The 57,671-nt window shown below is 44.6% G+C and carries 47 protein-coding genes, 1 tRNA gene and 1 pseudogene (2 of these 49 only partly in view); 31 read left to right on the top strand and 18 right to left on the bottom strand.

The genetic code is table 11. The features are described 5' to 3' along the window. Positions 1-402 carry the 5' portion of a hypothetical protein gene (locus tag ACL6C3_RS13235; protein WP_413167633.1) on the bottom strand. It extends 120 nt beyond the left edge of the window, so 402 of the gene's 522 nt are visible here — the first part of the coding sequence; the start codon lies at positions 400-402; its stop codon lies beyond the left edge, outside the window. A 330-nt stretch (positions 403-732) separates the two neighbouring features. On the opposite strand from ACL6C3_RS13235, the gene ACL6C3_RS13240 reads away from it, so the two are divergent. From ACL6C3_RS13240 to ACL6C3_RS13255, 4 genes are all read left to right on the top strand, one after another. After that, entirely contained in the window at positions 733-2,589 is a 1,857-nt protein-coding gene (locus ACL6C3_RS13240; RefSeq protein ID WP_413167634.1) for an efflux RND transporter periplasmic adaptor subunit, read from the top strand. 34 nt (positions 2,590-2,623) lie between these two features. After that, positions 2,624-5,770 carry an efflux RND transporter permease subunit gene (locus ACL6C3_RS13245; protein ID WP_413167635.1) on the top strand — a complete coding sequence of 1,049 codons (3,147 nt, stop codon included), beginning with the start codon at positions 2,624-2,626 and terminating at the stop codon, positions 5,768-5,770. A 94-nt stretch (positions 5,771-5,864) separates the two neighbouring features. Continuing rightward, positions 5,865-6,341 (top strand): hypothetical protein, encoded by a 477-nt coding sequence (locus ACL6C3_RS13250; RefSeq protein ID WP_413167636.1) that lies wholly within the window; start codon positions 5,865-5,867, stop codon positions 6,339-6,341. 171 nt (positions 6,342-6,512) lie between these two features. After that, a complete protein-coding gene (locus tag ACL6C3_RS13255; protein ID WP_413167637.1) occupies positions 6,513-7,415 on the top strand; it encodes a hypothetical protein in 903 nt (300 codons plus the stop codon). Positions 7,416-7,580: 165 nt separating this feature from the next. Here the strand turns inward: ACL6C3_RS13255 and ACL6C3_RS13260 are convergent, their stop codons facing one another. From ACL6C3_RS13260 to ACL6C3_RS13270, 3 genes are all read right to left on the bottom strand, one after another. Beyond that, a complete protein-coding gene (locus tag ACL6C3_RS13260) occupies positions 7,581-8,063 on the bottom strand; it encodes a TerB family tellurite resistance protein (protein ID WP_413168319.1) in 483 nt (160 codons plus the stop codon). A 95-nt stretch (positions 8,064-8,158) separates the two neighbouring features. After that, positions 8,159-9,958 (bottom strand): M61 family metallopeptidase, encoded by a 1,800-nt coding sequence (locus ACL6C3_RS13265; RefSeq protein WP_413167639.1) that lies wholly within the window; start codon positions 9,956-9,958, stop codon positions 8,159-8,161. Between the two features lie 79 nt (positions 9,959-10,037). Next, positions 10,038-10,718: a Crp/Fnr family transcriptional regulator gene (locus tag ACL6C3_RS13270; protein ID WP_413167641.1), complete on the bottom strand. Its 681-nt coding sequence runs from the start codon at positions 10,716-10,718 to the stop codon at positions 10,038-10,040. Positions 10,719-11,459: 741 nt separating this feature from the next. On the opposite strand from ACL6C3_RS13270, the pseudogene ACL6C3_RS13275 reads away from it, so the two are divergent. From ACL6C3_RS13275 to secA, 8 genes and pseudogenes are all read left to right on the top strand, one after another. Beyond that, positions 11,460-14,565: pseudogene (locus tag ACL6C3_RS13275) on the top strand (GAF domain-containing protein). Positions 14,566-14,778: 213 nt separating this feature from the next. Continuing rightward, positions 14,779-15,360, top strand: a complete 582-nt coding sequence (locus ACL6C3_RS13280; protein ID WP_413167642.1) for a hypothetical protein — start codon at positions 14,779-14,781, stop codon at positions 15,358-15,360. A gap of 280 nt (positions 15,361-15,640) precedes the next feature. Further along, positions 15,641-15,835 carry a hypothetical protein gene (locus ACL6C3_RS13285; RefSeq protein ID WP_413167643.1) on the top strand — a complete coding sequence of 65 codons (195 nt, stop codon included), beginning with the start codon at positions 15,641-15,643 and terminating at the stop codon, positions 15,833-15,835. Between the two features lie 262 nt (positions 15,836-16,097). Beyond that, positions 16,098-16,637, top strand: a complete 540-nt coding sequence (locus ACL6C3_RS13290; RefSeq protein WP_413167644.1) for an inorganic diphosphatase — start codon at positions 16,098-16,100, stop codon at positions 16,635-16,637. A gap of 26 nt (positions 16,638-16,663) precedes the next feature. Then, positions 16,664-17,023 carry an aspartate 1-decarboxylase gene (gene panD / locus ACL6C3_RS13295; protein WP_413167645.1) on the top strand — a complete coding sequence of 120 codons (360 nt, stop codon included), beginning with the start codon at positions 16,664-16,666 and terminating at the stop codon, positions 17,021-17,023. Between the two features lie 205 nt (positions 17,024-17,228). Then, positions 17,229-18,086 carry an MBL fold metallo-hydrolase gene (locus ACL6C3_RS13300; RefSeq protein WP_413168320.1) on the top strand — a complete coding sequence of 286 codons (858 nt, stop codon included), beginning with the start codon at positions 17,229-17,231 and terminating at the stop codon, positions 18,084-18,086. A gap of 26 nt (positions 18,087-18,112) precedes the next feature. Continuing rightward, positions 18,113-18,703: a cytochrome C gene (locus ACL6C3_RS13305; protein ID WP_413167646.1), complete on the top strand. Its 591-nt coding sequence runs from the start codon at positions 18,113-18,115 to the stop codon at positions 18,701-18,703. 170 nt (positions 18,704-18,873) lie between these two features. Then, the gene (gene secA, locus ACL6C3_RS13310; RefSeq protein WP_413167647.1) at positions 18,874-21,666 is read left to right on the top strand and encodes a preprotein translocase subunit SecA; all 2,793 of its coding nucleotides are present in this window, start codon (positions 18,874-18,876) and stop codon (positions 21,664-21,666) included. A 566-nt stretch (positions 21,667-22,232) separates the two neighbouring features. Here the strand turns inward: secA and ACL6C3_RS13315 are convergent. Continuing rightward, on the bottom strand, positions 22,233-22,958 hold the full coding sequence (locus tag ACL6C3_RS13315) for a Crp/Fnr family transcriptional regulator (RefSeq protein ID WP_413167649.1): 726 nt from the start codon (positions 22,956-22,958) through the stop codon (positions 22,233-22,235). A gap of 339 nt (positions 22,959-23,297) precedes the next feature. Between ACL6C3_RS13315 and ACL6C3_RS13320 the strand changes: the two genes are divergently transcribed. Continuing rightward, positions 23,298-24,122, top strand: coding sequence for a DALR anticodon-binding domain-containing protein (locus ACL6C3_RS13320; protein WP_413167650.1), 825 nt, complete (start codon positions 23,298-23,300; stop codon positions 24,120-24,122). A 437-nt stretch (positions 24,123-24,559) separates the two neighbouring features. Here ACL6C3_RS13320 and ACL6C3_RS13325 read toward each other — a convergent pair whose 3' ends face one another. The 4 genes from ACL6C3_RS13325 to ACL6C3_RS13340 form a co-directional block, all read right to left on the bottom strand. Continuing rightward, positions 24,560-24,769: a hypothetical protein gene (locus ACL6C3_RS13325; protein WP_413167651.1), complete on the bottom strand. Its 210-nt coding sequence runs from the start codon at positions 24,767-24,769 to the stop codon at positions 24,560-24,562. Positions 24,770-24,926: 157 nt separating this feature from the next. Further along, positions 24,927-27,518, bottom strand: coding sequence for a transglycosylase domain-containing protein (locus ACL6C3_RS13330; protein ID WP_413167652.1), 2,592 nt, complete (start codon positions 27,516-27,518; stop codon positions 24,927-24,929). A gap of 147 nt (positions 27,519-27,665) precedes the next feature. After that, positions 27,666-28,658, bottom strand: a complete 993-nt coding sequence (chlG, locus tag ACL6C3_RS13335) for a chlorophyll synthase ChlG (RefSeq protein WP_413167653.1) — start codon at positions 28,656-28,658, stop codon at positions 27,666-27,668. 360 nt (positions 28,659-29,018) lie between these two features. After that, positions 29,019-30,116: an ArsA family ATPase gene (locus ACL6C3_RS13340; protein ID WP_413167654.1), complete on the bottom strand. Its 1,098-nt coding sequence runs from the start codon at positions 30,114-30,116 to the stop codon at positions 29,019-29,021. 165 nt (positions 30,117-30,281) lie between these two features. Here ACL6C3_RS13340 and ACL6C3_RS13345 point away from each other — a divergent pair, with 165 nt between their 5' ends. Next, positions 30,282-30,422, top strand: a complete 141-nt coding sequence (locus tag ACL6C3_RS13345) for a hypothetical protein (protein ID WP_413167655.1) — start codon at positions 30,282-30,284, stop codon at positions 30,420-30,422. Here the strand turns inward: ACL6C3_RS13345 and ACL6C3_RS13350 are convergent. Further along, positions 30,405-30,611, bottom strand: a complete 207-nt coding sequence (locus tag ACL6C3_RS13350) for a DUF2862 domain-containing protein (protein ID WP_413167656.1) — start codon at positions 30,609-30,611, stop codon at positions 30,405-30,407. The two genes, ACL6C3_RS13345 and ACL6C3_RS13350, sit on opposite strands and share 18 nt — an antisense overlap. Positions 30,612-31,257: 646 nt before the next feature. Between ACL6C3_RS13350 and ACL6C3_RS13355 the strand changes: the two genes are divergently transcribed. Next, positions 31,258-35,040 (top strand): diguanylate cyclase domain-containing protein, encoded by a 3,783-nt coding sequence (locus ACL6C3_RS13355; protein ID WP_413167657.1) that lies wholly within the window; start codon positions 31,258-31,260, stop codon positions 35,038-35,040. 91 nt (positions 35,041-35,131) lie between these two features. Further along, positions 35,132-35,653, top strand: coding sequence for a phycobiliprotein lyase (locus tag ACL6C3_RS13360; RefSeq protein WP_413167658.1), 522 nt, complete (start codon positions 35,132-35,134; stop codon positions 35,651-35,653). Between the two features lie 647 nt (positions 35,654-36,300). Here ACL6C3_RS13360 and ACL6C3_RS13365 read toward each other — a convergent pair. Then, positions 36,301-37,035 carry an inorganic diphosphatase gene (locus ACL6C3_RS13365; RefSeq protein WP_413167659.1) on the bottom strand — a complete coding sequence of 245 codons (735 nt, stop codon included), beginning with the start codon at positions 37,033-37,035 and terminating at the stop codon, positions 36,301-36,303. Between the two features lie 298 nt (positions 37,036-37,333). Between ACL6C3_RS13365 and ACL6C3_RS13370 the strand changes: the two genes are divergently transcribed. The 3 genes from ACL6C3_RS13370 (at position 37,334) to ACL6C3_RS13380 (ending at position 40,977) form a co-directional block, all read left to right on the top strand. Beyond that, positions 37,334-38,608, top strand: coding sequence for an ATP-binding protein (locus ACL6C3_RS13370; RefSeq protein ID WP_413167660.1), 1,275 nt, complete (start codon positions 37,334-37,336; stop codon positions 38,606-38,608). Between the two features lie 615 nt (positions 38,609-39,223). Continuing rightward, positions 39,224-40,030, top strand: a complete 807-nt coding sequence (locus ACL6C3_RS13375) for an SDR family NAD(P)-dependent oxidoreductase (RefSeq protein WP_413167661.1) — start codon at positions 39,224-39,226, stop codon at positions 40,028-40,030. A gap of 716 nt (positions 40,031-40,746) precedes the next feature. Beyond that, complete coding sequence (locus tag ACL6C3_RS13380; RefSeq protein ID WP_413167662.1) at positions 40,747-40,977, top strand: hypothetical protein; 231 nt, start codon at positions 40,747-40,749, stop codon at positions 40,975-40,977. Here ACL6C3_RS13380 and ACL6C3_RS13385 read toward each other — a convergent pair. Further along, positions 40,940-41,659, bottom strand: a complete 720-nt coding sequence (locus tag ACL6C3_RS13385) for a GDSL-type esterase/lipase family protein (RefSeq protein WP_413167664.1) — start codon at positions 41,657-41,659, stop codon at positions 40,940-40,942. The genes ACL6C3_RS13380 and ACL6C3_RS13385 overlap by 38 nt on opposite strands. Before the next feature lie 212 nt (positions 41,660-41,871). On the opposite strand from ACL6C3_RS13385, the gene ACL6C3_RS13390 reads away from it, so the two are divergent. The 4 genes from ACL6C3_RS13390 (at position 41,872) to ACL6C3_RS13405 (ending at position 43,445) form a co-directional block, all read left to right on the top strand. Next, positions 41,872-42,102 (top strand): DNA-directed RNA polymerase subunit omega, encoded by a 231-nt coding sequence (locus tag ACL6C3_RS13390; RefSeq protein WP_413167665.1) that lies wholly within the window; start codon positions 41,872-41,874, stop codon positions 42,100-42,102. Positions 42,103-42,148: 46 nt separating this feature from the next. Next, positions 42,149-42,799 carry a hypothetical protein gene (locus ACL6C3_RS13395; RefSeq protein WP_413167667.1) on the top strand — a complete coding sequence of 217 codons (651 nt, stop codon included), beginning with the start codon at positions 42,149-42,151 and terminating at the stop codon, positions 42,797-42,799. A gap of 172 nt (positions 42,800-42,971) precedes the next feature. Then, positions 42,972-43,337: a DUF1818 family protein gene (locus ACL6C3_RS13400; protein WP_413167669.1), complete on the top strand. Its 366-nt coding sequence runs from the start codon at positions 42,972-42,974 to the stop codon at positions 43,335-43,337. A gap of 34 nt (positions 43,338-43,371) precedes the next feature. Then, positions 43,372-43,445: transfer RNA gene (locus ACL6C3_RS13405), tRNA-Pro, on the top strand. Positions 43,446-43,501: 56 nt separating this feature from the next. Here ACL6C3_RS13405 and ACL6C3_RS13410 read toward each other — a convergent pair. Together ACL6C3_RS13410 and ACL6C3_RS13415 are read right to left on the bottom strand one after the other, a co-directional pair. Continuing rightward, on the bottom strand, positions 43,502-43,780 hold the full coding sequence (locus ACL6C3_RS13410; RefSeq protein ID WP_413167670.1) for a hypothetical protein: 279 nt from the start codon (positions 43,778-43,780) through the stop codon (positions 43,502-43,504). Positions 43,781-45,410: 1,630 nt separating this feature from the next. After that, entirely contained in the window at positions 45,411-45,656 is a 246-nt protein-coding gene (locus ACL6C3_RS13415) for a hypothetical protein (protein WP_413167672.1), read from the bottom strand. Positions 45,657-45,731: 75 nt separating this feature from the next. Between ACL6C3_RS13415 and ACL6C3_RS13420 the strand changes: the two genes are divergently transcribed. Continuing rightward, positions 45,732-46,007 (top strand): hypothetical protein, encoded by a 276-nt coding sequence (locus ACL6C3_RS13420; protein ID WP_413167674.1) that lies wholly within the window; start codon positions 45,732-45,734, stop codon positions 46,005-46,007. Between the two features lie 35 nt (positions 46,008-46,042). On the opposite strand, the gene ACL6C3_RS13425 is transcribed toward ACL6C3_RS13420, so the two are convergent. Together ACL6C3_RS13425 and ACL6C3_RS13430 are read right to left on the bottom strand one after the other, a co-directional pair. Further along, positions 46,043-46,381 carry a hypothetical protein gene (locus tag ACL6C3_RS13425; protein WP_413167676.1) on the bottom strand — a complete coding sequence of 113 codons (339 nt, stop codon included), beginning with the start codon at positions 46,379-46,381 and terminating at the stop codon, positions 46,043-46,045. Next, the gene (locus ACL6C3_RS13430; protein ID WP_413167678.1) at positions 46,347-46,910 is read right to left on the bottom strand and encodes an NAD(P)H-binding protein; all 564 of its coding nucleotides are present in this window, start codon (positions 46,908-46,910) and stop codon (positions 46,347-46,349) included. Before ACL6C3_RS13430 ends, ACL6C3_RS13425 begins: the two co-directional genes overlap by 35 nt. An 89-nt stretch (positions 46,911-46,999) precedes the next feature. Here ACL6C3_RS13430 and ACL6C3_RS13435 point away from each other — a divergent pair, with 89 nt between their 5' ends. Next, positions 47,000-47,839, top strand: coding sequence for a formylglycine-generating enzyme family protein (locus tag ACL6C3_RS13435; RefSeq protein ID WP_413167679.1), 840 nt, complete (start codon positions 47,000-47,002; stop codon positions 47,837-47,839). Positions 47,840-48,383: 544 nt separating this feature from the next. Here ACL6C3_RS13435 and ACL6C3_RS13440 read toward each other — a convergent pair. Further along, complete coding sequence (locus tag ACL6C3_RS13440; protein ID WP_413167681.1) at positions 48,384-48,587, bottom strand: hypothetical protein; 204 nt, start codon at positions 48,585-48,587, stop codon at positions 48,384-48,386. A 223-nt stretch (positions 48,588-48,810) separates the two neighbouring features. Between ACL6C3_RS13440 and ACL6C3_RS13445 the strand changes: the two genes are divergently transcribed. The 4 genes from ACL6C3_RS13445 (at position 48,811) to ACL6C3_RS13460 (ending at position 55,126) form a co-directional block, all read left to right on the top strand. Beyond that, positions 48,811-50,373: a hypothetical protein gene (locus ACL6C3_RS13445; protein ID WP_413167683.1), complete on the top strand. Its 1,563-nt coding sequence runs from the start codon at positions 48,811-48,813 to the stop codon at positions 50,371-50,373. A gap of 221 nt (positions 50,374-50,594) precedes the next feature. Further along, positions 50,595-51,626 carry an AAA family ATPase gene (locus ACL6C3_RS13450; protein ID WP_413167685.1) on the top strand — a complete coding sequence of 344 codons (1,032 nt, stop codon included), beginning with the start codon at positions 50,595-50,597 and terminating at the stop codon, positions 51,624-51,626. Continuing rightward, positions 51,569-54,268: an SAV_2336 N-terminal domain-related protein gene (locus tag ACL6C3_RS13455; protein ID WP_413167687.1), complete on the top strand. Its 2,700-nt coding sequence runs from the start codon at positions 51,569-51,571 to the stop codon at positions 54,266-54,268. The genes ACL6C3_RS13450 and ACL6C3_RS13455 overlap by 58 nt, the downstream gene beginning before the upstream one ends. 21 nt (positions 54,269-54,289) lie before the next feature. After that, complete coding sequence (locus tag ACL6C3_RS13460; RefSeq protein WP_413167688.1) at positions 54,290-55,126, top strand: formylglycine-generating enzyme family protein; 837 nt, start codon at positions 54,290-54,292, stop codon at positions 55,124-55,126. An 87-nt stretch (positions 55,127-55,213) separates the two neighbouring features. On the opposite strand, the gene ACL6C3_RS13465 is transcribed toward ACL6C3_RS13460, so the two are convergent. Beyond that, positions 55,214-56,713 carry an FAD-binding domain-containing protein gene (locus ACL6C3_RS13465; protein ID WP_413167689.1) on the bottom strand — a complete coding sequence of 500 codons (1,500 nt, stop codon included), beginning with the start codon at positions 56,711-56,713 and terminating at the stop codon, positions 55,214-55,216. A gap of 288 nt (positions 56,714-57,001) precedes the next feature. Between ACL6C3_RS13465 and ACL6C3_RS13470 the strand changes: the two genes are divergently transcribed. Next, positions 57,002-57,241 carry a hypothetical protein gene (locus ACL6C3_RS13470; RefSeq protein ID WP_413167690.1) on the top strand — a complete coding sequence of 80 codons (240 nt, stop codon included), beginning with the start codon at positions 57,002-57,004 and terminating at the stop codon, positions 57,239-57,241. Positions 57,242-57,431: 190 nt separating this feature from the next. Further along, positions 57,432-57,671: the 5' end (the start) of an AAA family ATPase gene (locus ACL6C3_RS13475; RefSeq protein ID WP_413168321.1), read on the top strand. It continues 1,269 nt past the right edge of the window; the window shows 240 of its 1,509 coding nt (coding positions 1-240); its start codon is at positions 57,432-57,434; the stop codon falls past the right edge of the window.

Genomic DNA, 57,671 nt, shown 5'->3' on the forward strand with positions numbered 1-57,671 from the left:
CGTCCACGACACCAACACCACCCCAATTAATGTAACGGTTAATAGGGTGATAGAAAACCAAGAGGGTCTTTTTTTATCGCCCGAAAACAACAGCAAACCCAGCAAACTCATCGATCCTAATATTTCCAAAGCGATTAAAGCTTGTTTGGCGACTTGATTGTGTTCGTGAATTAAAGCACCCGTTACATTGGGTAAATTCTGAACCGTTGCTGCGGCTTGATTGCCCGAATAAAAAACAGCTATGCTAATTAAAGCAATAGTAATAAAAGTCCAGTAACTTGCTTGGTGCAAATCTTCACTTTTTTTGAGCCAAGCATAGATTAGCAGTAAAAAACCAAAAATCATCCCGACAATCGGAAAATGATTTAGAATAAGATGTATATGCGTCCAACTGATATTCATTATTTTATCCTGGTGTTCAAAATAAATTTTGATAAATTAGCCTATATTCGAGACAATTTTAATGGTGTTCCTGAACAACCTTAAAAGATATAGAGCATACTTGATACAGGTGTTGCTTGGAAAAATCGAAAGCTCTAATCTCACCATAGACAGTTAGCTCTGCAATCGCATCTAACCGAGGAGAGAGTAAAGGCTATTACTCAGGAGAGAGAAATTTCATCCTCATTTCATTTTTCTGTGCAATACTCAAGCCATATTTTTAAATTCTGCCAGGGTCGGCGCCCAAGCAGATTTTACTGTTGATATTTTACCGTTATGAACTAGGCGAATATGATGAACCAGCCCTTTTATTCCCTATCATTTTTGAAATCTTCTGGAGTGCTTCTCAGTCTGATTTTATTAATGAGTCCAACGCCCGTTTTCGCCCACGCCGGACACGGAGACGAATTTCATAGCGAGTCAGAAGCCACAGTTCCAAGCGGAATTACGGTCGATAATCAAACCCTTCAGCGCTTAGGAATTCGGGTCGAACCCGTGACAAAAAACTTCATGGATATCGGGATAAAAACCACCGGTCAAATTGAAACTTTACCCCGAAAAACAGTAGAAATTACTTCACCCTTGGCGGGAAAAGTAATAGAATTATTAGTTGAACCCGGAGAGACAGTTACAAAAGGGGAAGTGGTCGCCGTTTTGTCGAGTCCCGAGTTAGTTTCACTGCGAGTAGAAGCGTTACAAAATCAAGCCGAAGCCGAAGCGCACCTCAAACAAGCCGAAGCCAATTTAGAACTCGCCCAACAAAATTATCAGCGCCAAAAAAATATCGCCGACGCCGAAATAGAACAAGCAAATAATCAATTAAAAGCCGCTAAACTCCGCTACGAACGAGATAAAGCGATAGTCGAAACGGGCGCCGTTGTTGGGGTGACGCGAGAAAATTATCAGCGTCAAATTGAAATCGCCGAAGCGGAAATTCAAGAAGCAGAAACCGCTTTGGAAGTCGCCCTAGAAAACTATCAACGGGATGAAGAATTAACGGGTGCGGGTGCGTTACCCCGACGCAACTTTTTAGAGTCAAAAGAACGGTTGGCCAACGCCAAAACAGCGCTCGCACGCGCTCAAAGTCGCCGGGATGTTTTGAGCGCAGAAACGGAAGTCAAACAAGCAGAAATAGATTTACCCGTGCGCGACTTGCGGGAGTCGGAAGCGTTACTCGCGGAAGCCCAAGCGCAGTTAATTCGGGCGAACCAAAAACGGGAAGTTTTGGAAGCCGAAGCCGAACTCAAACGCGCAGAAGCCGAACTCGAAGCCGCAAAATCCAATCTAAATTTGAGCCAAACCACCTATGAAACCCGACTTCAACAGTTAGGAACCAACGGCAATAACGAAGGCAAAGTTATCATTACTGCACCTATTTCTGGGGTGGTTAGCCATCGGGAAATCACGTTAGGTCAATCGGTTGATGCTGCGGGTTTGCCGTTAATGACCGTTCAAGATAATAGCCAAGTTTGGGCGACGGCGAACCTGTATGAAAAAGACGTTGCTCAAGTGCGTTTGGGTCAGAAAGTGAGGCTCAAAGTTAATAGTTTACCCAATCAAATTTTTGAGGGTCGCATCGCTCAAATTTCGCCCCTCGTTGAAGGGGAAACCCGGGCGATTCCCGTTCGAGCCGAGTTAGAAAATACCGAGAATTTACTCAAGCCGGGAATGTTTGCCGAGTTGGAATTAATCACCGAAAAAACCGCTAATTCTGTTCTGTCTATTCCCGAAAATGCAATTGTAGAAGCGAACGGTACAACCTTAGTTTACGTGCAGAACGGCCAGGATTTTACCCCCGTAGAAGTGACGCTCGGACAACAGTTTGCGGATAAAGTTGAGATTGTTCAAGGTTTATTTGAAGGCGATAAAATCGTTACCGAAGGCGCGATTCAACTTTACGCTCAATCCCTGCGGGGGGGAACTAAAACCGCAGATAAACATGAGGATGAAACCCACGGCGAACAGTCATCAGTTCAACCCCAAATGATGGGAATAGAAATGCCGCAAAGCGTACCCGGATGGTTGGTTTTTCCGGCGTTTGGGGCGATTGCTTCCGGGGCGTTTTGGTTGGGGCGTCGCAGCCAAAATACACCGGAAAAACGGCCGGAAGTTATCGACTCTTTGGTTAACTTAGACGAAACAATTTAGATTAAATTCACGGCAAACTTTTGACGCTTGACTTATGCTAGATAACATTTTAAAATGGTCGATAGCTCAACGCTGGTTGGTGGTCATCGGTGCAATTATCGTGACAGTTTTGGGCATTCATACCGTTTCTAAAATGCCTTTGGACGTGTTTCCAAACTTCGCACCCCCCCAAGTCGAAATTCAAACCGAAGCGCCGGGATTGGCACCCGAAGAAGTTGAATCTTTGGTGACTTTACCGATAGAAAGCGCCGTCAACGGTACCCCCGGTTTGGAAACCGTTCGTTCGGCTTCTGCGGTGGGACTTTCGGTGGTAAAAGTAACCTTTAATTGGGGAACAAATATTTATCTCGCCCGCCAACTGATTACCGAACGTTTACAACAAGCTTCGGAACAGTTACCCGACGGCGCAGAAACGCCCCAAATTTCTCCCATTTCTTCGCCCATCGGTACGATTATTCAGTACGCTTTTACCGTAGAATCCGGCGGAAAAACAACGTTAATGGACGTGCGAAGGCTGGTAGATAAAGACATTACCAACCGTTTGTTAGCCGTTCCCGGCGTGACTCAAGTGATTGCTTACGGGGGAGACGTTCGCCAGTATCAAGTATTAGTTAATCCGTCAAAATTACAGGCTTTTGATGTCTCCTTAGAAGACGTGACGGCTGCCGCAGAAGCCGCCAATACCAACGCGGCCGGAGGGTTTTTAATTAGCCCCGATAAAGAGTTATTAATTCGGGGAATTGGACGCATAGAATCGCTCAAAGATTTAGAACAATCCGCGATTACCGCCCGCCAGGGTACGCCCGTTTTATTGCGGGATGTTGCCGAGGTAAAAATCGGCGAAGCTTTGAAGCGGGGAGACGGGAGTTTGAACGGAAAAAGGGCCGTTGTTGTAATGGTAAATAAACAGCCTTTAGCCGACACTCCGACGGTTACAAAAGCCGTTGAATCCGCAATGGAAGAAGTGCGGGCCGGTTTGCCTTCCGATGTGGAAGTGACCGTTACTTTTCGCCAATCAGACTTTATTGATGCGTCGATAGAAAATGTTAGGGATTCCCTCAGAGATGGGATTATTATTGTTTCGATAATTTTGCTGTTATTTTTAATGAACTGGCGAACCGCTATCATTACTTTAAGCGCCATTCCCCTATCTTTGTTAATCGGATTAATGATAATGAATTTATTCGGTCAGGGGATTAACACCATGACGTTGGGGGGGTTGGCGGTTGCGATTGGTTCGGTGGTGGATGACTCGATTGTTGATATGGAAAACTGTTATCGAGGATTGCGAAAAAATCAACAATTAGAAAACCCCAAACATCCCTTTCAAGTTGTTTACGATACCTCCGTAGAAGTTCGGGTTAGCGTCCTTTTTTCAACCGTTATTATTGCGGTGGTTTTCGCGCCAATTTTTACGTTAACCGGCGTAGAAGGTCGCATCTTTGCGCCGATGGGAGTCGCCTATTTAATCTCAATTTTCGCCTCAACTTTTGTGGCGTTAACCCTCTCCCCCGCTTTGTGCGCCTTCTTACTCGCATCCCAACAATTACCCGAAGATGATACTTGGATTTCGAGACTTTCCCAAAAACTTTATCGACCCGTTTTAAAATTTTCTATTGAGTTTCCCAAAGTGATTATATTCACCGCAATTGCGGCTTTTGTTGCATCCTTAACCCTTTTTCCAACCCTCGGACGGGTGTTTTTACCGGAGTTTCAAGAACGCTCTCTTGTTAACGCAATGGTACTCTATCCCGGCGTCTCTTTAGAAATGACAAATCGGGCGGGTTTAGCCATTCAAGATGCGCTGATGGATGACCCCCATTTTTACTCAATTCAACTGCGTTCGGGACGGGCGCCGGGAGACGCGGACGCCGGCGGGGTAACGTTGGGACATTTGGATGTCGAACTCAGCGATTTGGGGCTAAAAAATCGGGAAGAAAGTATAGAAATCCTCCGCGAAGAATTTGCCAAATTACCCGGAGTCGCGCCGAATATTGGCGGGTTTATTTCTCACCGCATGGATGAGGTTTTATCCGGGGTTAGAAGTGCGATTGCGGTTAAAATATACGGTTCCGATTTGCAAGAACTTCGCAATATTGGCGCCCAAGTTCGAGATGTAGTAAGTGAAATTCCGGGAATTGTTGATTTGCAGCTAGAACCGCAAGTTCCGATTAAACAAATACAAATAAAATTTGACCGCTCGGCTGCGGCGCGTTACGGTTTGAGCGTTGGAACTTTATCGGAAATTGTGGAAACCGCCCTTAACGGTCGCGTGGTTTCGCAAGTTTTAGAAAATCAACAGTTGTTTGATTTGGTGGTCTGGTTGCAAGAAGAATATCGCAATAATTTAGATACCATTCGCAATTTGTGGGTCGATACCCCAGCGGGTTCTAAAATTCCTCTGGCGCAGGTCGCTAAAATTGACTACGGAACCGGACCCAATACAATCAACCGCGAAAATGTTTCCCGTTTAATTGTTGTTTCCGCCAACGTTTCCGGCCGAGATTTGGGGAGCGTTGTTGATGAAATTAAAGCCAAAATTAATCAAAACGTTCACCCGCCAACGGGTTACTTTATCCAATACGGCGGACAATTTGAGTCGGAAGAACGGGCTAGTCAAAACTTGCTAATTTTTGGGAGTTTAGCCTTAGTTGTTATCGCCATTTTCATGTATTTTGCGGTTAAATCTTTTTCTGCAATGCTAATGATTATGCTCAATTTACCTTTAGCAATAACCGGCGGAATTTTTTCCGTTGCTTTGGGTGGCGGCGTTCTTTCTGTGGCGTCTATGGTTGGGTTTATTACCCTGTTTGGTGTGGCGACCCGCAACGGTTTATTATTGGTCGATAACTACAATCAAAAAATTGCCGAAGGAATCCCCCTAAAACGGGTAATTTTCGACGGTTCAACCGAACGTTTAGTGGCAATTTTAATGACCGCTTTTACCTCCGCTTTGGGAATGGTTCCCCTCGCCTTTGGAACCGGAACGGGTAAAGAAATTTTGCAACCTTTAGCCGTTGTGGTGTTGGGGGGATTATTTAGTTCGACCGCACTCACGCTATTAGTTGTTCCGGCTTTATATTCCCAATTTGGACGATATTTGGTTCCCAAAACCAAGAAAGATACAGTCGTGATTCAAGATGTTTATTCTCCCGATGAAACTTCCATTTTTATAAAATAATTTTGGTTGTTTTTTCTGATTTATTGCTTAAAATTATGTACAATAGTTTTGGCAAAACATGACAGCCTTTCCAACTATTATAGGAGTCCAAACCATGAAACGCTTTTTATTCAATATTGTTATGATTAGCAGCCTGGGATTAACCGTTTTAACCGCCTGTTATCCCACTGAAACCGCTCAAAACACCGCCGAAACAGCCCCATCTCCCACCGCAGAAACCGCCTCAGCAGAAACCGCCTCAGCAGACCATTCCGCACCCCAAAAAGGCGGTCAAGTCGTCGAAACCGGCGCCTATCATTTGGAGTTTGTTGCTTTACCCGAAACGGATGGAACCCACATCGATTTTTACTTACAAACTGGGGACAGCCATGAAGCCGTTCCCGGTGCAAAAGTTATCGCTCAAATTCAGTTACCCAACGGCGAACAAAAAGCATTAGACTTAGAATATGATGAAGCCGGAAAACACTATGCAGTCTTTTTACCCGGAGAAGAAACCGGGGAATATAAAGTTGCTATCTTGAGCGATATTAACGGTGAAAAAGTGAACGGAAGGTTTAACTTTAGCCGATAAACAGTTAAAGCTTTATGAAATGGAAGCGGGTTTATTGAGGTTGCTTATCAAAATAATTCAATCTTTATAGACTCGCGTTAATGAAGAAAAGTAAATTTCATTCTGATTTCATAAAGTGATGTTATTTTCAACTTTATCACTCTTGAAAATTGAGTCAAAATATTTAAAATTATGAATCGTTTTCTAATTTCTCTCTTTGCGGTTCCATCATTATTGACTTTAATCCAAAGTTGTGCTGTTAATTTTTCCTCAAAAGATGCTTCTGTTCAAGCACAACAAACCCATCAAATGAACCATAATAGCGGCGAACATTCAAGCGCTCACCATCATCAATCTTCTACTCATTCCCATTCAAATCATAGTTCAGAATCGGCGAGTTTAACGAAAGCACAACTAACAAAACCCGCCGAAATTGCTGTTAATAAACCGCAGACGTTCTTGATAGAAATCCAAGATAAAACCGGAAAAACGATTACTGATTTTGAGACGTTTCAAGAAAAACTAATGCACTTAATTGTAGTTAGCGAGGATTTAGACGTATTTCAACATCTTCACCCCGAATATGACGGCGACGGTTTATTTAAAGTAGAAATCACCTTTCCCAAACCCGGAAGTTATACCCTCGTTACCGACTACAAACCTATCGGAATTTCCGAACAAGTTTCGGTTTTAAATGCTGAACTTCCCGGAGTTCAACTAACTTCATCTCTTAAAATTGATAAAAATATGAGTCAAATTTTAGAAGATACACAAGTCACTTTAACTTCTTCCCAACCTGTGCTAAAATCCGATCAGGAAGTGACATTAAAATTCAACCTCAAAGATGCCAAAACCAATCAGCCGATTAACGATTTAAAACCCTATCTCGGTGAACAAGGTCATTTGGTCATCTTTAAACAATCTAATCCTTTAACCAAAGCAGACTATATTCACGCTCATGCGCTCAAAAATACTCCACCCGATGAAGTGCATTTTATGACCAACTTCCCCGAACCGGGAACTTATAAAGTTTGGGGACAATTTAACCGCAATGGTAAAATTATTACAGCGAGTTTTTGGGTAACAGTTTCCTGAAGCGAAGATTGATTACTTAGAAATCAGTTAATTCAAAAAAAACCTCACACCAGTCACTTAAAAGAGAGTTCGCCAGTTCTAGAACGATGAATAAAACCGGAATTTGCGATCGCATTTTTCCCTTTTTTTCTGGCGAACTCCTCAAACCGTGAGACCAATCTCACCTTATTCTTCACCCTTGACAAAGGTGCCTAACTCCTCAGTCATCCGAGCCACTAAATTCCGATTATTAACGGGTTTAGCTTCGACTTCCGCTTCGATATTCTTAACAACATCTTCCGGTAAATCGAGCAATTTTACCAATTTGTGGTAAGCCGCAGCCTCTTCTTCGTTGATATTCGGCTCATTGGGAGTCCGAGCGCTCGCCCCAATCACTTCATAGCCCAATCTTAACACTAATTCCCGTTCTTCTTGAGTTTTCAACTTGGGAATTAATTCTTCTAACGGAATATTTTGCATCAAATATTCGGTTAATTCTTGTTGCAATTGTTCCTGTTCGGTTCCCACCGCAAACAAACGACTGAACTCATCAAGCATCAACGTTACTTCTTCCTGGGCTAAATGTCCATCGGCCCAAGCCATCGCCGTAACAACTCGTAACAAATTCATCTGACGGGGAGAAATAGGGGGTGGAGGGGGTGCTTGCATTGACATGATTTTAATTGTATGATGTTTGAAACAACAAATAATCTCCGCAAAAACAAATTTTGTTCAACTGTTTTGCTTCGATCAATTACATTTTCTCACAATTTGTGGTAAGGACATCCCAACCATCCTGAAAAGTTTCTTTGACTTTGCGGTGAGGGATCTTTCACCGAAGTAATTTTGTAGCTACTCGGGCGAGGTTCAGCGAGTGTTACCGAACAACTTTGTAGCTGATCCTGATGAAAAATGCTCAATTCTACCGTATCACCGGGTTGATAATCTTTCAGGCGATCGCTTAACTGTTGAGCGTTCACCCGGAAGCCATTTAAAGCCAACAATTCATCATCCGGATCGATTCCCGCCATCTGTGCGGGACTTCCCGCCTCTACAAATTTTATCAGTTCTCGACTACCATCGGAAACAACTTGTAAGCCGAGATAGGGAGTATTATCCGGTTTTTCTGCTTTTAATCGCAAGCCAAACGGTTCTAAATATTCATTAAAAGGTAACTCGTCAGTTCCGTGAATATATCGCTCAAAAAAGTCGGTTAAATCGGTTTCGGCGACGGACTCAATTACCTGTTTAAGTTGTTCGGGAGTGTAGCCAATTTCTTCGCGTCCAAACTCCTCCCACATTCCCCGCATCACATCATCTAAACTGCGTCGGTTGCGGGTACGTTCTCGAATCAACAAATCGAGTAAAAAGGAAACAACTTCCCCTTTCAAGTAATAGGAAATCTGACAGTTATCGCTATTAGAATCCCGGCGATAGAGTTTGATCCAAGCATCCCAACTCGACTCGCTCAACGGTTGAATTTTGCGCCCCGGTATGGTTTGTAAGCGAGTAATATCTTTTGACAACTCATTGAAAAAGGTTTTCAGATCAAAAATTCCCGCCCGCCAAGGAATGACCAAATCATAATAGCTGGTTGTTCCTTCACAAAACCACAACGACTGCGTATAATTTTCTTCATCATAATTAAACACTTCCAACGCTTTCGGACGAATTCGCTTCACGTTCCACAGATGAAAAAATTCGTGGGCGACTAACTGCATAAAGCGGTTATATTTCTCCGCATTCCGCAAGCCAAACCGAGGATAATTTAACGAACAACTGTCTTTGTGTTCCAATCCTCCAAAGCCTTGACTCGATAAATGCAGCAAGAACAAATACTGTTCGTAGGGTAAACCTCCAAACAGTTCGGCTTCTTCTTCGATAATTTTTTCAAAATCTTTGATTAACCTTTCGCTGTTTCCGTTTCCTTCCCCCCAAATCGCTAATTTATGGGGTTTTTCCCGCACTGTAAATTCATAAATATTGTGGGTTCCAATTTCAAACGGACTATCAATTAAGGTATCAATATCGACCGCTTTAAACGTATTGACTTGCTCGGGAACTTCGGGTAAACTTGTCGTAACTTTCCAATCTTTGGGCGGTTCAATTGTTACCCAAATTGGATGTTTTTCCCAACCGGGAATATATAATAATAGAGCCGCACTATTAAAATATCCGTGCGTTTGATCTAAATGATTGGTGCGAACCGTTAATTCGTTGGCAAAAATTCGGTATTCTATAAATAATTCATCACTATTTTTCAGATCGACCTGCCAATGATTTTTACTGACTTTTTGCCAAGTTCGGGGTTTTCCCGTGCGATCGTAGGCTTTAAACTCTTGCAAATGTCGAGCATATTCCCGCACCAAATAAGAACCCGGTGTCCAGACCGGCATTTTTAAATCCAAAACCCCAGATGCCAATTTCCTCAATTGCTGATCAACCCGAACAGACAATTTAACTTCAAACAGATGAGATTGGGGTTGAGACATCCCCACCCGATAGTGCATCACAGGAGCTTGTTCGGCTTCGAGACGGGGACGAGATTGAGTTGCTTCAGTCATTGAATTTGTGATTTTCGAGGGACAATTCGGTTGAAATTAAATCATAAACTTAAAAACTCTATTGTAATGAAGGAACAGATTATTGGCTAGCGAGATGACTTAAATGTTTGAGATTAATCAAGTGCATCGTCTGATTTTCATCATCGATTTCGATCCAGCCTTTGCTGTTTAATTTTTCCATAATTTTGCTTGTTTCTTCCAAGCTAATATCCGTCACATCGGCCAGATCTTGGTAAGGAATATTAAAAATATCCGCCCGTTTTTCCGTAATTTGACCGTAATTTTCCGCCAATTCAACCAAAGTATTGGCTAACTTCACAGCCGGGGGACGGTGGCGAATTTGGTAGCGTTGATTGGTTTGACGGAGGCGGCGTACCATCAACTGTAACATCCGATGGTGTAACTGGGGATCTTTAAATAACGTTTGAATAAATCGTTGAGCAGAAACGCTGATCAACCGGACCGGAGACAAAGCAATCACATCATTGGAGCGAGGGGATTCATCCAAAATTGCCATTTCTCCAAAAAAATCACCCCGGCCCAAAATTGCCAACGTTACCACATTATCACCCGACAAGCGTCGGACCTTCACCCATCCCGAAACAATAAAATAAACCGCATTGCCCCAAGCATCTTCCATCACGACGGCACGACTGGCAGGATAATCGTGCTTAACCGCCACGGACAAGAGCCATTCTAATGTCTCGGGATTGGCCCCTTTAAACAGGGGAAAAAGCTCGCTGAAAGCTTCAGTCTGCATGGAACTCGCTACAGTTGGAGATTAATCTAACTTGACACACGTTCGGCATTAACCGCAAGGGGTCTGAGGGTATATTGTCACTCGGCGGACGGCTAAAATCTGCTGCGAGCAACAAGCGATCACCATCCCAGCCTCGCGGCTCAAATGCCATCAACTTGCTCACGCAGTCAAAGGGTACTGGCGAACCCAAGCCCCAATCCCTCAAAATTGGACCGGGAGGCATCGTCAGAAGCGCTCAGAAATCAGCTACTCAATTATATCAGTTTCGAGATTTTCATTGAACAGTTTACCCATCCGGTTTTCGACTGCCAACAGGCCACTCCCACTTCCGCCATCGGTCGGCCACTTCCGTCACTCTCGAAAAAGGGGGATCAACTGTCTAGCCGATGTCAACATCACCCTTTATACTGTTAACTAACTAACTTCTCTAGCATCCATTGATACACTCAACTGTTGGGCGATCTGTCTGTTGTGATCCAAAATTGGGCGACGAGACACGCCAATCCAATCCGCGCCTGACCACTCAAATCAACAGTTGGTACAAGTAAGCACATCTTTTTGGCACCCATAAATGCAAAAATTGATCCGGGATATCAAATCAAACAACCGACCGACTGATAGCCTCAACTGAGGAAAAACCCCGATCAGTATCATCTCAAGACAAGAGCTAATTCTCCCGATAGCGACTGTCAATTTCATTAAAGATAATATTTAAAGTTCCGGTCTTTTTGGTAAAGGTCTATGAAATCTGCATCTCCAGGCAATCCCAAAGAGCAAACAGTCCTCAGAACCCTTGAGGTTACTGTTGAGGAGGATAGCCAAAACCGTTATCCCTCTCATCGAAACGTGAAATCCTCAGCCAGCCCAGATCACCTACCCCCCGGTCAAGCGACAGCCCAAGCCCACAGTAGTGGCAGTGCGATCGTGCGCTCAACCAATGGCGGTAATTTTTCCTCATTTTTAGCACCTTTGACAAAAGATACCTTTGTCGAGGTCGTTAAAGATGTCGAAGAAAAGTTAAAAACCGTCAATCAAACCCTGTCGCTCCTCGACAATTTACTCGATGCCCAAGGTTTCGAGGCGATCCTCAATGAAATGCTCTGTTCGATCACCCTCAAAACCGGAGAACTACTCAGCGCCGATCGCACAACCATATGGTTGCTCGACGATGAAAAACAAGAACTCTGGTCAATTGTCGCCAAAGGAGAAGATGGCAACCCCCTAGAATTGCGAATTCCAAGTAGCGCCGGAATTGCCGGAGAAGCAGCCACCTTTAAAAAAGTTGTCAATATCCCTTACGATTTTTACGACGATCCCCGCTCCGCCGCCGCCAAGGAATTTGACCGTAAAAACGGCTATCGCACCTACACGATGGTGGCGATGCCCCCTCCTCAACGAAGAAGAAGAATTGGTCGGCGTCGTCCAACTCCTCAATAAACTCAAACTCGAAACCGATCCCGAAGCCCCCCTCGAAGAAAAAATCGATACGCGGGGCTTTACCGAAGACGACGAACAACTGTTCACCGAATTCGTCCCCTCCATTCGCCTGATCCTCGAATCCTCCAAATCCTTCTACGCCGCCACCCAAAAACAACGGGCCGCCAAAGCCCTGATGAATGCGGTTAACTCCCTCAGTAAATGTAGCCTCGATCTCCAAGAAACCCTCAAAAACGTCATGGATCAGGCCAAAGAACTGATGAACGCCGATCGCAGTACCCTTTGGCTACTCGATACCGAAAAAGGCGAACTGTGGACCAAAATCCCCATCGAAGGCAAACTCACCGAAATCCGCATTCCCGCCACCGCCGGATTCGCCGGCATGGTCGCTCAAACCAAAGAACCCCTGCTGATTCCCTTTGACGTCTACGAAGACCAGCGATCGGTTAAATCCAGAGAAACCGACCAAAAAACCGGATACCGCACCTGTAGCCTCCTGTGTATGCCCGTGTTCAACTCCGACGATCAATTAATCGGCGTCACCCAACTGATTAACAAGAAAAAACAGGGCGAATATCCCCCCTACAACCCCGAAAATTGGCCGGAAGCCCCCGAACAGTGGAAAGCCAGCTTTAACCGCAATGATTTAGAATTCATGCGGGCTTTTAACATTCAAGCCGGGATCGCCCTGCAAAATGCCAAACTGTTTGAAACCGTCCGCCAGCAAGAACAAATGCAGCGCGACATCCTTCGCAGTTTGACCAACGGCGTCATTTCCACCGATCGCAACGGCAAAATTATCGCCACCAACGAATGCGCCCGGGAATTACTCGGGTTGAGCGAAGCCGATGTCACCGCAGACCAATATGTTCCCGATCTGATCCATCTCAAAGAAGGAGACTTTAGCAAATGGTTTGAAGCCGCCCTTCATCCCAAAGACACCAAAGACCGACAGCAGTATTATCCCGATCAAACCCTATTATCGGGTGCAGCCGAAGAACCTCAAAGTATCAACCTCTCCATTAACTCCATGTCCGATGTCGTTGACCCCAACAAAGTCAGTGGGGTTCTCGTCGTTATGGAAGATATTAGCGGCGAAAAAGAAGTGAAAAACCTGATTTACCGCTACATGACCCCGGAAGTCGCCGAACAATTACTCGCCAGCGGCGATATCGGCTTGGGAGGGAAACGAAAACACGTTACGGTTCTCTTTAGCGATATTAGAAGCTACACCACCCTCACCGAAAAGCTACAGGCCGAAGAAGTTGTTACCATGCTCAACGAATACTTTGAGGAAATGGTAGACACCGTACTCAGCTACAAAGGCACCCTTGACAAATATATCGGCGATGCGTTAATGGCCGTATTTGGTTCTCCGGCTCCCCTCGAAGACCATCCCTGGATGGCCATGCAAGCCGCCGTCGAAATGCGCTACCGTTTGGCCGAATTTAATCAAGCCCGAGTCGCTCAGGGGTTGATGCCCATCAGTATCGGGATGGGACTGCACTCCGATGAAGTCGTCAGCGGAAATATCGGTTCGAGTAAACGCATGGAATTAACTTCTATTGGCGATGGGGTGAATTTGGCCTCCCGCTTAGAAGGCACCAGCAAACAATACGGCACCGATATTATTATTAGCGAAAATGCTTATCATCCCTACGCCGAACGCTTAATTGTTCGCGAACTTGACTACATTACCGTTAAAGGGAAAAGTAAGCCCGTCAAAATTTATGAGTTGGTCGGCATTCGAGAAGGAAAACTCGCCCGTCCCCTCTCTGAACCAGAACAAAACATTATCAACCACTATCACAAAGGACGGGATTATTATCTCAAACCCGCCCGAGAAAAACTCAGCGACCAAGATTGTGTGAACTTGCTCGAACAGTTGGAAGAATTGTCCGACGCTCAACTGAAAAAATTGTCTTACAATGACAAAGAAATGCTCGAAGAAATGCTCTTGGAGTTGTCTCTTGAAAAACTGGTTGAAATTCTCGGAGAAAATACAGTTGAGCGTCTCGAACTTGCAGCTTTAAAAGCCGGTCCCCTAGAAGAAGCGATCCTCAACGTTAAAGACAAAGTTAAAGCAATTACCCCTCGCGATAGCAAAAAATTATTGATTGCCAAACTTAAACAGTTCAGCAGCACACCCCAAACCCAACAAATGCTAGAAGACGAAGCGAAAGAAATGTCGCTTCCTCAGTTGAGAAAGTTGATCGACCTGGCGAAAAAAGAATTTGCAACTCTAGCCAAAGAAGCGTTCAGAAACGCCAAGCGAGAATTTTTGGAGGTGTTGAACATCGATCCCAAAAATAAAGCCGCCAAACTACACGTTGAACGCTGTATTTTGTATGAAACCACCAAACCCCCCGGTGAAAGCTGGGATGGCGTTTGGAAATTGACCGAAAAATAAAAATCGGCTAGAGAACAATCCCGATCTCGGCGTTCTCTAGCGATCGCCACCCCTGAGGTTGAAAACATCCAAATGTTAATTTTAGATGCAATTTTGATCGGATTGAGAGTGTAACCGAATAAAATTGGTATAGAATTAATAAAATCTCGGGAATATTCACCGATAAAACTCATGCGATAGACATCACAATTAGAAAGACTTCCTGCTGGAGATATGACTAAACTGAGTACCCATTTTTCCGATGTAGAATGGCTGGAGAAGGTTCACAATCTATTGATTGACATTGCTCGGGCTTCACTGGCTGACTTACCTCGCTTACCGGAAAGCGTCTCGACAGAAGCACTTCCCCTCGCACAAAATGCCCAGATCATTCAACAAAACACCGCTAAATTTTCCCATCACCTCAACTGGCAGCAACAAAGCCAATGGTTGCAAGAGGTTCATCAACTGTTGATCGAATTATCTCGCATCGCCTTATCCGAACGGCCCAAACTCCCCGAAAACATCGCTCAAAGGGCCTTGATGCTGGCAGAAACCGCCCAAGATCTGCGGGACAAACTGCCCGAAGCCAGCGAAACCGAATGGGACAACGAAACCGAAGCCCCAAACCCCGACCCCCAAAAACTAGATGAATCCTCCACCTCTCCCGAACAGTTACTTCAACAACTGCAAACCCATCTAAAAGCCCAACAGGTTCGCAGCCGCAACCCTCAGTTACCCCAGTGGCAACAAGTTTTAACCCTGCTTGATGTCGTCGCTGAAATCTACAAAAACATCCCTCGGTCGGACCGTTGAGAAGCGGCTTATTCCTGTCGGCTCGATGAACTTACCCCGAGGATAATTATCTCAAAAAAGGGAGATTTCCTGATGTTTAAATTAATTCATCAACAAACGTAAACCGATCAATCAAATCCCCCCAAAGATTCCATTTCGGCAAACGAGATTGATTTCCTCAAGGTCAAGAAACCCCTAAAATCTGTCAAGAGGAGGAGTCAGCCCATCCCCGGCTTTTATGCTATACTTGTTGAGTAATAGTTAGCAAAACATACGCTCCAAAGCTTAAAACAGATTTTGTATGGAATCCGATAGTCAACCTCCGAGTGCCTCTAGTCATTCTAGCGACTGGTTTGCCAATTTTGTGGGAACAGTCATAGCCCTAATCACGCTCGCGCTACCCCTACTTGCGATCGCCCACTATTCCCCCAGTCAAGGTACAACTTGGCAATCACCCCCCTACCCGATGCAAAACATAACCAACAATCAACCCTAGAGGCAACTGTCAACTTCCCCTCAAAGGAATCAATGTAGAAAAACCCGGAGTTCTGCGGTCAAACCCTTCTTGAAACCAAAACCGCAGGAAAAGGACTATCTTGGGCGAAGACGGGGATTCGTCTCAATTCCGAATTTCAGGGTTGGCTCGAAAGCGCGATCGCTCCTAGAATGCTAAATGGGAGATGATCAAATTCAACCTGTAGAAAATTCCACAGGCCAACCGTGACCGCTCCCTGAAAAAATAGCTTGGAGAACAATCAGTGGATTTATCGCTCATTACACCCCAGCCCGAGCCGGGACTGATCAACGTGTTAATTGAAATTCCCGCCGGAAGCAAAAATAAATACGAATACGACAAAGACTTACAAGCCTTTGCCCTCGATCGCGTGCTGTATTCCTCCGTACAATATCCCTATGATTACGGGTTTGTTCCCAATACCCTCGCAGACGACGGCGATCCCCTCGATGGCATGGTCTTAATGGATCAGCCCACCTTCCCCGGATGCGTGATCGCCGCCCGACCCATTGGTATGCTAGAAATGATAGATGGTGGCGATCGCGACGAAAAAATCCTCTGTGTACCCGATAAAGACCCCCGCTATAAACTGGTGAAGTCACTCAATGATATTGCCCCCCATCGCTTAGATGAAATCGCTGAGTTTTTCAAAACCTACAAAAACCTCGAGAAAAAAGTCACCGAGATTCTCGGGTGGAAAGACGTTGATCAGGTTAACCCCTTAATCGAAAAGTGCATCGCCGCCGGGGATGCCAAAGGTCGAGACTCAGATGCAGAAAAATAATATTGGTGAAGTCCTGAGGTAAAACCATGTACCGAACGCTCCTATTGGCGAAAATTCACAACTGTACAATTACGGAAGCCAACTTAGACTATATCGGTAGTATCAGTATCGATCAAAACTTGCTCGAAGCAGTCGGTCTTGTGGTCCACGAACAAGTCCAAGTGGTGAATCTAGCCAATGGAGAGCGATTTACAACCTATGCTATAGCAGCACCAGCCGGATCGGGCGCCGTAGAACTCAATGGTGCCGCCGCCCGCTTGGGAATGAAAGGCGATCGCATAATCATCATGTCCTACGGACAGTTGACTCCAGAAGAAATCAAAACCCACATTCCCAAAGTGGTTTTCGTAGACGAAAAAAACCGAATTCTTCAGGTTCGGGGCTAGAATAAAACTGGTGCTTCACTCATAGAAATTTCAATCCCACTTAAAATACTCGGTGCAACTGTTCAAGACTCGATCGATCCCTCCCAACCTTTTGGGGCGATCGAGCCAACAAAATCTCACAATTTTAGTCCTACGATTAAGGTAGAATACCACAACGATGTCGTCAGTTTCCGATCCATCCGCTCAGAGTCAACAGCCTCCCGTTATGATCCCGGAAACCAACCCCTCACCAGACTTTTACGTGAAATTTTGGGGGGTCAGAGGAACAATTCCCACACCAGGCCATCAAACCGTTCGCTATGGGGGGAATACCTCCTGCGTAGAAATGCGCTTGGGGAAAAAACTCCTCATTTTTGATGCGGGGACAGGTTTAAGAGTCCTGGGTATGGACTTACTCAAAGAAATGCCCCTCGAAGCCTATATGTTCTTCTCTCATACCCACTGGGATCACATCCAGGGCTTCCCCTTCTTCGTACCCGCCTTCATCCCGATCAATCGCTTCCACATCTACGGCGCGATCACCCCCGATGGTAGCACCATCAAACAAAGACTCGCCGACCAGATGGTTCACCCGAACTTTCCGGTTCCCATGCACGTCATGCAATCGGATATGAAATTCTATGACATCGTACCCGGAGATGTGGTATCGCTTGAAGACATTAAAATCGAAAGCGCACCCTTGAATTATCCCAATGGCGCCGTCGGATATCGGGTCAGTTGGCAGGGACACACCGTCGTTTACTGTAGCGACACCGAACATTTTCCCGACCGGCTCGATGAAAATGTCTTACACCTGGCTCGCAATGCCGATGTCCTCATTTACGATGCCACCTACACCAACGAAGAATACTACCATCCCAAATCTCCGAAAGTCGGTTGGGGACATTCCACCTGGCAAGTCGGCGTAGAAATCGCCAAAAAAGCCGGAGTCAAAAAAATCGTCATGTATCAACACGATCCTTACCACGACGACGACTTTCTCGATCAAGTCGAAGCTGAGGTTCAAGCCGTCTTCCCCGAAGGCATCGTTGCCCGAGAAGGAATGCAGCTTAAAATTAGCTAAGTCCACCGTAGAAAAAACCGGCCCCCGTGAATCAGAAAATCCCAGTCGGACGGCCCAAATCCGATTTTCAACGCCAGTTTTTCCCACTCAGACCCCGTTCTCTGCGGGTACTGCTGTTGGCGATTATCTTTTCACTATTGGGCAACTTCAGCGCTAACAGTTTAACCCCAGTCTCAGCGATGAGTCCCGACCCCTTAGCCATCCCCTCCAATCAAATCGCTACCGTTGATCGGGTTCCCCCCCGCTTTGAACTCGGACAACAACTCTATCTCGAAAACTGTTCCGGCTGTCACATCGCCCTACCCCCGGAAGTCCTCCCCTCCCAAACCTGGCGCCAAATTCTCCAAGATACCCAACACTACGGACGCCAACTCAAACCCCTCGTCGATCCGCCCCGACTCCTGATCTGGAACTACCTACAAACCTTCTCCCGTCCCCTCAACCTCGAAGAAGAACAACTTCCCTTTCGAGTCGAGCGCTCCCGCTTTTTCAGAGCAATTCATCCGCGAGTCGAATTTTCTCAACCCATCTCCGTCAACAACTGCCTCAACTGCCATCCGTCCGCCTCCGAGTATAATTTTCGCTCCTTAACCTCAGAGTGGACAGACTCCCCGTGATCCGATCGCTGAAAACGGTTTTTCTCCCCTCAAACCCCAAAAACCATCCCAAAAAAACAACCCCTCACAGCCAAACGATCAACCAATACCAACGAAAAGATCCAGCAAGTAGGCATCAATTGCTACAATAAGCAATAACTTCTCGTCGGTGTAAAGGTCCTGTTGTTGCCATGCTGAAAGCTCTGCTGGGCGATCCAAACGCTCGCAAACTCAAGAAATATCAACCGATTGTCACAGACATAAATGTTTTAGAAGAAGACATTCATGCACTCTCCGATGAAGAATTGAGAGGAAAAACCGGAGAGTTTAGAAATCGTCTCGAAAAAGCAAATTCCCGTGAGGAACGAGAGCAAATTTTAGACGAAATTCTTCCCGAAGCCTTTGCAGTGGTCCGAGAAGCCGCACTGCGGGTTTTGGGAATGCGCCATTTCGATGTGCAGCTTTTGGGGGGGATGATTCTTCACAAAGGCGAAATTGCCGAGATGAAAACCGGAGAGGGAAAAACCCTCGTCGGCACTCTACCCGCCTATCTCAACGCCCTATCCGGTCATGGGGTTCATATTATTACGGTTAACGATTATCTCGCCCGCCGCGATGCCGAATGGATGGGTCAAGTTCATCGCTTTCTCGGGTTGAGTGTAGGATTGATTCAGCAGGGCATGAGTCCGGAGGAACGTCAGAGAAATTATCGCTGTGATATCACCTACGCCACAAACAGCGAGGTGGGCTTTGATTATCTGCGCGATAATATGGCAACCTCTATGGATGACGTGGTTCAGCGTCCGTTTAATTTTTGTATTATTGACGAAGTAGATTCGGTTCTCATTGATGAAGCCCGCACGCCCCTGATCATTTCCGGTCAGGTCGAACGTCCGAGCCAAAAATACATTCGCGCCGCTCAAGTCGCCCGCGCCCTGGAAAAAGAAGAACATTACGAAGTTGATGAAAAAGCCCGTAACGTCCTTCTCGGGGATGAAGGCTTTGCCAAAGCTGAAGAACTCCTCGGGGTAAAAGATTTGTACGACCCCAATGACCCTTGGGCGCACTTTATGTTTAATGCGGTCAAAGCCAAAGAACTGTTTGTCAAGGACGTTAACTATATTGTTCGCGATGGCGAAGTCGTTATCGTTGATGAGTTTACCGGGCGGGTCATGCCGGGACGCCGCTGGAGCGATGGTCTTCACCAAGCGATCGAAGCCAAAGAAGGGGTTGATATTCAGCCGGAAACTCAAACCCTGGCAACCATTACCTATCAGAACTTCTTCCTGCTTTATCCCAAACTCTCGGGAATGACCGGAACGGCGAAAACAGAAGAAGTTGAATTTGAGAAAATCTATAACCTGCAAGTCACGATTGTACCCACAAATCGCCCCACAGGTCGGGCGGATTTATCCGATGTGGTCTACAAAACCGAACTCGGAAAATGGAGTGCGATCGCCTCTGAATGCGCCCAAATGCACGAATTGGGCCGGCCGGTACTCGTCGGAACCACCAGCGTGGAAAAATCCGAGTTGCTGTCCCGGTTGTTGGCCGAACGCAGGATTCCCTATAATCTGCTCAACGCTAAACCCGAAAACGTTGAACGGGAATCGGAAATTATCGCCCAAGCCGGACGAAAAGGGGCGGTGACGATTTCCACTAACATGGCCGGTCGCGGAACTGATATTATCTTGGGCGGAAATGCTGACTTTATGGCTCGGCTGAAAATGCGAGAATATTTTATGCCCCGCATTGTTAAGCCGGATTCGGAACGGGAACTCGCCATGAAGCGCGTATTTTCTGGCGGCGATCGCTCGGGCGGCGAAGGCTTTGGCGGAGATGTCAAAAAAGGGAAGTCTTGGAAAGTGACCCCGCAAATTTTTCCGACAGAACTCTCGCGGGCTACCGAACAAAAATTAAAGGAAACGGTCGAATTTGCCGTGTCTCAATACGGGGAACGCAGTTTACCCGAGTTGCTCGCCGAAGATAAACTCGCGATCGCTTCGGAAAAAGCACCGACTAACGATCCGGTGATTCAACGCTTGCGAGAAGTTTATAAAACGATTGTCGCCGAATACGAACATTATACCGAGCGCGAACACGATGAAGTGGTTGAACTCGGCGGCTTGCACGTGATCGGTACCGAACGTCACGAATCGAGGCGGATTGATAACCAACTGCGGGGACGGGCCGGACGACAGGGCGATCCGGGATCGACTCGCTTCTTCCTCAGTCTACAGGATAACCTGTTGCGGATTTTTGGCGGCGATCGCGTTGCCGGTTTGATGGATCGCTTCCATATTGATGAGGATATGCCCATTGAGTCGCCGATCTTAACGCGATCGCTGGAAAATGCTCAGAAAAAGGTGGAAACCTATTACTATGACATCCGCAAGCAGGTGTTTGAGTACGACGAGGTGATGAATAACCAGCGTCGGGCGATTTATGCCGAACGCCGTCGGGTGTTGGAAGGTCAGGATTTGAAAGAACAGGTGATCAAGTACGGTGAGCAGACGATGGATGACATCGTTGATGCTTATATTAACCCCGATTTGCCCTCTGAGGAGTGGGATTTGGAAAATGTGGTCAGTAAGGTCAAAGAGTTCGTTTATCTGCTTTCAGACTTAAATGCAGACCAGTTGATCGATCTCAGCGTTGATGAGATTAAGACGTTCTTGCACGAACAGTTACGCAACGCCTACGACATTAAGGAAGCCCAGGTTAATCAAATTAAGCCCGGTTTGATGCGAGAAGCCGAACGGTTCTTTATCTTGCAGCAAATTGATACCCTCTGGCGCGAACACCTGCAACAGATGGATGCGTTGCGCGAGTCGGTTGGGCTGCGGGGCTACGGTCAAAAAGATCCTTTGATTGAGTACAAGCGCGAAGGTTACGAACAGTTCCTCGATATGATGACCGATATTCGCCGGAATGTGATTTATTCGATGTTCCAGTTTCAGCCTCAACCCGCAACCAGCGTCTAGCTTTAGATTTATTTAACACACTGATGGGTTGACAACCTGAAATTATCGTGTATATTGGTATCAGTGTGAGGAGTGAGGTCTGTAGAAGAAGCGCTTGGGGTCGAAACACGGCCAGACTCCCAGGTGCTTTTTCCATTTTTCGGAGAACCTCTATTTTAAAGTGTTTGGCGAGTTGTATATTTACAAAGGCGTCGAACGAAGGATAGCCAAAAGTCTGACTATACCTGCATTTTCTTGCCGATTGCAACAGTGCCGATTGCAAGAGTACCTAGCGCGAAGCACTTCGTTAATTGAGCTTGTTTATTGTGTTCCGAAGTCGCTGCAAAAACAATCGGTTCCCAACTTGAAAAATAAGTCAACAGTTAAATTCAAAACAATCCTCTTTAGCAAAGAATAAAGGATTTTAGATTAAAATGCCCCCAAAACCCTCTATTTTTGTATTCAAAAACTGAAATTTTGTTGATTAAAATTGTTGCTTGACAACCAACAGAGGTAGAGTAGAAACCCGCCAAGATGTTATCAACTCATCGGAGAAAAACTCAGCTTCAACGGGCAACAAAACTGAATTATGATGGTTCTTCTTTATCCATTTCCGCAGGCAAACAGATTAAATTATCCCCTTGAGTATAAATCAATCCAGAGGAACGCAATTTACCCATCAACCGCGTCACCGTCACCCGAGTTGAACCGATAGCGCTGCCAATTTGAGAGTGAGTTAGAGGCCAGGGCAAGCAATAACCTCGAAAAGGATGTTCTTCACTATCATTAACGTAATATTCGCCGTATTCTTCAATTAAGAGCGTTAAAAACCCTAACAACCGGTCAATGGTTCGACGCTGACCTAAGGTGCTTAACCATAACAATTTGCGCTGATGTTGGTATCGAAAGGCATCTAAAACTTCCCGGCGAAAATGCGGCCAATTATCCAAATCTTCCCAGTACATCCAGAGAACATTTGTATCATCCGTATGGGCGTAAGCCTGTAATGAAAAAGGCGACTGGGCGACCAATTCAAAAGGTTGACCCGCACCAACAAAACCGAGAAACGCCTCATCTAAAGCCCGACGAGACACCTTAGAATTAGATTTATTAGAAGCGGTTCCCAGTTGAGCGCTACCCACCAAACGAACCGAACCCCGCTGGACCAGATAGAGTAAACCCGGACGGGCGGGAATGCGTTCATCCTTGTTAAAACTGCGACAGCGATAATGTTCCTGCGCCCAGTCAATAATACGCTGCCAAGTTAAAAACGGTCGGTTGTTGGTTTCAGAAGATACAGAGGTTGACTGCATAAAACAATAAAAGATGAGAGTTCAAGAACAACGGAAAAAAACTCAATCGGCTTTGAAAAAGCACTCTGGGTTAAATTTGACACCAACTTAGCCCCATGATCAAGAGCTAAACTTTATACATTGCTGATCTCAATGTGAGCTATCTTACTAATGTAGCAAAAAACACATCATCTGCGCGATCCCAAAGAAAATTCCTAGAGAGTTTCACGCCGAGAGAGGCTTTAAGCTTGCTACACAGAATTCTCTTGAGGTTCCGGAATCTGGGGTCAGGATCTTGTTGAGAGGCTCATTAACTGTAGTTGACTCCAGAAGAATTACTGAAATGATATGCACAGCCCGATGGTTCAATGTTTCCTGGTTAACAAGCTATATCAGCACATTCGATGTCAAGAAATTAACATCGATTCTCAGGATATTCCGGTTTATCTCCTTAAAGAGTCTTGGCCGATTCGATATCACTCGGCGATCGCTTTGAAACTGGCAAAAATTAAACATCAAAACCCCATAGATATCGCCGCTGAAATTGTTCAAGGTTTGTCATTCCAAAGCGATCGCGTTGAGATAACCGTTGAAGTGATTTCTAATGGAATAATTGCATTTGAATTAAGCGATCGCACGGTCGCCAGTTGGTTACAACAGATTATTAAAACTCCTTTACCCGAATCAAGTTTTCCCCGATTTTCAAACTCAATATCGGCTGATAACCATTACTCAAAAAACAGATTTGGGGTACAATATAGCCATGCTCGCTGTTGTTCAATATTGCGGTTGGCCGATCGCGATCGCATCATTACCTTAGATCGACCCAATCCCCAAAGGACTCCGGCGCTGTGGTTCTTTATCGAACCCGATCCAATTCCTTGGCTGGATGTTAGCGGAAAACTGCGAATTCATCATCCCAGTGAACAGCAACTCATCGGGCAACTTCTAAACAGTTTAGACGCCGATTCTACCTCATCCGATCAACAATTCTGGGAAAAGAGAGCCGATCAGATTTCTAATGCGTTTCAAGCCTTCTACAGTCAGTGTCGCATTTGGGGAGAAGTCAAACTTCAAACCCCAAAAATAGCACAAGTTCGACTCGGATTAATCTCAATTACTCAAGCAATATTAAGGTATATTCTCCAAGAAAAACTCGGTGTTCTAGCACCTTTAGAATTGTAATAAAAGTTGGGAGTCGGGGAGATGGTAAACGGATGGGTTGACGGTTGGATTTCGAGGTTAACGCTTTAAGAAACGGATGGGTTGACGGTTGGATTTCGAGGTTAACGCTGTCAAACTGGTGACTCGGTGACTCGGTGACTCCTATTGACCGTTCCCTGTTCCCTAAGATTGCGTTGGCGTAGCCTGCCGCAAAGCGGCTTACTTCGCTCTCGTGGCATCGTTCCTTCAACTCTGTGAACCAGAGCAACGGACTTTGCGCTCGCGACCATTCCGCCAAGTCGCGAGTTCGCGCTGTTCCCTGTTCCCTGTTCCCTAATAACTGGTGACTGGTGACTGGTGACTGGTGACTGTAAATTGCCTGTTGCCTACATTAACAAAAAAAGCCCGCTTTGGAGTTGCAGGCTGAATGAAAAACATCTAAAAACTTCTATTGAAATTTATTCAATTGTAATAGATTGTGGCCCTTTATTGCCATTAGTAGCTTCTGAAGGAGAAGAAGTTTGAGAAACTGTCGCTCCCTCTTTCGATAACCAGCTTTTCACCGGATCATCATACAAATTTAACTTAAGAATACCCGAAACAAACCCACCTAAAAAAGCGATTGGCTGTTGGGTAAAACCCTCAAAAATTGGCTTCAGTTCATCCATGATAACTTACAGTCTCCTTTTTACAGTTTACACTTTATAGTAACCCGCGACCCGTGTTTTCAGTTATCAGCAATTAGAGTGATCCGCGATCGGTTCTTTTCCTTGTCGCCATCTCACCGGTTGACTGTAGACTAAAAACAGTTGCAGTGTTCACTGTCTAATAGCCGCCATATCCGTAGCCGCCGCTGGAATAGCCGCCACTATAATAGCCGCCACTGGAATAGCCGCCACTGGAATAGCCGCCACTGGAATAGCCGCCACTGGAATAGCCGCCACTGGAATAGCCACTACTATAATAGCCACCACTGGAATAGCCACCACTGGAATAACCCCCATTATAAGAGCTAGAACTGTAGTTAGCCTTGCTGGTATTCGAGAAGAACCGATGATAGTCCGGGTCATCCTTTTGAACCGCCGAACCTCCGGTAACAATGCTATTGGGTTGATGAGGTTTAGCCTTAATACTCCCCTTGCGTCCGTCCAACTCGGGTAATTTGGGGAAATCTTCAGCCGGGATATCCTCAGCCACCTCTTTCATAAACTGACGCCAGTTGTAAGCGGCGGTTTCGCTAGTTCCCCAAGTCGGTTGGTTGTCATCATTGCCCAACCAAACCCCCGTTACCATCTGAGGAATATAACCAATAAACCACAGATCTCGCGCCTTCTCAGAAGTTCCGGTTTTTCCGGCGACCTGGCGGTCCGATAAATAAGCCGAAGTACCGGTTCCCCCTTCTACAACCCCTTCCAACATCCAAGTTGTAATAGCAGCGCTGCCTTTATCTAAAACTCGTTTCGGTTTAAAATCGGCTTGATAAATCGTTTCGCCCTTTTGGTTGACCACGCGACGAATGCCATGAGCGGGAATATGATTTCCCTCAGCGGCAAGCGTCCCGTAAGCATTGGTCAACTCAAGCAAATTCACCTCATAAGCGCCCAACGCCAAAGAATAAGTCGGTTTTAACTGAGAGTGAATTCCCATATCCTTGGCCATTTTAATCGTCGGTTCAAAACCAACATCAACCAACACCCTCACCGCCACCACATTCACCGAACTACTCAAAGCGCTGATCATCGATCGCCAGTTATTCGAGTGACGGTTTCCATAATTCATCGGTCGATAACCATCTACCCGATAAGGCTCATCCTTGTAACTATCATAGGGAGAAAAACCCGCCGCGATCGCGGTGGCATAAACCAACCCTTTAAACGTCGATCCGGGCTGACGTTGAGCTTGAATGGCGCGATTAAACTCACTTTCAGCAAAACTCGCCCCGCCGACCAACGCCTTCACCTCACCAGTGCGGGGGTCAATTGCCACCAACGCCGCCTGATCGAACGCCTGAGACGCCCCATCAATTTCCACCGCCTCTTTAACGACCTTTTGGGCAATTTCTTGCCATTTGAGGTTCACACTGGTTTCAACGGTTAACCCGCCGATTTCCAGGGCTTCCGGGGAGATATATTTCGGTAATTCCTTTTCAATGTAGCTGGCAAAATAGGGAGCGCGAACCTGTAGGCGTTTGGGGGAACTCGGATCGACCGCTAAAGCTTGTTGTTGAACCTGTTCGGCGCGAGCGGGGGTCAACACCTCAGCATCGGCCATGCGCTGTAAAACCACATTCCGGCGTGCTGTCGCCGACTCCAAGTCTACCAGGGGAGAATACTGACTCGGTGCCGGAGGCAAACCCGCTAAGGTGGCAATTTCCGAGAGGGTCAGGCGTTGAACCGGCTTGCTAAAGTAGACCTGAGCGGCGTCGGCCACCCCATAAGCGCCCGAACCCAGATAAACCAAATTGAGATATTGTTCAAGAATCTCCTCCTTGGTCATCTGCCGTTCAATTTTAGTGGCGAGCATGGCTTCGCGCAATTTGCGAACAATACTCCGTTCTTGATCGAGAAACACCATTCTCGCCAACTGTTGGGTGATGGTACTTCCCCCCTCGACAACTCCGCCGGCCAACAAGTTGGAACCGAAAGCCCGGATAATGCCTTGATAATCGACCCCATTATGCTCGTAAAAGCGCCGATCTTCAATGGCTACAAACGCTTCGACCAACTGTTCGGGAATTTGCTCGAGCTTGACTTTCTCCCGAGTGGCGGGGCCACGCTGCATTAAAATCGTACCATCTGCGGCTTTTATCGTTAAAGTGCCATCGCGAGAGTAGGTGGAAAGATCGGTCAGTTCCGGCAAATTTTGATAAAGCTGGTAAAACTTCCAACCGCCATAACCAACCGTTCCGCCGCCGACCGTGACCACCCCGATACCGATCCAAACACTCACCCGTTGATACCAGGCGGTTTTACCTTCTTCTGGTGTGGGAATTTTGGATTTTACCCATACCCAGACCCGACCCGACCAACGTTGTAGACTCTGAGGGATATTTTCTTCAAGATCAGATTCTTGTTCTTGATCTCCGTCTTCATCGACCGAGTTTTGACCCAACTCAGACGTTTGGTCCCAAGCATTCTCCTGGGTTGCGGTCATTGAAGGGTTATCTGTATCTTCCCCGGTTTCTGGCGACGGAAACCCATCTTGAGAGGGGGTTGAAGGGTTAACTTCTGAGTTAAATCTAACTCCTGTCATGGTGCTTTGATATTCTTGCTTAAAAAAAGTGGGAAGTTTGGCTTCACCCTGTTGTTGGGAGAGGTGCCAAGGCGTCTCTCCAGACTCAGTGCGTTGGTCATCGGAATCAATCGGGTTCCCTGTAAACTTAGATTGATTGTCCGTATCCTGAGGAAATTTCGTCACGGTCGGCTCCCAAAGTTCGTTGGAAACGGATATCTCCAGGGGAAAGCTTGAATAAACTCAAGGATAGAGTTTATCGATGTTTCCGCTTAGGATATCTGTTATGAGGTTGAAAAGCAACCTTTTCTAACATTTGTTTGTTCGAGATGCTCACGCGGCGTGACCTAAAGCCAATCCCACCACCAGCATCCCTAAGACCAAGAAGGGTTGAGCGCTTGCTTGATATTTAACATCATTTTCGAGAGGATTGCGTAGAAAATACATATCTTGAAAGGTAATCTGAGGAATCACCAACAATAATAGGATTGTGGCGTAGAGGTTTTGTTGGATACTGATCAGATACATAGCCACACCCGCTTGAAAGATATCAATCATCAACACGCAAATCCAAGCGGCCGTTCCCACGCCAAACATTACCGGTAATGATTTTAACCCAAGTTGGCGATCGCCTTCGACACTTTTGAAATCGTTAACGATCGCAATTCCCAATCCTGCCAAACTGTAGAATAGGGTCAAAACCACAATGGTTGAGGTCAAATCCCCAAATAAAGCGTGACCCGTCCACCAGGGTAATGCAATATAACTCGCTCCCAAGGCATAATTTCCCAACCAGCCATTTTTTTTCAGCTTTAAAGGCGGAGCCGAATAGATGTAGGATAAGAACGCTCCCCCCAGACACAGACAGGTAATGGTCGGAAATTCATGTTGCGCCCAGACATCCAACCCGTAGGACAAAGCGACCCCCGCTCCGAGGAGAATCAATATTTGCGTCACGACTTGGGGAATAGAGATGGCTCCCGAAGGAATGGGTCGATAGGGTTCGTTAATGGCGTCTAGATCGCGATCGTAGAAATCATTCAAGGTTTGAGTATAACCCGCCATTAACGGTCCGGCTAACAGCATACAAGCTAATGCAATCAAAAAATCTTCCAGACTCCAGGTATAATTTCCCGAAGACGCCGCCCCGCAAACCACACCCCAGATTAACGGTATCCAGGTGATGGGTTTCATCAATTGTAGGCGGATTTTCCAGATGGATTTTTCTCCGGGTGCAGCACCTTTCATCCCCAACAGTTGCCGAGTTTTGGCGCTGCGGTCTGGATTTGGGTTTTGACGAACTTGAGTTTCCGGCGTTTCAGACATAAGAAGTAATCTTAAATTTAGGAGGAGTGAACAGCTTTTACAGTCAACAGTTTACAGTTATGCAGTAACCAGTTTACAGTCACCAGTCACCAGTCACCAGTCACCAGTGCTTACAGTTGTTAGGGAACAGGTTACAGGGGACAGCTCATCTAGCAACAGGCGCTTCTAGCAATAGGCAATAGTCGGGAGTCACCCAGTCACCGAGTCGGGGAAAAACGGTTGATGGGTTGGGGCGGGTTTATGTAAGTTATTTTGTGGGTAACATAGATTTAGGCTGAACCCGCCCCTACAAGACTCTTGCATGGTTGCCTATTCCCTATTCCCTGTTGCCCGTTGCCTGTTCCCTATTGCCTTTTTTCACTAAAAAGAAATGATCAAGTAATTGTTTTGAAACTTGGCTCCGGTGACGGGTTTTCCGCGCAGGGGATCGGGGAGAAAGATATTTCGCCGTTGATCTCCGGCTTCTATCGTCACTTCAGGGCCGTACTGAGTGAGTTTAATTTGTTTTTTATCAAAACTGGGTAGAAATAGGCTGACTTGGCGTTTAGCCACGTCTACTGAAATCGAACGGGGGGCGGTTTTGGCGATCGCGCTCAAGTCGGGTAAGGCTTGGGTTAAAATTTGCCAATCTTGAGCGGGAATTTCCGGGACCGCATGAACTTTGAGCGGATCGAAGCTTTCAGTAATACTATCGCTTAAATTGGCTTGATTGAGAATTACCCCGCCGACGGTTAAACAAACTTGTTGAGCGCTTCCCCACAAATAACGGGCGGTGGCGATCGCAATATCATCGGCAGTTGTAACCAAATAAGCCACAACTCGGTTTGGATCGGCAACCGCTTCTTTGCCCTGATCCAAGATATTATTAACTTGATTAGTCGGTTGGGAGAAATTATCGGCTGACAGATCCACGCTCAACACCGCACTGCTAACCGGTTGAGCAAACGGAGAAATTGCTTTCCAAAAATCCGACTCCAGAAAAACTTGACGAAACCGACGGACATACCAGCTTAAAATCTCTGGCATTCCCAACATTCTCAGGGTTTCTTGGCTGCTTGGCCCATCATAAACAATCACATCATAGGCGCCGCTGGCATCGTATTCTCGAATAGCATTCAACGCCAGCGCACTATCCATCCCCGGTAATACCCCGAGTTCCTGACCATAAACATTTTTAAAAAAGGGGGTGCGAACATATTGGGCTTCTAAGCTTTTGAGTTGTTCCCAACTTTGTTCGAGGAGTTGAGCGCTTTTGAGATAAGTCGCCTTGAGGTTGGGGGCGACCTCTGTGGGCTGAGAACCCACCGTTTCACCCAAAAACAGGCTGAGGGCTGGACTGGTATCTTGACTAGCCAGGAGGACTCGCTTTCCTTGCTGTGCAAACCGTTTGGCGGTTGCGACTGCTATTGTGGTTCGTCCGGTGCCACCCTTTCCCAAAAAGGTTAATATTAGAGCCATCTACTCTTTCCTACTGCTAAAATCACTTACATTTTCTCGGTTTAACCGCACTTTGAAATCTTAGCGTATGTTTTTAGGGGATTTACGACAACTGTTGAGTATTGGCCGCGCGTCAGTCTGTGAAGTCGGGAAAGCCGGTGAGGAGCGATCGCCCGTGCATTGTCTTTGGTAGTGTTAACCCAATGGAGATCGCCCGCAACGCTGGCGTTTTCACAAGCGGTTTTTTCCGGTTCAACTTTCGGTTGCGATCAACTCACTGCGGGTCTGACTCCCGACCTCACGGGAACGTTAAGACGCGGTTTCTAGTTCATCTTCAAAGAACCAGCTTGACAGGTTGTCATCGAGTTTGACCACGAAGCCAACTCCGCTCCCGTCTACCATTTTGTAGTCTTCGACTATGCCGTAAGGATTTTGTTTGATTTTGCTGACAACATTTGCAGGCATCCGATCTCTGATGCGGCGTACCTTCACTTTCTGACCGATTTCGATTGCCACTTCCAGTGTTCTCCGATTTGACTGTAACCAATCCACAGTTTATCTGAATCTGTACCCACTTTGACAGTCACTCAGAACCCGTCACCAGTTGTTAGGGAAAGGGGAAAGGGGAAAGGGGAAAGGGGAAAAGGGAATTCTGTACGCGCAGCGAGCGCGAACGCGCTTACTCCCAACTCCTGACTCGGTGACTCGGTGACTCCTGTTTTCAATTGATTTGCATCAAACTTCACACTCGATTGAGTTAACATTTGATAAAATTTAAAAGTTTTTCGGCGTGGCGATCTGTTGATCGAGGTTTTGATAGGCCGAAGTTGAGGGGGCTTTAAACTCAAAGTATTCAGAACCTTCTATAATGTTATTAGGTAAAATGTTCCCCGCTCAAACTTGCCGACTTCAATTGGGATTTTCCCTAAAAAACTTAATTTTATTTTTTGGGTGATTTCGGCATCGTAAACGGTAAAATTTTACCTTGAGTCTACAAAGTTATCCACTCTAAACTTCGCTTTAAGTCTCAAAGACTTCCGGAAAGTTTTAATTTTTTTATCTTTTTATTTGGTTATGTAAAAAACCGACTTGAATTCCTCAGCGCTTGTATTTAAACTCAATAATTCCTTACAAATAAACCGGGCAACTCTAAGGAGAGCATATGGATTTGAAACCGAAGTATCCCAAAAAATTGTTATACTGGCTAACTAATTTAACTCAAAAACACTTAGGATTTCAAGAAAAACTAAATTTAATTACCAAAGAATCTCGTACCTTTATAAAAGTTGATCGGGTCAAAGTTTATCAGTTTGACAGAGAAGGAAACGGTGTAATTATTGCCGAATCTGTACAATCGGAAAAATTACCCTCTCTACTCGGATTACATTTTTCTAGCCAAGATATTCCCGCTTCTGCTCGCGAGCAGTTTAATAAACCCAATCAACGTATTATTATTGATGTCTCAGCGAAGCGCAAAATCCTTGACAGTGCTAATTTAAACTGGGATAAAGGTGACTCATCCGACCGTCAAATTTGTTATGCTCCGGTTAATGAATGTCATCTGAACTATTTACTCGGAATGGGAGTCTTATCATCTTTAGTGATTCCGATTTTTCACTGGGAACAATTGTGGGGTTTACTGGTTGCTCATCATAGCGATCCGCGACGGTATAACGAAGCAGAATTACAAACTTTAGAACTGTTTAGTAAACAAATTTCTCTGGCGATCGCCCAAACCATGATGATCGCCCAAGCCTCTCAGCAACAGCAACAGGAAAAAGCGATCGCCCGTCTCAACCAAATTTTCGAGCAAAACCGAGATAACGGTCAAATTTGGCAAACCATTCTCGAAGAAACAATGACTCTCCTAGAAGCGGATGGAGGACGGCTTTATTTTACCGATAATCTTACAGGCGAATCCCCCAAATTATACAAAATCGGAGAACAACCGAGGCAAATTGAACTCGAAAATCAGAGCAGTTGGCAACAGTTAATTAAAGAAAATACTCATCCAGTTAACCGTAAAGCCGAGTCTACTCCATTTTATTATCCCGATGAAATTCATCCAATTCAAGCGAATTGGCCTCAAATTTATAAAGTTGCGGATTTTTCAGAATATCACGATTTACAACCGTTGGCTGAAGCCTTTACGGGGACTTCTATTGACTTATTATTAATTATTCCGCTCGGATGTCGCCATCAATTAGTGGGCTATCTGACGCTGTTTAGAACCCAACGAGAAATCGAAATTAAATGGGCGGGTTATCGGAATAGAAATTTAGACGATAAACTCACCCGACAATCCTTTGAAATCTGGCAAGAAATTCGGCGAGAGGCTCCGATTTGGAAACCCCACGAACTGAAATTAGGCCAATCGCTAAATTTACACCTGTATGTTACCTTTATCCAACAACAACTCACCTATTTAATTAATCATCAAGCCTCATACGATAGAGTAACAAAATTACCGAATCGTATCGTTTTAGAACAGCAACTTACCCTAACATTAATTGATGCGCTATACAAAGCCGAAATCATTGCCGTTGCGGTTTTAGACTTGGATCGATTTAAAAACATTAATCAATCCTTTGGTCATCAAATTGGCGATCGCTTGTTACAAGAAGTCGCCGGGCGCCTACAAGACCGTTTAGAAGAATTGCAACTCAATCATAGTTTAATTTCCCGTTGGCACGGAGACGGGTTCGCCTTAATTTTATCAGAAGTCGCCTATGCCGATGATACCCTTTCCCTTTGTCAAAACTTACTCGATATTTTTAACGAGCCATTTTATCTACAAAATCAACCCATTTATCTGAAGGCGAGTATGGGAATTGCTTTGGCTCCCTACGACGGAGAAACCGCAGAAACCCTACTCAAACACGCTGAAATAGCTCTGAAGCAAGCCAAGCAGCACGGGAACACCTACAAACTTTATTCGCCTCAAATTGGAGTAGAAAATACTGACGATTTTGCCCTAGAAAACGATTTAAAACAGGGTTTAAAGCGGGAAGAATTCATCATTCACTATCAACCTCAAATTGAATTATCTACGGGAAAAATTATCGGGTTAGAAGCTTTAATTCGTTGGTGCCATCCCCGCTTAGGTGTGATTTATCCCCATCGTTTTTTACCGATAGCCGAAAAAGTTAATGCGCTCCAAAGTATAGGCGACTGGGTTTTAAAAACCGCCTGTCATCAACAACGACTTTGGCAAATTGCGGCATTAAACCCGCTAAAAGTTAGTGTAAATTTGGCGGTCAATCAGTTTGCAAAAGAGGATTTAATCGAGGGATTAAGTCAAATTATAAAGCAAACCCAAATCGACCCCAACCGCCTGGAACTTGAAATTACAGAAACGGCTTTGATGTGGAATCTAGAAAAGTCAGTAGACCGACTAAAAACCTTAACCCAAAAAGGGATTAAAATTGCAATTGATGATTTTGGGCGGGGATATTCTTCTTTGATTTCCCTAAAAAATTTACCCATTCAAACCTTAAAAATTGATGCTTCTTTTGTAGAAAATTTAATGAGCGATCCCAAGCAAGAAGCCATTTTAGAAGCGCTGGTACACTTGGGAAATGCGTTAGAATTAAATGTCTTGGCGAAAGGCGTAGAAACCCGACAACAGTTAGAATTTCTTCAATCTATTGGCTGTCATCAAGCCCAAGGTTATCTCATTAGTCATCCTTTATCGGGGGAAGCGGTTCTCGACTGGTTGATGAAATCTCAAAATTTAACCTCGATTTATTCGGGTTTACGTCAAGCCAACACCCGGAAAGTTTCTCGGGGATTAACTACAGTTTCTCTCTCGGAAAAGTTGGCTCAAACCCCGCAGTTAGAGCAGCAGAAACTCGCCGAAAAAATTCTCGAATATGCTCACCTCAAAGAAGAACTCAAACAGCAAGCCCTACGGGAAAAATTGGTGATGCAAACCGTCCAAAAAATTCGCAAATCTATCAATATTAATGAGATTCTCAATACAACCGCCTATGAAGTCCGACAACTTTTAGATACAGATCGGGTGCTTTTATTTCGCTTTGATTCTCACTGGAATGGTACAGTTGTGGTTGAGTCGGTTTTACCCGGTTATCCTGAGAGTTTAAACGATGAAATTGACGATCCTTGTTTTCGGGAAAATTATGTAAAATATTATCGTCAGGGGCGAGTTAGAGCAATTAATGATATTCACAACGCCGATTTAAACGAATGCCATATTCAACTCCTCGAACGTTACGCCGTTAAAGCAAACTTAGTCGTTCCGATTGTCTACCAAGATAAATTATGGGGGTTAATGATTGCTCACCATTGTCGAGATATTCGATACTGGGAACAACATGAAACTACTTTGCTGAGTGAATTATCTGCTCAAGCGGCGATCGCCATTCATCAGGGAGAATTATATCATCAACTCGAAACCGCCAATCAAGAATTAGAACGTTTGGCAGCCCGAGATGGGTTAACCCAAATTGCAAACCGTCATTGTTTTGATCGAGTTTTAGAAAAAGAATGGCAACGGTTAATGCGATCGCAAGATCAACTCTCATTAATTTTATGCGATATTGATAGCTTTAAACTCTATAATGATACCTACGGACATCAAGCCGGAGATCATTGCTTGCGGCAAGTCGCCCAAGCCATCCAAGCCGGCGTTAAACGTCCAGCAGATTTAGTCGCTCGCTACGGAGGAGAGGAGTTTGCGGTGATTTTACCCAATACTTCCCTACAAGGGGCGCTGCGAGTCGCCGAAGAAATTCGAGTCCGGGTTAGAGCCTTGGGTATCTCTCACGCGAAGTCTGCTCATCAGTGTGTAACCCTCAGTTTGGGGGTGGCGAGTTTGATCCCCAAACCCAGTTTATCCATTTCTACCTTGATTGGAGCGGCAGATGAGGCTTTATATCGGGCGAAAGCCACAGGACGCGATCGCAGTTGTTGTTCTTCGGTTTAAAATAGTTTTGGGAAAATCCGGTTAGTGATAAACTGAAAAAATTAGCAACTCAAATTTTCTCAAATTACACCAGCGAACATAAAATAGCTTGATGGATATTAAAGAATTCCTTGAACTCTCAGCGGGAAAATGGTTTTCTCAACGCACAATTCACAACCTATCTTCGGGACAATTACTGGCCGGAAAATCTAACCTGACCATTGATATTTTGCCCGAAAATGAACCCAGTATCATCCAACTCTGCGAACATCAGCACGTTGATTCCGGCCAAGTTTGGAAAGGTTTAAAATTCAGTTGGGAAGGAACCGTAGAAAATGACTCTAAACAGCAAACCGGACAGGCGATGTTAGTGCCTTTAATTGATGAAAATTCGCCCCAAGAAGGTCAATTTTTACAAACTCGACCTGGTTCTCAAAATCAAACGTTTAAAGGTCGTTATCTGTTGGGAGAAGATGAAGTTTTGGTTTTAATCACAGAAACCGATAGCTTTTCCGTAGAAGAACGGTTGTGGTATCTGATGCCAAATTTGCGACTCCGAACCACTGTTTTCAAACAAAAGAATGGCTTAACTCAAGCTTCTTTCTGCTCGGAAATTCGCATGGGCGTTAAGTAGGGGCGGGTTCTGTCAAAATCTATATTTTCCCACAGAAAAGTTATATAAACCCGCCCGAATAACGTAGGGGCGGGTTCTGTCAAAATCTATATTTTCCCACAGAAAAGTTATATAAACCCGCCCGTTTACAGTCACCCTTCGGGTATCTCCTTCGGAGACGCTGCGCGAACGGCAGTTGCTAAGATTGCAAACTGTGCTCTGTTGCGAACTTCGCTCGCGACCATTCCGCCAAGTCGCGAGTTCGCGCTCTCGACGGAAACCGCCGGGCCGCAAGGCAAGCGCTTCGCGACTATTCCGCCAAGTCAGCACTGCCTCACCAGTCACCCTCCGGGTATCTCCTTCGGAGACGCTGCGCGAACGGCAGTCGCGTGACTTTCGGGGAACCCGCCCAACGCGCTGCCTCACCAGTCACCAGTGTTTACAGTTAGCAGTTATCAGTAACCTCACAATTTCTTCTGTGGAGGGGGCGGGTTTATGTAAGTTATTTCTGGGTAACATAAATAATTGCTGAACCCGCCCCTACAAAATGACAGGATCGGGGCGGGTTTATGTAAGTTATTTCTGGGTAACATAAATAATTGCTGAACCCGCCCCTACATTATTGGGTTCGGAGGTGACTGTATTCCCTGTTCCCTGTCCCCTTTCAATCAACTTTCGTTAAAAGCTTGAACAGCAAAATTAAACACTTTTAAAGCTTCCTCTTTTTCAGCAAACCCTTTGCTTTCCATTTCGCCATTAATACCTTTGTAATTGCTGAACCAAGTTTCAAGAATCGTGGTAACACCCGGAAACTTTTCATCTAAATCAGCAATAGAATTAACCTCAAAAAACGGCGAATCTTTAATCACACCTAACAGTTTATCATCTTGTTCGCCACTATCAAGAAGCTTGAGAATACCAATCAATTTAACCGGTACAACCGAACCTCGCGGCACCGCAGCACCTAATACAATCGCATCAACCGGATCGCCATCCCCACCGAGTTCTTTGGGTAAATGCGATCGAGGAATCATCCCATAATTACCCGGATAACCTAAATATTCTACCACACGAGGTTTGCCTTTTTTGAATTCCCATTTGAGTTTACCATCGGGTTTACTCACCTCCCACTTCGCCAAAGTGCCGGCTGGAATTTCAACCACCACATTAACAGTACCATCCGGATTTTGAGGTTCATAGCCAGAAATAAAATTGTTTTGACTCACAATCGTATATTGATTTTCAGCATAAACTCCCGGCGAAAGAACTTCTGTTTTCCGCTCCAATACAGTAGGATTATATAGGCTTTGTGCGGCAACATTATCTATCTGTAGGATGTAGTTAATCACCGTCAGTAAACAGGTTGCGACTAAGGTGATACAAGTTACATAAAGCGTTTTCATGTTAATTTCTCTCAAGGTTTTGGCAAGCATACCCTCACTTTACTACAAGAGTCTTGAAGTCTGGTGTCTAAGTGATTTTGATACCCGTGACTCACTTCTAACTTTGAAGACCAAGAAAAATTTATAAATTGATTTAGCCTGTGTCTGTTAAATTCTCGATAAAATAGAAGAGGACTCCCTCTTAGACTCTAGCTGTTGATCAACACTTATTCGTGTCGCTGGTAATCTTCCCCCGTCCAGGTGTTTCTATGCTCGCTTGTCGTTAATGGGTAAACCCTGCAATTTTTAGCAATACATTATGGCTCTAATTTTGATTTTTGATGAGGATGTTCAATCTCTGGGAACACTTCAAGAGATTTTGCAAAAACAAGGGTATGAAGTGGCAACCGCAGACTCAATTCAATCGGCTTTAACATCAGCCGATAGTCTTCATCCTGATTTGATTATTTACAGCTATATTTCCGAACAAGCTGATGGGTTATCAACCATTAAAAGCCTGAAAAATCATCCTCATCTGGCTTCTGCTTTTTATTTATTACTGACTCAACCTCAACTTCTCGACTCTCAATTTTCCCTCGTGGAAACTCAGATCGATGATTGGGTTTTTTATCCGATAGATGTTGATGAATTAAACCGGAGAGTGAGTCGGGGTTTGAAACACAGTAAAACCTCCTCAGAAAAGGTGAATTCAAGTTCTCCCCAAGTGCAGCAAATTTTAGATGAACTAGAATTCGCTCAAAAACGATTAATTTACAGCGAAAAGTTTTCGACTCTCGGTCAAATGATTTCGGGAATTACCCACGAAATTAATAATCCCGTTTCTGTGGTTAAAGGAAATGTTTCTCACGTCTCTGAATACGCCCAAGATTTAATGGATTTGCTCGAACTCTACGGCGAAGAATATCCCGAACCTTCCCCCGCAATTGAGGAAAGAATCGAAGAAATTGACCTGGAATTTTTGTTAGAAGATTTGCCGCAAGTGATCGAGTCAATGAAAAACGGCGCCGAACGGATTCGTCAATTGGTTGAGTCTTTGAGAAATATCTATCGGGTGGATGACTCCGAAGAAAAAGCGGTTGATATTCATCAGGTTCTCGATGATATTGTCTTAATTTTACAAGCCAAATTGAAAGGGAAAAAAGGCCGTGCTATTAATTTGGTGAAAGATTATGGTAAACTTCCCGAAGTTAAATGTTATCCGGGACAGCTTAATCAAGTGTTTATGAATTTGCTCAATAATGCTATTGATGCGCTCGAAGATAAACGCTTGGAAACCTCTGAGGATGAACCGACAATTTGGATTAAAACAGAAGTGGTTTCTCCCGAGAATTCCAATACTTCTACAGTCGAACAAGTTCTGATCCGAATTAAAGATAACGGAACCGGAATTCCTGAGGACGTTCAAACTCATATTTTTGAACCCTTTTTTACCACTAAACCTCTAGAGTCTGGAACGGGTTTTGGGTTGAATATTTGTCATCAAATTGTCGTTGAAACCCATCAGGGACAGCTTGAATGTGTCTCCCAACCCGGAGAAGGAACTGAGTTAATTGTCTCCCTTCCTTTAACTTAATACCCTCCCAAAGACCCGTTTTCTAAGAGAAAGCGGGTTTTTTAATCTTCCCGATTCCCTCCTTTACTGAGAGAAATTTGTATTTTTGTAAAGAAATGTTAAGCTTTTTTTATTAAAAAATGTTGCCAACTGTTGATCTAGCTGTTACGTTGTGAATGTGGAGTCAAATTCACCCAACGTAAAAGGAGACGAATGAGCCATGCTCTACTATGCTCTAAGGTCGTGAGTATAAGACTCGCGCTGAGGGAAAGCGCAAGAGGTCAAATACCCCGTCCTATTCAAACCAGCTTCAAAGATGGGGTTTGAAATCGATTTTGAGGATCAGTGTGTCAAAAAGGTAACACGAACTGCAATTCTCTTGCTAACCCAATTCCCTCAGCCATAAGTTTTTCGACAAAATAGAACTTTTTGTTTCGATAGAACCCTTGGTGAGTTCTGAAGAAATAAAGGAACAAAAGCTGTCTTTTGGCAACTTTATTTCGCTCAGTCTCGCCGTGCAAGCTCATCTAATTTGCACTGTTCTATTGAAGAACATTTGACCACAGAACGCTGCAAAAATCAAGGCTTTTTAGCCTGTTTTAACAAATGCAGCATTTGATTACCTTGGAGGTTTTTATGAAAATTCAAGGCATTACCGCATTGATCACCGGAGCTTCACGGGGGATCGGACGAGCGATCGCTTTAGAACTCGCAAAAGCGGGAGTAAAACGTTTACTTTTGGTCGCTCGCGATCGCCAAAAATTAGCAGAATTAGCCGAAGAAATTCAACAGTTGAATGTTGAAGTTGTGACCTTGGCGATCGACTTAACCCAACCCGTAGAAGTCAATATTGCGATCGCTCAAGCGTGGCGTTCTCACGGGCCAATTGATTTGCTGGTAAACTGTGCCGGAGTCGCCCATCAAACGCCGTTTTTACAGTCAAAATTACCCCAATTACAAGAAGAAGTTTCCCTCAATTTAATGGGAATGTACACCATTACCCGTTCAGTTGCAAGACGGATGGCAACCCGCCAACAAGGGACCATTGTCAACGTCTCCAGTTTAATGGGGAAAATCGCCGCTCCCACCATGTCAACCTATTCGGCGACAAAATTTGCTATCATTGGGTTTACGCAAGCTTTACGCGCGGAATTGGCCGAACACAATATTCGGGTGATGGCTTTGTTACCGACGTTGACGGATACCGATATGTCGCGACGACTTCAGTTATTCCGTTGGGTGGTACCGATGACGGCTACCGAAGTCGCGGAAGTGTTAATTGATGGACTTCGCAAAGATTCGCCGGAAATATTAGTGGGATGGCAAAGTCATCTTGCAGTTTGGTGTAACCGCATTGCACCGAGATTATTGGAGAAGATTCTATTATTTGCTTCTCCCCTTTCTACAAATCGATCCTCATCTTACTCGAAAATGAGAGCCTAATCTCACCTGTTTACCCTCGAATACAAATTCACCCGGTTTCTGAATTAAATTATCGCCTTTCTTCTCAATTTCACGAAGAAGAAATCGGGTTTTTTGTCAAATCAATCTATCACAGAGATGGATGATTTTTACTCAAAATGATATCTGTTCTCTGTGAAAGATTCAAGCCCCGTTTCTTTTAGTAGAAATTGGGGTTTTGCGGTAGATATTTTGATTGAAAAAAATATAATTTATAGCGGTTTTCAGTTGGATGAAGAAACTCGGGTGGGTGACTGTTTCTCATTGACCTGAGAATTCACAAATCTTGATGTCATTCACCCGACATAAAATTCTACTAATCAATGATTGCGATGTAGTTGAATGAAGAAACTCGGGTGGGTGACAGTTTATAATTGAGGTGAGAATTCACAAATCTTGATGTCACCCACCCTACAGAAAATTCTCGGGTGGGTGAGAGTTTATAATTGAGGTGAGAATTCACAAATTTTGTATCATTCACCCGACAGAAGAAAAACTATAACTATTGGGGGATGTCTCTACCCGTGAACATTTATAAACTTAAAAAATAAGTATGATGCAAAAGCGAACTCTGTAGTAAAATTAAAATAAGCAATAAATATTTGTACCTCGATAGTGATTTCACAGCCTTTCTCTCCCAACTCTTACCCGCAGCCTCATATTTACCAATCCAACGTTTAGAATTGGAGTCGAGACAAATGAAAACCAGTCAATTAATTTTGGGGGGAACAATGCTTTTAACTTTAGCATTGGCTGAACCGGGTTTCGCCTCAGAAGAAAAAAGCAGTGATTGTTCTAAAAAAACAGAATCAACAACCGCTTCAGAGGAAAAAGTTCCGGTTCAATATTATCCACCCCCCGGACATTATCCGCCCTATAATCCCTCTGAAATTAGCGAGAATGGTGAGAGCGATTCATCTGAAGAATAGGTTCCCAATTGAGTACATCTTGGAGTAAGGTTTGATAACCAATCGTGTTTGGGTGTAAACCATCTACACTTAGACGCGATTTCCAGAAAGATTCACCCTGTTCTAACCAATGGTGAAAAATATCAAGATAGGGAATATTTCGCTCCAAACAAGCTAAACGAGTCGCTTCTTTGTAGCGATATTGGTTTTCGTGATTGTAATATAAACAATCTTGAAACGGCATTTTGGTTTCATCAACCGGAACCATTCCCACAAACAAAACCGAACAAAGATTTTGAGCGCTATCGAGTAAACTGTTAATTACCGTTTGGAATTGTTCAAAATCCGTGTAATTGCGTCCTTGGTCCGATTGAATTTTGCAGCTATCGTTGACGCCAACTGATAAAATAATTACATCGGGAACCCGATTTCTCAGTTCGCCCCGGTGACGGAATTCATGTTCTAGGCGATCGCGAACTTGAACCGCACGATTTCCGCGAACCCCCAAATTATAAACCACATGACCCGGACTACCCGGAGACATCCATTGTCGTCGTAGCCGTTCAACCCAACCTCCACCTTCAGGATCGCCATAACCATAAACCAGACTATCGCCCAAAGCAACCAGCCTAAGGGAATGACGGTGGACTTGGGGTAAGCGAATAACGGATGATTGGGAACTCCAAGCGACTGATGCGGTCATAGGTAATTTTAGATAATAGTGGAACTGATCGACTTGGCGGGAGCTATATACAACAGATTCGATCAACAGTCTATTACAAAAAGTTAACATTTACCAAAACTTTATTCTCTGGCATCTGCGAAAATTCGCAGAATTTACGGGTCAAACCCGATCTGCGGAGTTGTTCGTTAACATAGAGTAGTCCGATCTTTAACCGAGAGTTAAATAATTTTATGCACAAGCGTACTACTATCGATTCTACAGAAATTACTCGCAGGGCTGCCGATTTAATTAGTGCCGCCTCTAACCGTTATCGGATCACCGTACAAGTCGCCAACCGCGCCAAACGCTGTCGTTATGAAGATTTTGACAGTGTAGACGAGAATGTGATGAAGCCGGTACTGCGGGCGATCGTTGAAATGTCCGATGAAATGACTCAGCCTGAAATTATTGTAGATCGTTAGTCTGTTATTTACAATCTAGCTAGTCCTCAGTAAATTAATATTAGCTATGATTCTAGATCTTCAGCGATGGTATCGTTCTGTATTCTTGGCGTTATGTGTTGCTGTTGTCACAGTGTTGGCGAGTGGGATAGAATCAAGTCAATTTCAGGGACTAGCTAGAATTAGTGGGTTCACAACTCCGGTGGCGATCGCCCAACAGCCCCAAACTCGTGTTGTCAGAATTCGGGATGTTTGGCAACAAGTGTATCAACAAATGCCCGATCTTCCCAAAGAAAATAATTATGTTTCCCTAGAAAACGGAGAAGTCGCCGCAGAGGATACGTTGATCGGGCGATTAATTCGCTATCATGTTTATGTTAAAGGACGTTCTCCCCTGTCTCGGTTTGATTGGAAGCTAACATTAGCCGATTATTTGGGAGTCAATGAAGCCATGTTAGAATCTCAGTATCCGGGAGCGGGTTCGTTACAAAAAAATCCCCTCGATGGCGATCGCGAAACGGTGAGAACGTTTAACCGCAACCAACGACAGCAGTTAGTCGATACGCTGGTTAGTTCTTTTGATCCCAACTCCTCGGAGAATGCGTCGGGTTCATCCTCAAGTTCGTCAGAAGAAACCCCTCAAACCTCACCCGAAAATCGAACTTCACCCTTACCTCCTCTTCCTCAACCGGGAGACGCGGAGTTATTGCAATTATAACAATATGATTATTTTGTAGGGGAGTGCCTCAAAACAGTTTACAGTTTACAGTTATCACCTGACCAGCTATCAGTGATCATCTCACCTGTCACCTGTTCACTGGTCACTGTTCACTGTTCACTGGTCACTGTCTAAACCCACCAACAGAATTAATTAACCCAAGAATATATTAATGGATCGGATTCTAAAAACGGGAACAGGTTGGCGTCTGGGTTGGAACCCCACAGCTACAGAATATCAGGGGTTAGTTGGGGGTGACGACTGGGCGATGGAGTTAACCCAAGCGGAGTTAAACGATTTTTGTCGTCTGCTGACTCAACTGGCTGACACAATGACTCAGATGGCGAGTGAGTTGATGGACGAAGAAAAAATTAGCTGTGAAGCCGAAAGCGAGTTAATTTGGATGGAGGTTGAAGGTTATCCTCATCGTTATCGTTTGCAGTTCATCCTGAATACAGGACGCCGAGGCGAGGGAAGTTGGCCCCCGGAAGTTGTCCCCGAAGTGATTCGGGCAATAAAAAAATTGGGTGTTTACTAATTTGTTTTTCTTGTGCTATACTAGGTAAGTATGTCGGGGCGTAGCGCAGCTTGGTAGCGCACCACTTTGGGGTAGTGGGGGTCGTGGGTTCAAATCCCGCCGCTCCGATTGATTTCAGCGATTGGGTCTAAACACCAGACCCATTTCAGTCCCAATATTTTATATTAACACTTATATTTCTTCTGGTTCGCTTCGAGAAGACTTTGATATCTGGCGTTCGCGCAGCGTCTCCGCAGGAGAATCGCTTTCTGATGAGCCATCTGGTCATGGCGGTTGGCTTGCCAGTCTCGGAGCAGTTCCAAGTTGTACCGGACGACACGGGAGTTGATCCGTATCCAGTGAATTCCTTCTATCCAATCCTGGCCGGCTCGATATCTTCGGAGGGTGGCATCGCAACAGGAAAGACATTCACAAGCTTGATGTTTATCTACGAACTGATACATTTTTGACCTACAATCATCTTCTGGGTGGGCAATTATCCCCGCAGGGATTGTCCAAAAAGCATTCTCTGTTCTTGGCTAACCATTCGGTTGGTAGCTGTCTTCTTTGCATGATATTTGACTAAAATCCCTCCCCCTAGTTGGGCAGAGTTTGGAAGGTTGCAGCCAACGGTAGTTCCAAGACTTGACGGGTACATTGAACGTTCATCCGATGAAGAATACAACCCTTTTCCTCCGAGAAAAAATTGGGGCGAGGAAATAAGCGTTGCAATCCGAAGGGATTTTCCGATTCAAAAAACAAGAGTTGGGGGGTAACAAAATCTTCCTCCTGAATTTTTAAAAGTTAATTAATGTGTAGAGTACACCCGATGAAAAGAAGTGCATTGTTAGAAAATATTCTAACATTTTTGTTGTCTACTGTGATGCCCATTTTCTGAGATTTTTAGAGCCAATATCAGATGGGGCCTTGGATGATAATACCAATCTAGGATAGGAGACTTATCCATCTGTTCTCCAAGAAAATTATTGAGAATCGTTTGAAGTATTGACGAGCAATAAAGAAGGTTTTCTTAACTCTTAATTTTGGGAATTTAAACTTTTTTTGCTCAAGATTTAAGCATCAATACTCCGGGTCAGCCTCCGCAGTGAATGAGGCTGTATTTTGGTAAAGATTTCAGATTTGAGGGTCAATAAAGGGTTGTTGATTTTCGCGCTTATTAGACCGTTTCAGTCTAATATTTGAATTTTCAATTGGCAAGCCACCTCTAATATTGTGTGAGTGATTGGAGGTGATTTGCTGTTGTTTTGCAGCCGACCGTAAGCTGGAAAATTTGGCTGAAAGATAATACATAGTTTGGCTCCGGGTGAATGTTTGAGTCCGCTTTCATCCGAGTTCCCCTAGAAAATTGATATTCGGCTTCGGGTTCTACATAGCGTGTTAGTAAGTGATTAGAATTGAACGAAGGGTCGCGAGTTTACGCCGTCACCGCCTTTTAAAGGCGGTGTACCGATGACCGATAAATTTGGATTATAGCCGATTTTTTTGCAAATCTGTCCACTTTTGATGATGAGATTTTTCTGATGTGGGGTTAAATCGGACGGATATAGACGGGTGTAAAATTGGGCAACTGCACAGTTTTCATACCATTGATGTGATGCCGCTATTTTGGAAGTCCCTTTTAAATAGCCACGCTAAAAAATTTGCCAAAAAATTTATCATCGGGTTATCTATCAAATCCATTCTCATAAAAGTTGATTGATTCGCTCAAGATTGGGGATAAAGTTTTCACGCTTTGAAGCCTATTTAACTTCAATTTATATAGACAAATTGTGAAGGGAGCGAGTTTTCTGGGCGATAGGGCTAACACCACGCACTCGCGATCGCATGAACATTGATTTTCGGATGAATTAAAAATTTTAACTTTACCCAAAAATTGACTGGGGAGTTGGAATGGATAACAATGAGTTTGAGCGTGATAGAATGAAGCGGAACACAAGCAAAATCGAGGGTTTTTATCTCTCCTTTACCGGGGAGATTTTATAAGTTTTAACGGCTCTCCACCGACTCCGAGAAATACCAAGATTTGGAAGCCCAGGAAAAATAGAAAAACGATTACAATCAGTCCGCCGAGCATTAAGATGGCGAGCAGTTCTGTAAAATTGAACAGTTGAGAAAATGAGGCATATAGCTATAAGTACCAACAATTGTCCGGGTGCCGCCATGTACCACCGTCTGAACCGAACCCAAATCAATCCGAGCAACTTTCCGGACGCTATGACCACTGCGATCGCCTAAAACCAGACCAATAAATTGCTCCATGTATCTTCTTGAATCCTCGATATTATATTTCCCAGAAACCGAAAAGTTAGACTCGCTCATCAACGTCCCCAATCAATCTCTATTGTTCTTTATCTGTTTCGGAGACAATTCTCATTTTTATGAAAAGATGTGGGGTTGAATGCCATAATTCAATTAAAAAATCCTACCCAACGTTGGATTATGACTCAAGCGGTTTCAGACAAAGGAGAATCATTTGATTGTGCTGAAACGACTCAACAAACGCCTATTTATTGTGTTCTTCTATCAAGAGGAACTTATGAGGTTAAGTTATTTACAAATAATCAACATTACGGTCATCCGTTCACCGCCTTGAAAAGGCGGTGCCTGCGGATGACTCGCTTCCCGAGTCAGTTTGACTATGTGGGAGCGCTGGAATTTAACAGAAAGTAGAATCGGGTTGTTTTTCAGTTAGTATTCTGTAGTGTTCAAGTTGAACCCTTACGCCATAACTGGGCGTAGTCTGTAATGTAGTCTCGCACGTCGAGAGGTTTTCGACCTAAAAGCCGTTCTAGAGTGGGATCGACCGTTTCTGCTTGTCCGAAGCGCAGCCCCAGATGAAGAAGGGTTTGGACAATAATTTGCGCCCAAGGCTTGTTCTGACGTTGAAGATGGCGTGCATAACCCCAGATACTTGCCGAGTCATAACGAATTTTACGACCCAACGCCGAGGTTAGACACTCCGCCACCTCCTCAAAGGAAAATGCTTGAGGGCCTGTCAACGTATATGCTTTACCTTGATGGGTTTTCCATGAGACTAGGGGCATCTGCGGCAACTTGTCCGACATCTCGCAAGTCTACAAAGGCAACTCGTCCCCGACCCGAAGGCAGGTACAGGCGGTCATCGTTCCTGATATCCGAACGGTATGCGGTACCGAGATTTTGAGCGAAGAAGCCGGGACGCAGAATTGTCCAGTTGCCGGGATGGGTTTGCAGGTGTTGTTCGACGGCGTAATGGGGTATGATGGGATTGCGATCGGCTCCGGCTACCGACAGGAAAACGATTTGTTGAACTCCGGCTTGGCGGGCTGTATCAATAAAGGGGTTGAGAGTCGCCTTCATATTGCTGATGGCGGGGGGACGAAGCAGAAACACGGACTGGCATCCGGCGATCGCATTATAATAGGTGGTTGGATCTTCAAAGTCAAGGTAAACGGTGTTGGGGTTTTGTTGTTCCCCAAGCGGCACCGGAGAACGACTTGCAATGCGGATCGTTGCGGGTTTATCCTTCAAGCTGCGAAGAACTTCTCGACCGACGTTTCCCGATGCACCCGTAACCAGAATAGTTGGACTCATGTTCGCTTTCGGAGGGTTATTTCAGTTACATTCTTACCCGTCGCCAGTAATCAGTTTAAACGACTCTACAATAATTAAGCATATTTACTATGGCTGAATTCGTCTCCAACTCCCTCAATATCCATCGATACAAACGCAAGAATAAGTGTTTTAACGAACATCTTGGGGATGGGGTGACGCTAACGTTGATGCTCATCCCCGCAGGAGAGTTTCTGATGGGCGCACCCGAAAGCGAACCCGAAAGCCGCGACAACGAACGCCCCCAACATTGGGTAAGAGTTCAACAGTTTTTGATGGGATGTTACCCCGTTACACAAGCACAGTGGCGGGTTGTGGCAAGATATCAACAAATTGAACGAAAATTAAACCTAAACCCATCTAAGTTTAAAGGAGATAACCGTCCTGTTGAGCAGGTAAGTTGGAAGGATGCCACCGAATTTTGTCAGCGACTGTCGGTAAAAACAGGAAGAAAATATAGACTCCCGAGTGAAGCCGAATGGGAATATGCTTGTCGCGCTGGAACTCAAACCCCATTTCATTTTGGAGAAATCATCACAACTGACCTCGCTAACTACAACGGAAACTACACTTACAATGGTAGTCCTCAAGGAAAGTATTGCCAACAAACAACTGAAGTGGGGAGTTTTCCCGCAAACGTTTGGGGACTGCACGATCTGCACGGCAATGTTTGGGAATGGTGCTTAGATCACAAGCACGATAGCTATGAAGGAGCGCCAACAGATGGAAGTGCTTGGATAAATGAAGACCATGCAAATACTTATCGGGTGTTGCGAGGGGGTTCGTGTTACTTTTTTCCCAGGTACTGTCGTTCTGCCTTTCGTAACCTCAACTATCCCCTTGATATGTTCAACGACAACGTTGGTTTTCGCGTATGCTGCACAATACCAAGAACTCTTCTTAACACTTAACGAGAGTTTAGCCTAACTTGTAGGGTGCATCAGATTTAAAGATGAGTAATAAAAATCTTTTTTCTCTTGTCTGATGCACCCTACCCAAGAGCAGTTTAAGTCCCCATAAAATCTGTATTGATATCGAAGTTTTTTCGAGTTTCGACGAATTTGTAGAATTTGTAGGGTGCATCAGATTTAAAGATGAGCAATAAAAATCTTTTCTCTTGTCTGATGCACCCTACCCAAGAGCAATTTAAGTCCCCATAAAATCTGTATTGATATCGAAGTTTTTTCGAGTTTCGACGAATTTGTAGGGTGCATCAGATTTAAAGATGAGCAATAAAAATCTTTTCTCTTGTCTGATGCACCCTACCCAAGAGCAATTTAAGTCCCCATAAAATCTGTATTGATATCGAAGTTTTTTCGAGTTTCGACGAATTTGTAGGGTGCATCAGATTTAAAGATGAGTAATAAAAATCTTTTTTCTCTTGTCTGATGCACCCTACCCAAGAGCAATTTAAGATCTAGCGCTTAGGCAATAGTCAGGAAAATCGTTTACTTTTTAGGATACAGATGTATCAATATCGAAGTTTTTTTGAGGTTGAGAAAATCGAGAACCCCCATCTTTAACTTCAGGCGGTACATTATTTCTATTGTTCGCGAAACAGATGAAATATTGACTAAACGGCTGAGACATCGGACTAGAATATAAACAAACAGCAGGAATAATAACAGTTAATAAAACCGGAATCGATAAAATTTTCATATTCTTCTCCTCAGTTGTAAAATGTTATCTGTGGGTTGAGTCAGCAGAACCTCCTCCTCAACTGAAGTGACTATCGCTTTGGGGTCGTACCCTCAAGCAAGCGGACTTTCAGAAATAGCAAAAATCGAGGTATATTGGGCATTGGGGTAGTTTGGGGTCAGTCAGAACATTGGAACCCAACGCCATAACCCCAAACTTTTTGCAAAAATATCCGTTGACCCCCATGCCCAGAGCAACTTATGGCCCCAAAGTCAGAGCAAGAGCCAAATCTTTATTGAAAATGCTGCTATTATTTGTTAAAGGAGAGGTAGAAAATAGCGATCGCTTTGACATAAAATACTGTTGGTTGGATGAAGAAAAACCTCCCCAACTGCGGATAGAAACTAACCTCAGAACATTGGAAGCCCTAACAAACAGCCAGGAAAACAAGTTAAAAAAGTCTCAAATTCGAGAATCTCTCAAACGGATGGATGACTTTCTGAATATCTTAAAAGACGAACGAATCCAAAAACGGGGCTTGGAAGATTGGCGTTTTACGCTAACTTTATGGTCAAAAGATATCGAAGACAATTTACAACAATTTTCAAAAACGTGGGATCGTCTTTGTCCTCAAGGACAGGAAAAGCTGATAGCAGAATCAATTTTTCCACCCACACCCGAGTTAAACTTAATTCCCGAAAAAACCAATGCTAATCACTTAGATAACCTCTTACAAGACCATTTAGAACGCTTGAATAATAACGAACAAAACAACTTAGAAAATGCAATTAATACAGCATTTAAACTTTGCGACCCCGGCCAAGATTGGATAGAAGGCGATAGACTCGATAAATTTATCAACTTGAGTCAAGTCTCTTATCCCGGTTGGAGCGAAACGGATGGATTAACCCAATTTGCAGTATTTTTAGCCACATTTTCGGATAATTTAACCCGTGAATTGTTCGACGAAATCAAAACTTTTGTTGAGTCCAGAAACCCGAAGTTAAACTTCAACAACTTACTCATTAAAGCCTTGCGAGAAAAATCGGAACGCAATATTTCCCCCAAAAACACCCTCGAACATTTAATCATAGAAGTCATTCCCACTGAACAAACCGAAGGAATAAGAGTTTCAATGTGGGATGCGAATAATTTTTCATCGCCACTGGTTCAAGATGAAACAATGTCACTCGATGAACTACCGAACTTCCTAGAAACTTGGTTGGAAGAAAACTCAGAATACACCTCGCCCATCCTTCATATATTTGTACCTCGAAATTGGCTAAATTTAGATTTAAGCGACCGCCAAACCTCATCCGAATTAACCCTCGGAAGCCAATATAAACTGGTGATGCGAACCCATCACAATTTAACCCCAACCGGGAAACAATATTACAAACTTTGGCAACAAAAATGGCAATTATTAGAAACGAAAATAGAACAAAACGCCAAAACAACATTTGTTCGGGCTGACTGCGGAAGCCCTGCGAAATTATTCCAAACGTTGAAGTCTTCGGAAATGGCAATTCTAGAAAACTTGGACACGGCAAAACTCGAAAAAATCTTGGAATTTGTAGCAAGAAAAACAGCCCTTCCCGTTGCTTTATGGTCGCGGCGTAGCGAACTTAGCGATCGCATTGATAATATTTTAGACTGTGAAGTGTACAAATTACCCGAACGTATTTTAGAAGAACGCTGTAATTCTCTAACCGAAGATGACAACCACATCGGTCATCATTTAACCTTAGTTTGGGAAGACCCAAATATTGTACCGCCCACCCTACAATTTGACTCGGAGGCGTGTTAGAAGGGAACAGGGGAAAGGGCAAAGGGCAAAGGGCAAAGGGCAAAGGGAAAAGGGAAAAGGGGAAAGGCAGTTTACAGTTTACAGTTATCAGTTACCAGTTATCAGTAGCATGGTACTGGTTACTGTTCACTGTTCACTGACTCCTAACTCCTAACTCCTAACTCCTAACTCCTAACTCCTAACTCCTGACTCCTAACTCCTAACTCCTAACTCCTAAACTTATGAACGACCCAATATTTCAACCCATATTCAAAGGAACGGGTAAACCCAACCCGAAAGCCATTTCCAAGCTTCCTCCCCCTCCCCCCTGGCGAAAAATTGATCGCCGCCAACCGGAAAGAGGCGCAACCTTTCAAGCCCAACCCACCGAAATAGAAATGGTGAATGCAGCCTTATATTTACGTCGCCCCCTGCTGGTGACAGGAAAACCGGGAACGGGTAAAACCTCCCTCGCCTACGCCGTCGCCCATGAACTCAACCTCGGGGAAGTCCTCTACTGGCCGATAACAACGCGAACAACCCTCAAAGATGGGTTATATTTGTATGATGCGATCGCCCGTTTACAAGATATCGGAGAAAAAGATAGAAGCAATTTTGAGAATATTGGTAAATATATCCGTTTGGGGCCACTGGGAACGGCGTTGTTACCTTCTAATAAACCCCGTGTTTTGTTAGTTGATGAAATTGATAAAAGCGATATTGATTTACCCAACGATTTGCTTTATGTTTTTGAAGAGGGGGAGTTTGAAATACCCGAATTAGTTAGAATTGAAGAAATTCAAGCCGAAGTTGAAGTCCGAACCGCCTATAAAAATAATTCCCAAGACAAAACAACGGTAATAAAAGGAGGTCGTGTTGTTTGCAATCAATTTCCCCTGATGATATTAACCAGCAACGGTGAACGGGATTTTCCACCCCCGTTTTTACGGCGTTGTGTGAGGTTGACGATGGAAGAACCGGACGAAAAACGTTTGGAAGAAATTGTCAAAGCGCATTTTGAACAAGAAGAAAATGGTACGGAAAAAATAGCAGAATCCGAAGAATTAATTAAAGAACTTGTCAAAAAGTTTGTGAAAAAACGTTCAGAGCGCAATAAAGGAGATTTGGCAACCGACCAACTTCTCAACGCCGTTTATCTGGTGATGCGAGAACGAACTTCAGACTTGACCAACCGAGAAAATCTTATTAATAGACTGTGGAAACACCTAAACAGCAGCGAAGATCAATTATCGGACAATTCGCGCAACAGTTAAAACGTTCGGGACTAGAATTGAATGCGGCAGACCTGGCAGATATGCTTTGGCTGGCTCAATTTATTGAGTCGGAAAGTGAGGGTTATTCCGAAGAAATATCCGAAGAAATTGTTGAGTCAACTCAAAGAGAAACAACGACTATTGATGAGACAAATACCTTATCATCCGAACCTTCTTTTAATTTATATTCTAACGAACAATCCTTATCAATTCCTCAAACAACAGAACCATCAGAACCTTCACAAACAGACCAGAAAGCATTACCTTTCCCGGTTCCCTCCGCCCCCGCTATTCGGACACGTTTGGACTTGGCGCGTGGGTTGCGTCCGTTGATGCGGAAGGTACCGTCACGCATTTTAGTTGATGTCGATGAAGAAGCTACTGTTACGCAACTCGCCGAGACGAACATCTGTGTCCCCGTCGTCCGACCAACTCCAGAACGTTGGCTTGACCTGGATTTAGTGGTAGAATCTTCTAAAACGACGGTATTGTGGAAACGGGCGATCGCGGAACTCCAACATCTGATGGAATATCAGGGGGCGTTTCGGACGGTGCGAACTTGGCGGTTGCAAGCCGAAGAACAGACTGTACAACTGTTTCCCCGTTGGAATGAACGTCTAGAAAACCGTTTAACTCAGCGTCCCCGCAGTATTCGAGAGTTAGTTGACCCGTCGGGGCGGCGATTGATATTATATGTTAGTGATTGTACTTCGGCGTTGTGGCGACAAGGGATAATTTACGAAACGTTGTGGCAATGGTCGCAAACCCAACCTGTAGCGTTAATGCAGATGTTACCGGAACGGTTATGGTCGCGCACGGCTTTGAGTGATGGTTATATTGTGCGGTTGGGGGGTCGAGTTGCGGGGTTGCCGAATGCGAGGTTGGATGTGGAGGGTTTACCCGATGTTGACGAGTGGGATGAACCGGACGAACCGGAGGAAGTTGGCGACGATAGATTACTAACCTTACCCATAATAACACTTGACCCCAATTCGTTTCAACGTTGGGCGCGAGTGTTGGCGGGTGCGGGAGAGACTCAGACGCCCGGACGGGTGTTTGAACTGGCTTTTGTGCGGGAAATGGCAGAAGAACCGGTTTCAACGCCTCACAGAACTGCTAAACAACGGGTAGAATTGTTTCGGGCGACGGCTTCGCGGACGGCGAGACAGTTGGCGGGGTTGATGGCGTCGATACCCGTGAGTTTACCTGTAATTGATTTATTGCGGGATGAATTTTTACCGGATGCACAACAGGATCATGTGGCGGAAGTGTTGCTGAGTGGGTTGTTGCGGCGTTGCGACTCGGATGAAAGTGAGGTTTGTCAATACGAGTTTTTTGATGGTGTGCGGGATTTGTTAATTGATGGGGTTCCGATTGCCAAGACAACGGCGATTTTAGATCGTCTTTCTGAAATTATAGCACAAAAAGCCGGACGAACGATTAGTAGTGAGTGCAGTGCGGACTTGGCGGTTTCCGTCGAGGAGCAACTGCCGAACCCGAAGGGTTTTGAGGGATTTTTGACGGTTTTAGAAGAGTCCGAAAATGCTTTGGGCGAGTCGGCGTTACCCTTTGCAACGGTTGGTTTGGATGTGTTGCGACGTTTGGGTGGAGATTATCAAGAATTGGCCGAACGTTATGGGCGTCAGGAATTGTCTTCTGTTGGGGAAAGGGAAACTCAAACGGTTGATTTTCTGTTGGAAGAACGGGAGTATGAAGTTGCCAAAGTTGTTAATTTTCCCACCTTGCAAACCTTCGAGTACGAACCCGCAATTATTACTGATATCCTTGAAGAACGTTTTGAATTTGAAACGGCAACTATTAGCCGCGAAAATGAAGATTGGGTTATTCATCGTCGTCGTTCTTCTGCTTGGGGTTATACTGAATCTCTCAATGATGAAATTGGTTTGGAGATGGTTTTAATACCGGGCGGAACGTTTGTAATGGGCGCACCCGAAGATGAACCGGAAAGCCGAGAGAACGAACGACCCCAACACGAAGTTACAATTCAACCGTTTTTTTTAGGGCTATACACTGTTACACAAGCGCAGTGGCGAATTGTCGCGAGTTATCCGCAAATTGAGCGAGAATTAAACCCAAACCCGTCTCAGTTTAAAGGAGATAACCGTCCTGTTGAAAACGTCAGTTGGGAAGATGCTACAGAGTTTTGTAAAAGATTATCACACAATACCGGACGAGAATATAAATTACCTAGCGAAGCGCAATGGGAATATGCAACTCGTGCGGGAACGAAAACACCATTTCATTTTGGAGAAACGATCACAACAGATTTGGCAAACTATAATGGAAACTTCACCTACAATGAAAGTCTCAAAGGAGAGTCTAGAAGACAAACAACAGATGTGGGGAATTTTCCCGCAAATGTTTGGGGACTGCACGATATGCACGGAAATGTTTGGGAATGGTGCGACGATCATTATCACGACAGCTATGAAGGTGCGCCCGATGATGGAAGTGCCTGGATAGACGAAGATGGTATAGAAACAAAGGTAGCACTGCGAGGTGGTTCTTGGAACTATAATCCAGGGAATTGTCGTTCTGCCTCTCGCTTTGACTTTATTCTGCGCGGCGATCGCTATAGCAATGTTGGTTTTCGTGTGGTGTGCGTAATGCCATCAATGTAGCGTTTGGTGAAAGTTTCTATTATGTCCAACGACAGCAATGAAAAACGCATCATTATCACCCGCTACAAACGCACGGGTCAGTATTTCACCGAAAATTTGGGAGATGGTGTTGGTTTGGATATGGTACTCATTCCCGGCGGTACGTTTTTAATGGGGTCGCCAGAAGACGAACTTGAAAGCCGAGATAACGAACGTCCCCAACACGAAGTTACAATTCAACCGTTTTTTTTGGGGCGATACACCGTAACTCAAGTTCAGTGGCGAGTTGTAGCAAGTTATCCACAAGTTGACCGAGAATTAAACCCAGACCCATCTGTATTTAAAGGAGATAACCGTCCGGTTGAAAATGTAAATTGGGAGGATGTAATTGAATTTTGTAAAAGATTATCACACAAGACCGGACGAGAATATAAATTACCCAGTGAAGCTCAATGGGAATATGCTTGTCGGGCGGGAACCCGGACACCGTTTCACTTTGGAGAAACAATCACTACAGATTTAGCCAACTACGACGGAACAAATGATCAATCAGGTTTATACAGTAAGGTAAGGAAGGGGGAGTATCAAGAACAAACAACGGATGTTGGTAGCTTTCCGCCCAATAACTTCGGGTTACACGATATGCACGGGAATGTATTTGAATGGTGCGAAGATGATTGGCATGATAACTATGAAGGTGCGCCAATAGATGGAAGTGCCTGGATAGATGAAGACCGTACAAATACAGATCGGGTGCTACGGGGGGGGTCTTGGGATACTTTTTCTTCAATCTGCCGTTCTGCCTGTCGTATCAGTATTTATCGGCACATCGTTTTTGACATTAGTTTTCGTGTGGTGTGCATGATGCCGTTAACGTAATGTCTACAAAATTAACCATTCGCGCATAGTTTTGTTCGCCATTTTGAGTTACTCAGCAATCTGTTTATACTGCTGATATCGCTGTTCTTAAGCGCTCCAATATTTGCCAACTGCTTCACTCAGTCCCATTGCCCGTTCGTACTCCACCCCCTGCTCTTTTTCCAGGCGTTTTTTAACTTGTTTGCGTAACTCCGACACGACTTTACCATTAACCTTTCGCATCCGATACCAATCCAACATCGGTTCAGGATAACCACTCAATTCCGCGATTTCCCCTGATAAAATTTGCTCATCGGTGCAGTCTCTCAACTCCGGTATCCAATCTCGTACAAACTCAAATCTTGGGTCTTTTTCGGTTAAATTTTTAGTCGGGTTATAAATCCGAAAGGTCGAAGATAAGGGATTGGTTACTCCGGCTTGGGCTTGCCATTGCCAGTGATTAATTGCAATATCTCCATCGACCAAATAGTTCATATAATGTCGCGCCCCGTGATGCCAGGATACCCCACAAATCACCGTCAGAAAATTGGCGCACATTGCCCTCATTCTAAAGTTCATCCAACCCATCGATTTGAGTTGTTTCATACTCGCATCTACTAGCGGAAAACCCGTTTTTCCTTGCTGCCATGCTTGAAAATATTCCAACTTTTCGCCTTCTAATTCCCCGTCGGAATACCATTGGTCAAACTCCGGGTAACAATTTTGATAAGCCAGTGAGGGGAAGTAGTATAATCGTTGAATCGCACTATCTCGCCAGCGCAAGCGATCGCGAAAAGATTTAAGTGCAAATTGGGCTTTTGCATTCTCTTTCAATTCGTTAGCCCTGGCTTTGGTTTGTTGATAAACCTGTCGGGTTGATATCGTACCAAACGCCAAATGAGCCGATAAATGAGAAGTTCCCCCAAGGGTTGCCATTTGGGGACGGGATAGCTTCCAATGATAGCCGTTGTATCTGGATTTTAACCAAGAATTTAGGGTGTTTTGAGCTTCCTTTTCTCCTCCGGTAAAGAAGGTGCTGTTTTGTGAATTGAAGTTGTATTTTTGTTGAAGTTCATCGAAGGTGAGTTGGGTCAAACTTAGGAGGATTTTAGGCGTTTTTAGTTTCGTTGGTTTCGGATGTTGGGGTTGTCGTAAATCAGCATAATATTCGTCCATCCATTTTTCTCTATTTTCCCCGTCAACTTGCAGAAAGTTATTCAAACCTAAATAACAGTTCAAACCCAACTGTTGATAAAATTCAATCACTTGATTATCGCGTTTTCTGCCATAATCAACTTGAACGTCGCGATTAAATAAAAGTCGGGGATGATAGCCCAATTGTAGGAGTTCGCCTGTCAAAGTTTGAATCACCTCGACAGAATTTCCTTCAAATAGATAAAGCCGACTTCCCAAGTCTCTCAGAGAGCGATCCAAACGGGTTAACGACTCAAACAGAAATTGAACCCGCATCGCACCGATATCCGGTTGTTGGTAAAACCAAGGATCAATGATAAAGCAAGGAAGAATTTCTTCATCAGTTGCGGCAGCTTGTGCGACAATATCATTATCCGTTAATCGTAGGTCGCGGCGGAACCAAATAATTTGCATGAAAATGGCAGGGTGAATTGACGCTTTCATCTACTGTAGCGCAAAAGGCGCGAAAACCGTTGAAGTTTTGAGAAAATTGAGGGCAGTAATTCATCCCCGCAATCCATTAAATTATTCCTCGCAATCAAACTCAAAGTCAATCGCTAAAATTCCCCAAATTATTGATAGTTTATGCTAAAATAAATGAAAATCTCTTCAACTTTCCTTAGGGTACAAGTCCCCCCGATTGGAGCGGAAGGTCTGATAGCTTTTCAAGAGTCAACCCAATTCTAATTTATCTTTTTGAAAATGCGTTCTCACTCTACAGCCAACGCGACTCCACCCACAGAAACTTTCACCGGAATAGTCGAGCGAATTACCTTTCATTCAGAAGAATCGGGTTATACCGTCGCCCGACTCAAGCTTCCCAAAACCGATAACCTAACCACAATTATCGGCAACTTTGCTAACATCCAAGCAGGACAAACATTGCAAGTTACAGGATACTGGCGCGACCATCCGCAATACGGCCCGCACTCGAAGTCGTGAGGTCAAAAGTCAGAAGTCAGAAGTCGGGAAAATTCTGAAACCAATAAGCTTATATTTAAAAGGAGATTTCAACCCATTTCTTTCCTCTACAAATAGACAGTTAATATTTGATAACCCAAAAAACTTCTGACCTCACGACTTCCTACTTCTGACTTCTTTTCAGGGGGTCGGCCCAGTTACGGCCAAACGTATTGTCAATCATTTGGGTTTGGAAACCTTAGATGTGATTGAAAACCACCTCGAACGTCTAACCGAAATTAAGGGTATCGGCAAAAAGCGAATTAAGCAGATTAGTCAGGCTTGGGAACAGCAAAAGGCGATTAAAGAAGTAATGGTATTTCTCCAAGGTCATGGGGTTTCCACCGTTTACGCAACCAAAATTTATAAATGTTATGGTCGCGAAGCAATTGAAACCGTTATTAATAACCCC

It is taken from the genome of Capilliphycus salinus ALCB114379, from assembly GCF_047276495.1.
In the GTDB taxonomy this organism is placed as follows: Bacteria; Cyanobacteriota; Cyanobacteriia; order Cyanobacteriales; family Microcoleaceae; genus Capilliphycus; species Capilliphycus salinus.

What these genes read in the sequence shown, in the direction of transcription:
- ACL6C3_RS13240 (WP_413167634.1), top strand. Translation starts at nt 733, where the DNA reads ATGATGAACCAGCCCTTTTATTCCCTATCATTTTTGAAATCTTCTGGA.
- ACL6C3_RS13435 (WP_413167679.1), top strand. Translation starts at nt 47,000, where the DNA reads ATGGCTGAATTCGTCTCCAACTCCCTCAATATCCATCGATACAAACGC.
- ACL6C3_RS13365 (WP_413167659.1), bottom strand. Translation starts at nt 37,035, where the DNA reads ATGAAAACGCTTTATGTAACTTGTATCACCTTAGTCGCAACCTGTTTA.
- ACL6C3_RS13265 (WP_413167639.1), bottom strand. Translation starts at nt 9,958, where the DNA reads ATGACTGAAGCAACTCAATCTCGTCCCCGTCTCGAAGCCGAACAAGCT.
- ACL6C3_RS13280 (WP_413167642.1), top strand. Translation starts at nt 14,779, where the DNA reads ATGACTAAACTGAGTACCCATTTTTCCGATGTAGAATGGCTGGAGAAG.
- ACL6C3_RS13315 (WP_413167649.1), bottom strand. Translation starts at nt 22,958, where the DNA reads ATGCAGTCAACCTCTGTATCTTCTGAAACCAACAACCGACCGTTTTTA.
- ACL6C3_RS13450 (WP_413167685.1), top strand. Translation starts at nt 50,595, where the DNA reads ATGAACGACCCAATATTTCAACCCATATTCAAAGGAACGGGTAAACCC.
- ACL6C3_RS13445 (WP_413167683.1), top strand. Translation starts at nt 48,811, where the DNA reads ATGCCCAGAGCAACTTATGGCCCCAAAGTCAGAGCAAGAGCCAAATCT.
- ACL6C3_RS13245 (WP_413167635.1), top strand. Translation starts at nt 2,624, where the DNA reads ATGCTAGATAACATTTTAAAATGGTCGATAGCTCAACGCTGGTTGGTG.
- ACL6C3_RS13400 (WP_413167669.1), top strand. Translation starts at nt 42,972, where the DNA reads ATGGATCGGATTCTAAAAACGGGAACAGGTTGGCGTCTGGGTTGGAAC.
- ACL6C3_RS13430 (WP_413167678.1), bottom strand. Translation starts at nt 46,910, where the DNA reads ATGAGTCCAACTATTCTGGTTACGGGTGCATCGGGAAACGTCGGTCGA.
- ACL6C3_RS13375 (WP_413167661.1), top strand. Translation starts at nt 39,224, where the DNA reads ATGAAAATTCAAGGCATTACCGCATTGATCACCGGAGCTTCACGGGGG.
- ACL6C3_RS13270 (WP_413167641.1), bottom strand. Translation starts at nt 10,718, where the DNA reads ATGCAGACTGAAGCTTTCAGCGAGCTTTTTCCCCTGTTTAAAGGGGCC.
- ACL6C3_RS13325 (WP_413167651.1), bottom strand. Translation starts at nt 24,769, where the DNA reads ATGGATGAACTGAAGCCAATTTTTGAGGGTTTTACCCAACAGCCAATC.
- ACL6C3_RS13425 (WP_413167676.1), bottom strand. Translation starts at nt 46,381, where the DNA reads ATGCCCCTAGTCTCATGGAAAACCCATCAAGGTAAAGCATATACGTTG.
- ACL6C3_RS13355 (WP_413167657.1), top strand. Translation starts at nt 31,258, where the DNA reads ATGGATTTGAAACCGAAGTATCCCAAAAAATTGTTATACTGGCTAACT.
- panD (WP_413167645.1), top strand. Translation starts at nt 16,664, where the DNA reads ATGTACCGAACGCTCCTATTGGCGAAAATTCACAACTGTACAATTACG.
- ACL6C3_RS13340 (WP_413167654.1), bottom strand. Translation starts at nt 30,116, where the DNA reads ATGGCTCTAATATTAACCTTTTTGGGAAAGGGTGGCACCGGACGAACC.
- ACL6C3_RS13255 (WP_413167637.1), top strand. Translation starts at nt 6,513, where the DNA reads ATGAATCGTTTTCTAATTTCTCTCTTTGCGGTTCCATCATTATTGACT.
- ACL6C3_RS13465 (WP_413167689.1), bottom strand. Translation starts at nt 56,713, where the DNA reads ATGCAAATTATTTGGTTCCGCCGCGACCTACGATTAACGGATAATGAT.
- ACL6C3_RS13410 (WP_413167670.1), bottom strand. Translation starts at nt 43,780, where the DNA reads ATGTATCAGTTCGTAGATAAACATCAAGCTTGTGAATGTCTTTCCTGT.
- chlG (WP_413167653.1), bottom strand. Translation starts at nt 28,658, where the DNA reads ATGTCTGAAACGCCGGAAACTCAAGTTCGTCAAAACCCAAATCCAGAC.
- ACL6C3_RS13360 (WP_413167658.1), top strand. Translation starts at nt 35,132, where the DNA reads ATGGATATTAAAGAATTCCTTGAACTCTCAGCGGGAAAATGGTTTTCT.
- ACL6C3_RS13385 (WP_413167664.1), bottom strand. Translation starts at nt 41,659, where the DNA reads ATGACCGCATCAGTCGCTTGGAGTTCCCAATCATCCGTTATTCGCTTA.
- ACL6C3_RS13395 (WP_413167667.1), top strand. Translation starts at nt 42,149, where the DNA reads ATGATTCTAGATCTTCAGCGATGGTATCGTTCTGTATTCTTGGCGTTA.
- ACL6C3_RS13380 (WP_413167662.1), top strand. Translation starts at nt 40,747, where the DNA reads ATGAAAACCAGTCAATTAATTTTGGGGGGAACAATGCTTTTAACTTTA.
- ACL6C3_RS13390 (WP_413167665.1), top strand. Translation starts at nt 41,872, where the DNA reads ATGCACAAGCGTACTACTATCGATTCTACAGAAATTACTCGCAGGGCT.
- ACL6C3_RS13460 (WP_413167688.1), top strand. Translation starts at nt 54,290, where the DNA reads ATGTCCAACGACAGCAATGAAAAACGCATCATTATCACCCGCTACAAA.
- secA (WP_413167647.1), top strand. Translation starts at nt 18,874, where the DNA reads ATGCTGAAAGCTCTGCTGGGCGATCCAAACGCTCGCAAACTCAAGAAA.
- ACL6C3_RS13470 (WP_413167690.1), top strand. Translation starts at nt 57,002, where the DNA reads ATGCGTTCTCACTCTACAGCCAACGCGACTCCACCCACAGAAACTTTC.
- ACL6C3_RS13250 (WP_413167636.1), top strand. Translation starts at nt 5,865, where the DNA reads ATGAAACGCTTTTTATTCAATATTGTTATGATTAGCAGCCTGGGATTA.
- ACL6C3_RS13370 (WP_413167660.1), top strand. Translation starts at nt 37,334, where the DNA reads ATGGCTCTAATTTTGATTTTTGATGAGGATGTTCAATCTCTGGGAACA.
- ACL6C3_RS13320 (WP_413167650.1), top strand. Translation starts at nt 23,298, where the DNA reads ATGGTTCAATGTTTCCTGGTTAACAAGCTATATCAGCACATTCGATGT.
- ACL6C3_RS13260 (WP_413168319.1), bottom strand. Translation starts at nt 8,063, where the DNA reads ATGCAAGCACCCCCTCCACCCCCTATTTCTCCCCGTCAGATGAATTTG.
- ACL6C3_RS13415 (WP_413167672.1), bottom strand. Translation starts at nt 45,656, where the DNA reads ATGAGCGAGTCTAACTTTTCGGTTTCTGGGAAATATAATATCGAGGAT.
- ACL6C3_RS13440 (WP_413167681.1), bottom strand. Translation starts at nt 48,587, where the DNA reads ATGAAAATTTTATCGATTCCGGTTTTATTAACTGTTATTATTCCTGCT.
- ACL6C3_RS13285 (WP_413167643.1), top strand. Translation starts at nt 15,641, where the DNA reads ATGGAATCCGATAGTCAACCTCCGAGTGCCTCTAGTCATTCTAGCGAC.
- ACL6C3_RS13300 (WP_413168320.1), top strand. Translation starts at nt 17,229, where the DNA reads ATGATCCCGGAAACCAACCCCTCACCAGACTTTTACGTGAAATTTTGG.